The sequence below is a fragment of the Aestuariimicrobium sp. Y1814 genome, assembly GCF_050113895.1.
GTDB lineage: Bacteria > Actinomycetota > Actinomycetes > Propionibacteriales > Propionibacteriaceae > Aestuariimicrobium.
In genome coordinates this window covers 1-57157 of sequence record NZ_JBNJRW010000007.1, presented here as the reverse complement: position 1 = coordinate 57157, position 57157 = coordinate 1, and the positions used below count along the sequence as shown (strand labels likewise).

The window sequence follows — 57157 nt, the reverse complement described above, 5'->3', positions numbered from 1 at the left end:
GGCCCGGGAGACCGAAATGCTGGCGATCGCGGTGGCGAAGCCCAGCACACCGCAGGCAATCGCACCCCACCAGACATGGCCGCCGACCGGGGCCAACAGGCGCCCGATGTTGGCCATCATCTCGTCCTCGAGCGGCTGGCTGATCACCATCAACGGCAGCACCGTCATCAGCACCAGCATCAGCCCCAGGGTGAAGCGCTGGGAGTGCTTGGGCAGCCACGAGGGGCGCTGCGTCGTGGTGGTGGCGACCGCGTCGATCACATCGTCGAAGGCCGCATCGGGCAGGGCGTTCTCACGCTGGCGCAGGTGCAGGGTCTCACCGTCGCTGATGGACAGCTTGTTCACCCGGGCGGTCGGGTCGAGCGGGTCCTCCCCGAAGCGCTGCAGCACCCAGGTGTGGACGGCGTCAGTGGCGTTGCTGGCCTCGAAACCGGCGAACTTCACGATGCTGGGCATCAGTTCGCCGAGGGTCACCGACCCCGGCAACGCCAGGTCCACCCGGCGGTTCGGGGAGATGATCGTCACCCGCGCCAGGTCCTCGTCCATCACACTGCTCACGGCAGCACCCTACTTGCTGGAAGGTCTTCCGCACCCGGGCTGGCCTGCACAACGACTATGTTGGGCGCGTGGGTTCAATCACGTTCAACCGGTCAAAACGGGCCGCGCCGCCGCCGATGCCCCGCGGCGACCTGTTGTTGGAGCCACCCCCCGAGATCCCCCCGCCGACACCGAGCAAACCGTTCGGCAACCTGCTGCGCATGCTGCCGATGGTGGCCGGCGCGCTGGCCATGGGCGTGATGATGATGGGCGGCGGCGGCATGGGCGGCCGTGGCCCGCTCGGCGGCATCGTCGGTGGCATGTACGCCATCTCGATGCTCGGCATGATGATGAGCCAGACCGGCCGCCAGAACGACGACCAGTCCCAGCAGCTCGACGCCGGCCGGCGTGACTACTTCCGCTACCTCGGCCAGACCCGTCGGCAGGTCCGCCAGGGCGCCGACCAGCAGCGTGCCGCCGTGGCCTTCCGGCACCCACCGCCGGAAACCCTGTGGACGATCATCGGCAACAAGCGCATGTGGGAACGCCGCCGCGACGACGAGGACTTCGCCTCGATCCGCGTCGCGGTCGGCCCGCAGCAGTTCGCCAAACGACTGACCCCGCCCGAGTCGCAGCCGCTCGAGGACCTGGAACCGCTCACCACCGGGGCGCTGCGCCGCTTCATCCGCACCCACCGGCTCGTCCAGTCGGTGCCGCTGGCGATGAACCTGGACGGGTTCCGCGAGATCAGGCTGGTCGGTGACACCGAGGCCTGCCGCAAACTGGCCTACTCGATGCTGGCCCAGACCGTCACATGGCACGCTCCCGGCGACATCCGCGTGATGGTCTGCGCCGCCCCCGACGTACAGGACAAGTGGACCTGGGTGAAGTGGCTGCCCCACCTGCAGCACCCCAACGAGAAGGACGGGGTGGGCCCGGTGCGCCTGTTCGCCACCTCGGCCGACGACCTGCAGGCCCTGTCGATGAACCAGGTCAACCCCGACTCAGACCCCGCTCAGGTGGTCGTCATCGTCGACGGCGTCGAAGACGTGGTGGCCAGCCAGTACTCCACCCCCTCGGCCCACGCCATCGGCATCCACGTCACCAACGACACCCAGGTGCCGCGCCGCATGCAGGAGAAGGTGGCCTTCCTGGAGGTCAAGGGCGACACCCTCACCCTGCACCGCCGCACCCCCAAGGGCGTCATCGCCCGCACCTCGCTCGGTCGTCCGGACGGGGCGCCGCTGGTGTACATGGAGATGCTCGCCCGCCAGTTGTCCCCCTACCGGCTGCCGGCCAGCGCCGTCGCCGAGGAGGAGGACGCTCCCGAGGTCGTCTTCGAACCGCCGAAGGACTACCCGGCCATGCTGGGTGTCGGTGACCCGCTGACCCTCGACGTGCGCCAGTCGTGGAAGCTGCGCCCGCTGCGCCAGCACCTGCGCATCCCGTTCGGCACCGCCGAGGACGGTCGTCCGGTGGAACTGGACATCAAGGAGGCCGCCCAGGGCGGCATGGGCCCCCACGGCATCTGCATCGGCGCCACCGGTTCGGGCAAGTCGGAGTTCCTGCGCACCCTGGTGCTCGGCCTGGCGATGACCCACTCGACCGAACAGCTGAACCTGGTGCTGGTCGACTTCAAGGGTGGCGCGACCTTCCTCGGCCTCGACGACCTGCCGCACGTCTCGGCGGTGATCACCAACCTCGAGGGTGAGATGAGTCTGGTCGACCGCATGCAGGACGCGATCGGCGGCGAGCTCGACCGACGCATGGAGGTGCTGCGCGCCGCCGGCAACTTCAAGAACCGTGAGGACTACGAAACCGCTCGCCAGGGCGGGGCCGACATCCCGCCGATGCCGCACCTGTTCATCGTGGTCGACGAGTTCTCCGAGCTGTTGACCGCGCGCCCCGAGTTCATCGACCTGTTCCTGCAGATCGGTCGAGTCGGACGATCGATCGCGGTGCACCAGCTGCTCGCCTCCCAGCGGCTCGAGGAGGGCAAGCTCAAGGGCCTGGACACCTTCCTGTCCTACCGGATCGCCCTGCGCACCTTCTCACCGGCCGAATCGCGCACCATCATCGGCGTGCCCGACGCCTACGAACTACCGCCCGGCCCCGGCAACGGCTACCTGAAGTTCGACACCGTCTCGATGGTCCGCTTCAAGGCGGCCTACGTCTCGGGCCCGTGGCACGGGTCGCCCTCTTCCGGTGGTGGGACCTCGACGAGCGACGACCTGGGCATGCCGATCCCCGAAAGCGATGCCTGGCGCCCACCGGTGCTCGAGTTCGACGCCCACCCGGTCGCCAAGGTCGAGCGTCCCGAGGTCGAGGCGCCGCCGGTGCGCGCCGAGCTCGAGCAGAAGCCCGTCGAACCCGAACCCAAGAAGGCCGACGACGAGGACGAGGAAGAGGAGACCCTGCTCACCCTGGCCGTCAACCGGATGAAGGGCCACGGCTGGCCGGCGCACAAGGTGTGGCTGCCGCCGCTCGACGACCCGCCGACGATGGACCAGCTGCTCGGCGGCAACCTGGTCGAGATTCCGCAGCGCGGCCTGACCAGCGCCGACCAGCGGGTCTACGGGCAGCTGCGGGGTCCGGTGGCGCTGATCGACCGGCCGCGCCACCAGCGCCGCGACCCGATGTGGATCGACTACTCCGGTTCGGGCGGCAACCTGGCCGTCGTCGGTGGCCCCCAGGCCGGCAAGTCCATGGGCCTGCGCGCGGCGGTCACCGGCCTGGCGTTGACCCACACGCCGACCGAGGTCGGCTTCTACGTCCTCGATTTCGGTGGTGGTGGTCTCACCTCGATGCGCGACATGCCGCACATCGGTTCGGTCTGCGGACGACTCGACGTCGACCGGGTGCGCCGCACCATCGCCGAGATGAACACCCTGCGCACCAGCCGCGAAGTGTTCTTCGCCGAGCATGGCATCGACTCGATGAACACCTACCGGCGCGGACGCCGTGACGGCAGCATTCCCGCCGACCGGTTCCCGACCGACGTCTTCCTGGTCGTGGACGGCTGGAACACCCTGCGCCAGGAGTTCGAGGCGCAGGAACAGACCATCACCAACCTCGCCGCGACCGGCCTGGGCTTCGGCATCCACGTCTGGGTGGCGGCCAACAAGTGGTCAGAGATGCGCGCCAACATCCGCGACATGCTGCAGTCACGACTGGAGCTGAAGCTCGGTGACCCCTTCGAGTCGGAAATCAACCGCAAGGTGCAGGCCATCGTCCCGGCCGGACGCCCCGGTCGCGGCATCACCAACGAGGGCCTGCACTCCCTGATCGGCCTGCCGCGCATCGACTCGGTCGAGTCGGCCGATGACGTCGCGGTGGGCCAGCGGGCCATGATCGAACAGATGAACCGGGCCTGGCAGGGCCCGCGGGCCGCGCCCGTGCGCATGCTGCCCGACAGCCTCGACATCTCGACCCTGCCGCCGCTGGTGCACAACGGCACCGACCGCACGCTGCCATGGGCCATCGACGAGCTGGAACTGGCGCCGGTGGTCCTCGACCCGGTCGCCGAGCCGCACATGATGATCTTCGGTGCGCCGGAGTCGGGCAAGACGAACCTGCTGCGGGTGCTGCTGCGGGGGATCACCGCCCGCTACACCCCCAAGGAGGCCAAGATCATCCTGGTCGACTACCGCCGCGACCTGCTCGGGGAGATCGAGTCGGAGCACCTGATCGGCTACGCCGCCTCGTCCCAGGCGGGCACCGAGCTGCTGAAGAACGCTGCCGATGCCGTGCGGACCCGGTTGCCCGGGCCTGATGTCACCCAGCAGCAGCTGCGTGACCGGTCGTGGTGGAGCGGCGCGGACATGTTCGTCGTGGTCGACGACTACGAGCTGGTCGCCACCAGCCTCGGCAACCCGATGATGCCCTTCGCCGACCTGGTCAGCCAGGCCCAGGACATCGGCCTGCACATCATCATGGCCCGCGGCATGGGTGGTGCCGGGCGCACCGTCTTCAGCGACCAGATCGTGGCCCGCATGAAGGACGCGGTGAACCCCGGCCTGATCATGAGCGGCACGAAGGACGAGGGCGTGCTCTGGGGCGATGTGAAGCCCAGCCCCCTGCCCCCCGGACGAGGCACCCTCGTCACCCGTGCCGGCAAGGTCCTCGTCCAGATTGCTGATGTCACTGAATAATCTGTCCTCGCTCCGCTCGGACGGCGCGGCCTGAAAACCCTCATCGCGGCGCGCTCGCTCGTGCCTCGCTCGCTTGCGCGAGGGCTTCGCTCGTACCTCGCTCAGCCGGGCCGCGGCTGTGGTTGCGTAAGCGCCGTGTCGTGCGGCGCCGTCCGAGCGGAGCGAGGACAAACTACTCCGTGTCGTCCGGCTCCGCTGCGGCAAAGCCCCTTCGGGCGGCGGCCGGGATGACCAGTTTCAGGGTGAGCCCCAGCGCGGTCAGGCCGGTGGCGCCGGCGGCGATGGCCAGGGTGAGCTGGCGGGGGCGGGGGTCGACCTGCTCGGGGGGCTGCACCTGGATCGGGGGTTCGGAGGCCCGCGGGCTGGGGTGCGAGGTGGTGGGCACGGTGGTGCCGACCAGCGCCCGGACGGGATTGACCACTCCCCAGCCGACCTTCGGGTCGGGCGGGGTGGTGACCGGGCGGTCGGCGGTCTCGACGAGCCGCTGCTTCACCTCGGCCGGGGTCAGGTTCGGTTCACGCTCCAGCAGCAGCGCCACCACCCCCGAGACCAGCGGCGCCGCGAACGACGTGCCGGTGACATTCGTGTAGGCCTGGTTGGCGACCAGGGTCTGCTGGTCGGTCGCCGGGGGCTTCGACGAGGGCGCCAGCGCGGTCACCAGGTGCCCCGGTGCCGCGATGGTCACTTCCATGCCCGGGTGGGAGTAGGACATCTCGGAAGGGGTGTCGTCCGGTTTGGTGGCACCCACCGAGATCACCCCGGGGAAGGAGGCCGGGTAGGCCGGGCCGGACAGCCCGCTGTCAGTGTTCCCGGCGGCGGCGACCACCACGATCCCGGCCTCGATGGCCCGGGCGATCGCGGCCTCGTAGTCGGGGTCGCGCAGGCCCATCACCTGGGAGATGTTGATGATGTCGACGTTCGCGGCGATCGCCTCGTTGATCGCGGCGATGGTCGGCGCCGGTGACTCGGCCTGCTGGTTGCCCTGCTCGTCGATCGGCACCGACAGGCTGCGGTAAGCGATCACCTTCGCCCCGGGCGCCACGCCACCGAAGTTGGTGCGAGCATCGATGCCCGAGGTGCCGGCGATCAGGCTGGTCACCTGGGTGCCGTGGCCGCAGTCCAGCCCGTCCCTGAGGTCCTGGTCCTCGAGCGGGATCATGTTCAGCGCCGTGACGTCATTGGGGTTGAAGTAGGCGGTGTTGATGTTGCTGGTGCCCGTGTCGATCACCGCGATGGTGATGCCCTTACCGGTGGCCAGGGCCCAGGCCTCCTTCAGCCGCAACCGATCCATCTGCCAGGCGCTGGCACCCAGGTTGCCCGAGGGTTGGAAGGCGCGGCACAGCGACACGTCGAGCGGGTCGGCGGCCTGGGCGGTGGGGGCGGTGGCCACCAGCGCCGACAACCCGACCAGCGTGACAGCGGTCGTGGTGCGCGCCGCCCACCTGGCCAGGGGGTGGCGGGAGATGGTGATGGGCACATCCGCACTCTACCCAGCCGCCGTGCCAGTCGGTCGTCCGAACAGACCCCGCACCGATTACCCTGAGGAGCAGACTTCGACCCGGGGGAGGTGCGGTGGCCGACAAGCCGTACGGCTGGTACGACGACCCGTCGACCTCCGACAGGTTCCGTTGGTGGGACGGCGCCGGGTGGACGAGTTGGGTGAGCACCAGCCGCGACGCCCCCTCGCCGCCCGCCCCCGACCGGCGGGTGACCCCCGTGCCCACGCTCACCGACAAGGTGATCCGCTGGACCGGCTGGGCGCTGCTGGCCGGGGTGCTCATCTTCGCGCTGATCGCCGGCATCGGGGTCGCCCTGAACCGGCGCGACGCCCCCGACGCCCTGCCGACCCTGCCCAGCGAACCGGGCACGATCGTCCCGCTGCCGCGCAACCTGAGCCTCGAGAGCGGCGTCGTGGTGCTACCGGGCGTGGTGAGCGTGCCGATGCCCGACGGCGACTTCGACCGCGCCGAATCCGACCGGCAACGCGACGGCCTGTTCCAGCAGCGCTACTTCTCCTACCTGCCCGGCAGCGAGGTGCCGCACAACGCTCCCGGCGCGCAGGTGCACGTGGGGATCGCCGCCGGTGGGCTGATGCACCCCCAGTACGAGGGCAACAACGCCGGCCTCGCCGCCACCCAGATCGCCTACCAGGTCTTCGGCCCGACCCGGCCCCTGGTCGGCCAACCCGAGATCACCGAGGTCGAGATCGACGACCGTTCGGCGTGGCAGGCCAGCGTCCGCGTCACCTACCTGGACGGGCAGACCCAGCACGAGGCCGAGGTGACCGCCCTGGTCGTCCAGCTGGACGAGTGGACCTGGCTGGTCTGGGCCGGTGCCAGCACCGAGAAGATGACCGACCAGCAGCGTGCGGAGATGGCCGCGTCCCGCGAGGGCATCGCCTTCGCCTAGGCTTTGCCCGTGCTGTACGGATACTTCGGCCCCGCCGGAACCTTCACCCACCAGGCCCTGCTGACCCTCGGCGACCACGACAACCGGCCCTACGCCTCCGTGGTGGCCGCGCTCAACGCGGTCCGCGCCGGTGAGGTCGACGCGGCACTGGTGCCCATCGAGAACTCCGTCGAGGGCGGGGTCTCGGCCACCCTCGACAACCTCGGCTCCGAACCGGTGCTGCGGATCGTCCGCGAGGTGCTGCTGCCGATCCAGTTCGGGCTCTACGGACGGCCCGGCACCCGGTTGGAGGACGTGAAGCGCGTCCTGACCCACCCCCATGCCGCCGCGCAGGTGCGGCTGTGGATGGCGGCGAACCTGCCCGAGGCGACCGTCACCGAGGGCGGTTCAACCGCCGGTGCCGCCGAGAGCGTCAGCAAGCCTGACTCGACCCACGACGCGGCCGTCTGCGCCAAGGTCGCCGGCGACCTGTACGGGTTGACCGAACTTGCCGGTGGCATCGCCGACAACGACGCCGCCGTCACCCGCTTCGTCCTGGTCGCCCGCCCCGGCACCCCACCCGAACCCACCGGGCAGGACAAGACCACCCTGGTCGTCTACCCCTACCTCGACCGCCCCGGTGGACTGCTGCACATCCTGGAGCAGTTCGCCACCCGCGGGGTGAACCTGACCCGGCTGGAGTCGCGGCCGACCAAGACCACCCTGGGGCAGTACTGCTTCTCGATCGACGCCGAGGGCCACCTGGCCGAGGAACGCATCGCCGACGCGCTGCTCGGGCTCAAACGCACCTGCCGCGACGTGGTCTTCCTCGGCTCCTACCCCCGGGCGGACGAGACCGAGACCGCTGCCCAGCGCGGCAGCAGCGACCACGACTACCGCAAGGCACGGGCCTGGTTGGAGACCTTGTAGGGCCGGGTCATGATGGTGACCGCCCCGGGTACCACCTCGGCGACGAAGCTGCTGGCCATGCCCAGGGTGTCACCGTCGAACTGGTAGGGCATCGGCTCACCCACCTTGATCTCGACCTTCCTGCCCTGCATCTCGGTCACGCTGTGCGAGACCTGCTTGCGCAGCAGCTTCAGCCCCCACCGGACCCACTGGCCGAACCCCCGCGGTGAGGTGACGATCAGGTCGAGTTCACCGTCGAAGGGGGTGCCGTGGGGGAACATGGCCAGCCCGGCCTGCACCTCGGCGACATTGCCGACCAGCATCAGGGTGGCCGGGTTGTCGTTGACCAGTTTGCCGTCGAGGGTGACCGTGGCCTGCACCGGCGGGGTGTTGAGGTTCTGGGCGACGGCGACGAAGTAGGCCACCGACTTCACGACCCGTTTCAGTTCGGCATTGGTCTGCGCCATCACCTTGCCGTCAATGCCCAGGCCACCCATCACCGCGAAGTGTTCGGCGTGGCGCCGGTCCCCGTCGATGGTGACCTTGACCAGGTCGGTGGGGGTGGCGATGCCCTCGAAGGCGGTCTCCAGCGCCTCCGACTCGTCCAGCGGGATGCCGAGGTTGCGGGCGAGCAGGTTGGCGGTGCCGGCGGCGATGATACCCAGCGGGATCTCGGAATGGGCCAGTTCTGAGCAGACCACGCGTACCGTCCCGTCCCCACCCGCGACCAGGACCAGGTCGGGACGAAGGGCCTTCGCCTCCGTGGTCATCGCGTAGCCGGGGTCGTCCACGGTGGTGGTCAGGAACTGCGGTGCGTCCCAGCCGCGGGTGGCGCATTCATGTTCGACCCGGCGGCGGAAGGTGGCCTCGTCGCCGACCTTGACCGGGTTGTAGATGACCGCGCAGGCCCGACCCGGGCTCGCCGCGGCGGTGTCGCGGGCGCGGCGCAGGGTGAACCACACCGGTTCGCGCACCAGCCCCGAGATGGTGCCGGCGGCCGAGGTGGCGGCCACCCCCAGCAGGATGCCGCCGACCAGGTCACTGGCCCACGCCGCACCGACCAGCCAGCGGTTGACCGCCATCACCGCGACCAGCAGGACCATCCAGAACCGCAGGCTCCGCAGGGTGCGGAAGTGGGCGCGGGTCACCGTGGCCACCACCACAGCCATCAGCGCGACCGCGGTGATCACCGCCAAGTCCTGGCTGGGGTAGCCCGGCCCGCGCAGCGTGAACGAGGGGTCGTAGCGCAGCGGTGGGCGTGCCCGGGCGATGACCACCGACAGGGCCGCACTCAGGGACCAGGCCACGGCCGGCGCCAGGAACAGGGCGAAGGCCAGGTTCCGCAGTCGGCGGCGCAGGGCCCAGAAGAGCGCCAGGCAGCACAGCAGCATACCGACCACGGGCAGGGTCACCACCGCCACGGCCCGGTTGACCTCCAACCAGGCACCACCCAGCAGCGGTGGGCGGATCGCGCGGTCGAAGTCGTCCAGCAGGCTGTTGGAGTGCACCAGCCACGTCCACAGGGCGAAGGCGACGATGGAGCCGACCAGGCCACCCACGGCGAACTTCGACACCCGGCGCGAACGCTGCATCGAGTCCGTCTCCTCAGAATTGGTGGATACAGTGGCATCATGATCGATCCCGCCGTGCTGCGCAACGACCCCGACCGTGTCCGCGACTCCCAGCGACGTCGCGGTGAGTCGGTCGAACTGGTCGACCAGGTGGTCGCCGCTGACGCCGAGCGTCGCGCCACCATCGCGACCTTCGAGTCGCTGCGCGCCGAGCAGAAGAGCATCGGCAAGGACGTCGCCCGCGCCCAGGGCGAGGAGAAGGCCGCCCTGCTGGAGCGGACCAAGGCCCTCTCGGGGCAGGTGAAGCAGGCCCAGGCCCAGGTGGACGAGGCCGCGACCAGCTACGACGAGCTCTACAAGCAGCTCGGCAACCTCGTCCTCGACGTGGTGCCCACCGGCGGTGAGGACGATGGGGTCGTCCTCGAGACGATCGGGACCCCCCGTGACTTCGCCGCCGAGGGGTTCACCCCGCGCGACCACCTGGAGCTGGGCGAGATGCTCGGCGCCATCGACATGGCCCGCGGCGCAAAGGTCTCGGGGTCACGCTTCTACTACCTGACCGGCCAGGGTGCGCTGCTCGAGTTCGCGCTGAGCCAGTTCGCGTTGTCGAAGGCGCTGGAGTGGGGGTTCATCCCGATGATCCCGCCGTCGCTGGTCAAGCCCTCGGCCATGGAGGGGACCGGTTTCCTGGGCCAGGCCGCCCAGGACGTGTACCACCTGCCCGACGACGACCTGTACCTGGTCGGCACCGCCGAGGTGCCGCTGGCGGCCTACCACAGCGACGAGATCCTCGACGTCAGTGGGCTGCCGCTGCGCTACGCCGGGTTCTCACCGGCGTTCCGGCGTGAGGCCGGTTCCTACGGCAAGGACACCCGCGGCATCTTCCGGGTGCACTGGTTCGACAAGTGGGAGCTGTTCGTCTACTGCGACCCGGCCGAGGCCGAGTCCGAGCATGCGAAGCTGCTCGCCTGGGAGAAGGAGTTCATCACCGCGCTCGAGATCCCCTTCCAGGTGCTCGACGTGGCCTCGGGTGACCTCGGGCTGTCGGCGGCCCGCAAGTTCGACTGCTACGGCTGGCTGCCGACGCAGGAGCGCTACCGCGAGATCACCTCGACCTCGAACTGCACCGACTTCCAGGCTCGTCGCCTGGGCATCCGTGGCCGGTTCGAGGGCGGTACCCGCCCGGTGGCCACCCTGAACGGCACCCTGTGCGCGATGACCCGGATGATCATCATGCTGCTGGAGAACCACCAGCAGGCCGATGGTTCGGTGCGCATCCCCGAGGTGCTGCGCCCCTACCTCGGTGGCCGGGAGGCCCTGACCCCGGTCCAGGGCTAGAACCAGCGCCGCAGTTCCTGGCTCGTCCCGCCCTCGAAGAAGGTGCCGGTGACCGTGTCGGCGTGCACCTTCACGCCGTCGGCGGCCTGGCCCATGGCGACACCGCGACCGGCCCAGGCCAGCATCTCGATGTCGTTGTAGCCGTCGCCGATGGCCAGCACGTCTTCGGCTTTGATGCCCAGCGGTGCGCAGACCTTCTCGAGGCCCTGCGCCTTGTTGATGCCCTCGGGGGCGATGTCGAGCCAGTTCGACCAGCCCACGGCGTAGCTCACGCCGTGCATGCCCAGGTCGTCGGCCAGGGTGAGGAACTCCTCGGAGGCCACATCGGGGTCGCGGACGATGACGCGGCTCGCGGGCTCGGCGCACAGCTCGTCGATGGTCTCGATGGTCATCTGACCGGCCAGGTCACCGTTGGGGAACAGCTTGTTGAGTCGGAACCCCTTGCCGATCACCTCGACGGCGATCCGGGCATTGGGGGACAACGCATGCACGTGCCGGATGACCTTCTCGGGGTCGAAGGTGGCCACCTCGACCAGCTCGAACGGTGGGTAGGTCACCAGCACGGCGCCGTTGGAACAGACCGACGGGCCGGGCGGCAGGCCCAGGGCCTCGAAGACCGGCTCGGTGGCGTACCAGCCGCGGCCGGTCGAGAGCACCACCGGGACGCCCGCATCCAGCACCCTCGAGACCGACTCCTTGATGTGGTCGGGCATCACGCCCGCCTCATCCAGCAGGGTTCCGTCGATGTCGAGGGCAACCAGTTGTGGGCGCCAGTCGGTAGCAGTCATGATTCCTAGCTTGCCACTGCCGGTTGAACAGCAGGTGACGCCGGCTTGTCAGGCAGCGCGCACCGTGCGGCTCGAGCGGCTCGGACGAGGGGCGGTGACGGTGCGGTAGGCGGTCATCACCTGCTCCACGCTCGGGGGAACCTCGGTGGTGGTCGCCGGGCCGGCCTCGCTGTCCTGGTTGCGGGCCTTGCGCAGGTGGCGCTTGACCGTCGACAGCGAGCAGCCCAGGCGCTGGGCGATGGACTCCAGCGACTCGTAGGGGTTGGCATTGCGCAGTCGGACGACCTCGTTGTGGTCAACCTGGCGGTTGGGGGCCGAGACACCGGCGTGGGTGTCCAGGTCCTCCGGCTTCGGGCTGACCCCGAGCAGGTTGCGCATCTCGGCGCGCTGGCGCGGGGTGGTGCCGGCCACCAGCCCGGCCACGTCGTGCTCGACGACGGCGGTGTAGAGGCAGCGGGTCATCAGGGGGCAGTCGAGGCAGATGTTCTCGGCCTTGCGCTGCATCATCATCAACTGGCGGCGCTCATCGACATTCTTCGGGGCGACCTGGTCCTCGAGCATCGGATCCTGGAACAGGTCAGCGTATTCGACGCAGGCAGGAATCGTCAGATCAGTATTGATGGTGGTGCTCATGTGCGTATTTCCGTCCTTCTTGCCTCAGGCGGTCCCTCAGGTGTTCTCGGGAGGTCTGACGTAAGGGCCACCCCTACGGGTTCCACCTGATTTCGACCCTCTACAAGGCTCCCACGGCCGTGTTTGCGGCGGGATCCCGCTGGCGGGGGGCTACTACTTGTCTTGCTTGGGCACCCACCGTGCACCGGTTTGAGTACGTCCCCAGAAGTGTTTGAGTACCCCTACCTAGACGCGATTCGCATTCGGTTGAATCCTCAAGTAGTCGTCGGCAAAGCATTGACGAAAGTTAGTATTCGAAAGCCCCCAGATGAACAATGGGTAACACGTGACAGGGTCAGCGACTACTACTGCGAGTAGCGCTGGGCGCCCCGATAACCGTTAGCGCCGCTAACTACCCATCCCGTAGGCTGGCGGACGCCATGCAGACGTTCCCGCCCAGAGTCCACGCCTACGGGCTGCCAGCCACCCACGAGGGCCCGCTGCCGGTGGACCTGCCCAGCACGCCCGAAACCCCCGACACCCGCTCCCCGGCCCGGTTCATGCTGTGGCTGATGTGGCAGTCCCGCGGACTGGTCGCGATCACCACCCTGCTGGCGATCTGCTGGTACGTCCCCAACGGCCTGACCCCCTGGTTCCTGGGCCGCACCATCGACTCCGGCGTGGCCTCGGGCAACCTGTGGACGACCGTGGGCTGGGCCGCGGTGCTGGCGGTGAACATCGCCTTCGCGTCCATCTCGGGCACCCTGATGCACACCACCGGGGTGTCCCAGTGGCTGGCCGTGTTCAACCGCTCGATGATGCTGACCAACCGCAAGGCGATGGAACTGGGCCACCACCTGCCCCGGCGCGCCCCCACCGGTGAGGTGCTGTCGGTGGCCATGAGTGATTCCGACATCTTCGGTGCGGTCACCGAGGTGACCAACCGGGCGGTGGCCTCGGTGCTGGCGATCCTGGTGGTGGCCGTGGTCGTCCTGCAGGAATCGACCCGGCTGGGCCTGATCGTGTTGATCGCCACCCCGCTGATGGTGATCGCCTCGGGGCCGCTGCTGGGGCCGCTGAGCCGGGCCCGCACGCAGATGCGGTCGCGCTCGTCCACCCTGACCGGCATGGCCACCGACATCGTGGCCGGGCTGCGCATCCTGCGCGGCATCGGTGGGGAACGGACCTTCGGCGACAACTACGCCCGGCAGTCGCAGCTGGTGCGCCAGTCCGGTGACCGGGCCGCCCCGTGGCAGGCCGGGGTCGACGCCATGGCCACCCTGATGAGTGGTGGGCTGATGGTGGTCATCGTGTGGCTCGGTGCCCGCGATGTGATCTCGGGCGCCCTGACGCCGGGCCAGCTGGTCAGCTTCTTCGGCTATGCCGTCTTCCTGGTCGGCCCGGTCAACACCTTGTTCCAGTTCATCAACCGGTGGACCCAGGGCTTGGTCTCGGCCGAGAAGGCGCTGGGCCTGTTGCGCCAGGAAGTGCCCTGGACCGAGCCCAGCGACCCGGTCGACCTGCCCCTGGGTGAGGTCATCATCGACCAGGCCTCGGGCGTGGTCGCCCGGCCCGGCGAACTGACCATCCTCGTCTCGGCCGTCCCCGAGGACTCGGCGGCCGTCTGCGACCGCATCGGGCGCTACCTGGCCGATGACGACGAGGTCGCCCTGGCCGTCGACACCGACCTCAACCGCCGCGAGGCCAAGGCGGAACGCCGGCGGCTGCGCGAAGAGCGCGCCCGCCAGGCCCAGCGCGACCGGGAACGGGCAGTCGGACGATGGGGGGTCAGCGTCGGCGGGGTCGACCTGTCCCAGGTGCCGATCGAGCAGGTCCGCCAGCACATCGTCGTCTCCGACGCGCAGGCCGGCGTCTTCGCCGGCACCCTGCAGAACGTGGTCGACCCGCACGGGCAGGCCACCCGTGAACAGGCCGAGCAGGCGCTGCTGGTCGCCAACGCCGAAGACGTCTACGAAGCCGTCCCCGGTGGCTGGGCCGGCCGCGTCGACGAACGCGGACGAGGCCTGTCCGGTGGGCAGCGGCAACGCCTCGTGCTGGCGCGCGGCCTGCTGCTGGACCCCGACGTGCTGGTGCTGGTGGAACCCACCTCGGCCGTGGACGCCCACACCGAGGCCCGCATTGCGCAGCGCGTCCCGGCGCACCGGCGTGGGCGCACCACCATCGTGACCACCGTGTCACCGCTGTGGCTGCACCAGGCCGACCGGGTCGTGCTGATGAAGGACGGCGTGTGCGTGGCCACCGGGCGCCATGACCAGCTCATGCGCAACCCCGACTACCGCGGCATCGTCGCGCGGGGGGTCGATCTGGACGAGGAGGTGCTGGCATGAGCGTGCTCGAGGGGTCCCGCGAGACCTGGACCGACCAGCCGATGCGTCGCAGCGACCTGCCCGACGAATTGTTCCCCACCCACCGCGGTGGGCCGCTGCGCCGGTTGGCCGACCTGCGCACCCGCTACGTGCTGCGCCAGCAGCGGGCCACGGAGTTCTTCCGGAACTCCCGCGCTCCTGAACGTGGCCTGCCCGTGGCCGACAACTCGGCCGTGTTCGGCTTCGTGAAAACCCTGTTCGCCCGGCGCCCGGGAATGCTGGCCGCGCTGCTCGGTTCGAACGTGGGTGCCGCCATCTGCGGGGTGCTGCTGCCGGCCCTGCTCGGGGTGGTCATCGACCGGGCCCGCGCCGGTGACCTCAGCCTGGGTGGTGACCTGACCCGACTGGTCGTCCTCGGTGTCCTCATCGTGCTGGGGCAGACCCTGCTCGGGTTCACCGCCCGCTACGTCACCGCTGTCTACGGCAACGACCTGCTCGCCAGCGCGCGCGAAAGTGTCGTCCGCTCGGTGTTGCGCCTGCCGCTGTCACGGGTGGAATCGGCGAGCACCGGCGACCTGGTCACCCGGGTCACCCGCGACGTCTCGGTGATGGCCGAGTCGGTGCAGTTCGCGCTGCCGCACTTCCTGATCAGTACCTCGACCGTGACGATCACCCTGACCGCCCTGGTCATCACCGCACCGCTGCTGGCGCTGCCGAACCTGGTCGCGCTGGTGCTGTTCGGCCTGGTCGCGTCCTGGTACCTGAAGCGTTCACTGGCCGGCTACATCACCGAGGGCGGCTCCTACTCGGCGATGAACACCCCGCTGACCGAGTCGGTCGAGTCGGCCCGCACCGTCGAGTCGCTGAACCTGCAGCGCCGCCGGGTGCGGGTGACCGACGGGGATGCCGAGGTCTCCGGGCAGGCCGAGCGGTACACGATGACGTTGCGCAACCTGCTCTACACCGGCACCGACACCGCGCTGAAGGCGCCGCTGGTGCTGGTGGTGGTGCTCGGGGCGGTCGGTTACAGCAACGGCTGGGTGAGCCTCGGCCAGGTCGCCACCGCCGCGCTGTACTGCCAGCAGCTGGTCGGGCCCATGGACGTGCTGCTGCAGTGCGTCGACCGGCTGCAGTCGGGCATTGCCTCGACTGCGCGACTGCTGGGCATCAACAGTGTGGAACCCGACCGGGTCGCCGTGGACGAGCGCCCCGCCGATGCGCACCTGGTCGGCCACGACCTGCGCTTCGCCTACCGCGAGGGCCACGACGTGCTGCACGGAGTCGACCTCGACCTGGCGGTGGGGGAGCGGCTGGCGATCGTGGGCCCGTCCGGTTCGGGCAAGTCGACCCTGGGTCGGCTGCTGGCCGGCATCAACCGTCCCCGCACCGGTGAGGTGCTGGTCGGTGGGGTGAACGTGATGGGGTTGCCGATGGACGAACTGCGCACCCAGGTGGCGCTGGTCACCCAGGAGCACCACGTGTTCGTCGGCAGCATCCGCGACAACATCATCCTGGCGCGGGAGGACACCGCCACCGACGAGCAGGTGCGCAGGGCACTGAAGGCCGTCGATGCCCATGACTGGGTCGATCGGCTGCCGCAGGGCATCCACACGCTGGTCGGGTCGGGCAATGTGAAGCTCTCCCCGGCCCAGGCCCAGCAGGTGGCGCTGGCCCGGCTGGTGCTCGCCGACCCGCACACCCTGGTGCTTGACGAGGCCACCAGCCTGATCGACCCGCGCACCGCCCGGCACCTCGAGGGTTCGATGTCGGCGCTGCTGACCGGACGAACCGTGGTCGCGATCGCCCACAGACTGCACACCGCCCATGATGCCGACCGGATCGCGGTCGTCATCGATGGGCGGGTGGCAGAGCTGGGCAGTCACGACGAGTTGATGGCTGCTGACGGCGAGTACGCCGCGTTGTGGCGGGCCTGGACCAGCTGACCTACTCGGCGGCGATCGCCGCGAGCACGTCGGTGCGGGCGGCCCGCTGGGCCGGCCAGACCGCGGCCAGCACCCCGACCACGACGGCGGCGACCACGAACAGCGCCAGCTGGTCCCACGGGATGCTGAGCAGGTGGACGTCCTGTTCGGCGCCGATGATGCGTTGCAGCACGACCCCGAAGGCGGTGCCCAGGCCGACCCCGACGACCGCCCCGAGCAGGGCGATCACCACCGACTCGAGGGTGATCATCCGACGCACCTGCGAGCGGGTGAGGGCGATGGCCCGCAGCAGCCCGATCTCACGGGTGCGTTCGATGATGCTCAGGCCCAGCGTGTTGACGATGCCCAGCACGGCGATCACGATGCTGAGCGCCAGCAGGCCGTAGAGCAGGCCCATCACCTGGGCCAGGTTGCCCAGCAGCTGCTCGGTGTACTCATGGGTGTCCATCACGCTGACCAGCGGCATGTCCGCCACGGCGGCGTCCAGGTGGGTGCGGGCGGCGGTGGGGTCGACCCCCGGCTTGAGGTCGATGGTCAGGAACACGTCGCTGGCGCCCAGCCCCATCGACTGCAGGCCCTCGGTGGTGACCCACTTGTCGAAGATGTTGGTGCCCTCCCCGTTGGAGTAGATGCCGACCACGGTGTAGGTGACCGTGCGTTGCGCCTCGGGGGAGAACCAGGTCTTCGTGGTGCCGATGTCCCAGCCCTCGTCGGTGACGACCGATTCCTCGATGAGCATCTCGTGGGGGCCGGCGATGTTGCGACCCTTGACCATGCTCATGGTCATCAGCTTGTCGAAGGATTCCGGGTCCATGCCGCCGACGCCGAGGTACTCCTCGCCGTCCATGAACAGCCCCATCTTCATCCGGTGGACGGCCTCGACGTCGTCGACGGCGGCCACCTTGTCACCGACCACGGCGGGGAACTCGGTGAACCCCTGCTGGCCGACCAGGTAGTCACCGCGCACGGTGTTCTCGACTTGGTCGGTCACCGAGACGGTGGCCGACTGGCCGAAGATGGCGATCGTCGAGACCAGGGTCAGGCCCACCATCAGGGCTGAGGCGGTGGCGGCGGTGCGGCGCGGCTGGCGGATCGAGTTGAGCTCGGCCAGCTTGCCGACCTCACCGAACAGGGCGCGGTAGAGCCGCCCGACCAGCCAGACGACCGGTCGTCCGAGCAGCGGGGAGGCGATCGCGACACCGATCATCGCGGCCGCCATCCCGGCGCCGGCCCAGGCCATCGGCACCGGGATGTCGGTGAACAGGCCGAGCAGGATGCCGACCGCCCCGAGGACGGCCAGGACGACCCCGACCACGGCGCGTGCGCCCAGGCCCTTCTCCTGCTCGGTCTGGGCACTGGTCATGGCTTCGATCGGAGCGATCCGGGTGGCCCGGCGGGCAGGGCCCAGGCTGGCGACCAGGGTGACCACCAGGCCGGTGCCCAAGGAGGCGATGATGGCGGTCGGGCCAAGCGTCACTGAGACTCGTCCGATGTCCCAGACCGAGCTCATGCCGGCCTTCAGCAGGTAGGCGAGCCCCACCCCGGTGAACAGGCCGATGACCGACCCGACCACACCCAGGACGAGTGCCTCGACCAGCACCGTGGACATGATCTGGCCGCGGCTGGCGCCCATCGAGCGGAACAGGGCGAGTTCCTTGGAGCGCTGGGCGACCAGGATGGTGAAGGTGTTGACGATCAGGAAGGTCGCCACCAGCAGCGCGATGCCGGCGAAGACCAGCAGGAAGGTGTCGAGGAAGCCCATGGACGAGGCCACGATGCCCTGCTGTTCGTCGGCCAGCACCTGCCCGTCCTGGGCGAGGTAGCCCTCGGGCAGGAGTTGCTGGATGCGTTCGGCCACGGCTGCGCGGTCGGCGTCGGCGTGGGTGGTGACCCAGATGCTGGTGAAGCTGTCGGCGCCGTCGAGGAACAGGGCCTGGGCCCGGGCGGTGGTGAAGAACAGGTAGGTCGCCCCGGCGGTGGAACCGTCGCCGAAGGAACCGGTGCCCACGACGGTGACCTCGATCGTCCCGTCGGTGGGGGTGATCACCTTGACGCGGTCGCCGATGCTGTAGCCGGACTTGCGCAGGGTGTCGGGGTCCATCACGATCTGGTCGTCGGCCTCGGGGGCATGGCCCTCGATCAGGCGGGGGCCGGTGGCCCCGGCCAGGGCCGGCTGGGTGTGCCAGTTGAACCCGAGTTGCGGGGGGCCGACGCTGACGATGGCCTTGCCGTGCTGGTCGATGACGACCACCCCGGCGGCAGTGATCACGCCGGCGGCGTCACTGACCCCGTCGACCCCGCGCACCTGGTCGACCAGGGCCTGGTTGATCTTGCTGGTGCCGGCGGTGCCGTCCTCGGTCGAGGCCGTCGAGTCCTTGCTGACGTCGACATCGGGGACGGTGGAGTTGATGATGCCGCTGAACGAGCCGCGGATCATATCGGAGAAGACGAACGAGCCGGACACGAAGGCCACCCCGAGGATGATGGCCACCACCGACATGCTCAGCCGCAGCTTGCGGCTCCACAGCGAGGTGAAGGTTGCCTTCCACATGGCTCAGGCACCCACCAGGACTTCGAGCCCGGCGCGGCCACGGGTGCTGCGGGAACGGCGCGGGTCGAGCCGGGCCATGGTCTCCAGCACCACCTCGTGGGTGGGTTCGGTGACGTCGTCGACGATCTGGCCGTCAGCCAGGAACAGGGCGCGGTCGGCGTAGGAGGCCGAGTAGGGGTCGTGGGTGACCATGACCACGGTGCGACCCAGATCGTCCACCGAACGACGCAGGAACTCGAGGATCTCGGTGGCGCTGACCGAGTCGAGGTTGCCGGTCGGTTCGTCGGCGAAGATCACGTCGGGACGACCGGCCAGGGCGCGGGCGCAGGCCACGCGCTGCTGCTGGCCACCGGACAACTCGGAAGGCTTGTGGGTCAGCCGGTCGGCCAGGGCGACCGCCTCGATCACCTCGGCGTACCAGTCGGGGTCAGGCTTGCGCCCGGCAATCGACAGCGGCAGCAGGATGTTCTCCTCGGCGCTCAGCGTGGGCACCAGGTTGAACTGCTGGAAGATGAACCCGATCCGCTCGCGGCGCAGCTTGGTGAGCTGGCGGTCCTTCAGGGTGGCGACGTCGGTGGAGCCGAGCAGCGCCCGGCCCGAGGTCGGCCGGTCGAGGCCGGCCATGCAGTGCATCAGGGTGGACTTGCCGGAGCCCGAGGGGCCCATGACGGCGGTCAACTGCCCGGTCAGGATCTCGACCGAGACCCCGTCCAGGGCGACGACCCGGGCATCGCCCGACCCGTAGGTCTTGGTGAGGTTTTCAACGGCGGCGGCGGGGGACAAGGAGTGGGGAGTGCTCGCGGTGGTGTTCACACCACTGATCCTTGTCCCCGCCCCCGCCGGTGTCTGTCGGGTGCGACCCCGAGTGACCCCCGAGCGACCCCTCAGTCGGTGCCGAACTCCATGGCCGCGCGGTCCAAGGCGTCCTCGTCCTCGGGGCCCATGCCGATGCTGGGGATCGCCGCGGCCCGGCCCTGGTCGAGCTCGCCGACCAGGGTGGCGTGGGTGCCGCCGAGCTGGCCCTGGGTGGCGTAGATCTCGAGCTTCTCGCGGGTGTCGGCGATGTCGAGGTTGCGCATGGTGAGCTGGCCGATGCGGTCGGTCGGGCCGAAGGCGGCGTCGTTGACCCGCTCCATCGACAACCGGTCGGGGTGGTAGCTCAGGTAGGGGCCCTCGGTGTTGAGGATGGTGTAGTCGTCGCCGCGCCGCAGCCGCAGCGTCACCGTGCCGGTGACCGCGCTGGCCACCCAGCGGGTGATCGACTCACGCAGCATCAGCGACTGCGGGTCGAGCCAACGGCCCTCGTACAGCAGCCGGCCCAGCCGCAGGCCCTGGGAGTGGTAGTTGGCCAGCGTGTCCTCATTGTGGATGGCGTTCAGCAGCCGCTCGTAGGCGATGAACAGCAACGCCATGCCGGGGGCCTCGTAGATGCCGCGGCTCTTGGCCTCGATGATGCGGTTCTCGATCTGGTCGGTCATGCCCAGCCCGTGGCGCCCACCGATCTCGTTGGCGGTCATCACCAGGTCGACCGGCGACAGCTCGCGTCCGTTGATGGCGGTCGGGCGGCCCTGGGTGAAGGTGATGGTGACGTCCTCGGTGTCGATGACCACGCTCGGGTCCCAGAACTTGACGCCCATGATCGGCTCGACGGTCTCGAGCGAGACGTCGAGGTGCTCCAGGGTCTTGGCCTCGTGGGTCGCCCCCCAGATGTTCGCGTCGGTCGAGTAGGCCTTCTCCTGCGAGTCGCGGTAGGGCAGGTCACGTTCGGTGAGCCACTGGCTCATCTCGTGGCGACCACCCAGCTCGCTGACGAAGGCTTCGTCCAGCCACGGCTTGTAGATGCGCAGGCTGGGGTTGGCGAGCAGGCCGTAGCGGTAGAACCGCTCGATGTCATTGCCCTTGTAGGTCGAACCGTCGCCCCACACGTTCACGTCGTCCTCGGCCATCGCGCGCACCAGCATGGTGCCGGTGACCGCACGCCCCAGCGGGGTGGTGTTGAAGTACGGACGACCACCCGAGCGGATGTGGAAGGCCCCACAGGCCAGCGCCGAGAAGCCCTCCTCGACCAGCGATTCACGGCAGTCGACCAGGCGGGACAGTTCAGCGCCGTACTGCATGGCGCGCCCGGGCACTGAGTCGATGTCGGGCTCGTCGTACTGGCCGAGCTGACCGGTGTAGGTGCAGGGGATCGCACCCTTCTCACGCATCCAGGCGACCGCCACCGAGGTGTCGAGGCCACCGGAGAAAGCGATGCCGACGCGTTCGCCGGCCGGAATTGAAGTCAGGACTTTGGACACTCCGTGAGCGTACCGCAGCAGGTGAGAGGTCTCTCACGAAGTCCTCACCTGCGGCCCATCACCCCCACCTAGGTTCGACGGTGGGAAGGGGGACCGACATGACACGGCAGGACCTCTCACGCATCGGGGCGGCCGCGCTGGCCCTGGTGCTGTTGGTCGTTGGGCTCGGGCTCGTGCTGCGGGCCGACCTGAACGCCTCGGCACGACGGGCACTGGACGAGCAGGCGACAGCGCTGAACGCGTTGGCCTCCGACGCCGTCGACCCACGGACCGGGGCACCGTTCGCGGATGCGGCCGGTTTCATCGAGGTGTTCATCGCTTCCCACACCAGTGGCCGTGGGCAACTGGTGGTCGGTGGGGCCGCCGGTGAGCTCGGGCAGGCGCTGGGCTCCGGGGCGCTCGCCTGGCAGGAACTGCCCCCGGCGGCTCGCGAACAGGTCACCGCTCCCGGGTCGTCGGGCAGGGAGCGCTTCGCCGGGGTCGGCACGCTGAGCTGGGCCACCCACCCCGTGCAGGTGGGGGCGAGCACCGACCAGGTCACCCTGGTGCACTTCCACCGCACCGACCAGGACGACCTGCGCCGCCACCTGCTGCTGGTCACCGCGCTGGCCGTCGTGGCACTGGCGGTGACCGCGCTGCTGAGCCGAGCCCTCGCCGCCCGCTCCAGCCCACGACCGGGTGCCGCCGAGCAGGAGGCCCTGGCCGCGCTGGCCGCCGAACAGGAGTACTCGGCCGACATCATCCACATCGTGCGCACCGGGTTGGCGCTGGGTGAGGTGGAGCGGCTGGAACGGGCCGTCTCGGCGATGGTGGTGCTCAACCGGGCCCGCCAGCCCGACTTCGTCAGGCCGCGACCGGTAGCGGCTGACGACCTGGTGCGCGACGCCGTCGTCCGCTGGACCGAGGCACTCGGCCCGCACAGCCCCCAGCGGGTGGTGCTGCACGACGTGGCCGCGGCCACCATCCCCGTGGACGTCGCCCGCATCGACCGGGCACTGGACGAGGTCGTCTGCAATGCGGTCGAGGCCTGCCGTGACGGTGGACTGGTCGAGGTGGCGAGCGTGGTCGCCGGGCCGGACCTGGTCATCGAGGTCACCGACAACGGGGTCGGCATTCCCGACGGTGAGCACCACCAGGTCTTCGACAGGTTCGTCCGGGCCGGCAATGCCCGGCCCGACACCCTCGACCCGGCCGCTGGCAGCGGGCTGGGGCTGTGCGTGGCCCGCACGATCATCGAGGCCCACGGGGGCAGCATCGAACTGGCCCCGCGACGCTTCGGGGGCACCCAGGTGCTCGTCCGGCTGCCCCTGGGCTGAACCCTCAGAAGGTCAGGACGAGCTTGCCGCTCACCTCACCCGAACCCAGGCGCGCGTGCGCGCCGGCAGCATCCTCGAAGGCGAACTGCTCGACCGGGGCGGCCACGATGGTGCCGCGCTCGACCAGCGGCCACACGGTCTCGGCGACCCGGGCGGCGATCTCGGACTTCTGCTCGACGCTGCGGAACCGCAGGCTGGTGGCGGTGACGGTGCCGCGCTTGGACAACAGCTGGGCGATGTCCAGCTCACCCTTGGTGCCACCCTGCATGCCGATGATGACCAGCCGCCCGTCGGCGGCCAGCGCCGACACGTTGAGGCCGAGGTACTTCGCGCCCATGATGTCGAGGATCACGTCGGCGCCGTGGCCGTCGGTGGCCTCGCGCAGGTCGGCCAGCCAGTCCTCGTGGTAGTCCAGGGCGATGTCGGCACCCAGCTCGCGGCAGTAGTCGCGCTTGGCCTGCGTACCCGCAGTCACCGCGACCCGGCAGTCGAGCGCCTTCGCGTACTGGATCGCGAAGCTGCCGATGCCGCCGGCACCACCATGGACGAGGAAGGTCTCCCCCTCGGTGAGGTGCACATGGTCCATGTTGGACACGACCGTGGCGGCGACCTCGAGCAGGGTGGCGGCGGTGACCAGGTCGGTGCCCTTCGGCGGGGCGACCAACTGACCGGCGGGGGCCACGAAGTACTCGGCGTAGCCGCCGCCCGACAGCAGCGCGACGACCTCATCGCCGACCTGCCAGGAATCGACACCCTCACCGAGGGTCTCGACGATGCCGGCCGCCTCGAGGCCGATGATGTCGGTGATGCCCTTCGGTGGCGGGTAGAGGCCCTGGCGTTGCAGCAGGTCGGCCCGGTTGACCCCGGCGGCGACGGTGCGGACCAGGACTTCCCCGGGGCCGGGGGTGGGCTGTTCGACCTCGTCGACGAACAGGGTCTCGGGGCCGGGGCGCAGGGGGCGGCCCTTGGAGTCGGTCTGTCCCGGTGCTGGCTGGCGAACGTTGATGGCGCGCATGGGCCCAGCCTGCCACGTTCGTGACGGTGGTATCGAGTAGCATGGTCCGGCCGGGGCTACCCCCGGATGGCGAGGTCGCATAGTGGACTAGTGCAGCCGCCTTGAAAGCGGCCGAGGGCAACCTCCGTGGGTTCGAATCCCACCCTCGCCGCGTGAAGACCTACACCCTGAGGCCCAGGCTGCCGCTGCGAGCATTCGTGCTCGCGGCCGTGGTCTCGGTGGTGGGTGCGCTGGTGGCGGTGCTCGCCGGGGCCAATGGCTGGCCCGCGGCGGTGTTCGTGGGCGGCATGGTGCTGCTGGTGGCGGCGGTGCTGCTGGTGGGGGCCGCGGTCATCTCGATGCGCAGCATGCGCACCTTCGTCGACCTGGACGACGAGGGCTTCCACATCCACGGGCCCGGCGTCGACAAGCGCGGCGAGTGGGCCGAGGTCACCCGGGTGGCGCTGGCCGATGACGGGGCCCGGCTGGTCTTCAGCCACGGCGAGGTCGAACGGACCCACCTGTGGTGCCCCGGCGGGGCCACCGACCCCGAGTTCCAGGCACTGACCCGTGACCTGGTCACCCGCCTCGACAGGAGCCGCGGCTACCGCAACGTCTTGTGAGCGCGCGCCTGCGGGTGGTGCAGGTACGCTCAAAGGTGCCGTGGACAGGAGACCAACAGTGAGCGACGAGCAGGACCACCCGCTGGGTGAGGGCTACGACGCCTATTTCCGTCCCGGTTCGGAGCCGCGGAGGGCCTCCTACGAGGACGAACCCACCCACGTCTCCCAGGCTGTCGCCGACGAGCCGGTCCCGGAGCCTCGTCCGGTGCACCCGTTCACCAGGTCGCTGGGCTGGACGACCCTGGGCGCTTTCCTGCCCGGGCTCGGGCTGCTGCCCACCCGCCTGCGCAAGTGGGGGATCGGGCTGTTCGTGCTGATCATGGTCAGCCTGGTGGCGGTCGTCATCTATGTCGCTCGCGATCCCTTCGAAGCGGCCAAGCTGGCCACCCGCACCAGCGACCTGCTGGCCCTGTGCGTCGCGCTGGTCGTGCTGGCCCTGCTGTGGGTCACCCTCATCGTGGGCACCCACCTGATCACCCGGCCCCGCCGGCTGACCACCGCCCAGCGCGTGGTCGGCGCGATCGCGGTGGGGCTGCTGGCGTTCGTGGTGTCGACCCCGCTGGCCGTCGGCGCCCGCTACTCCTGGGACCAGGCCAACCTGATCAAGCGCGTCTTCGGCGACAACGACGACAAGGACTCGGGCACTCGTCCGACGATCGACACCGACCGGCCCTCGGACGAGGTCTGGAAGCAGCACCCCCGGCTGAACATCCTGCTGGTCGGCCTGGACCAGTCCGCCGAGCGGGAGTACTCCCCGACCGACGTGTCCACCGACACCATGATGGTCGCCTCGATCGACACCCAGACCGGCGACATGGTGCTGATCCAGGTGCCGCGCAACATGGCCAAGACCCCGTTCCCGCCGGGCTCGGAACTGGCCGCGATCTACCCCGACGGCTACACCGACGGTTCGGGTGACAATGCGGCCTTCTTCGCCAACGCGATCTGGGCGCACGTGCCGGCCGAGCACCCCGACCTGTTCACCAATACCGACTACCCCGGTGCCGATGCCCTCAAGCTCGGCATGCAGGGGGCGCTCGGGCTCAAGATCGACTACTTCGTCGCCCTCAACATCGACGGCCTGGTCGGGCTGATCGACGCCATGGGTGGGGTGACCCTGAACGTCAACGAGCGCATCCCGGTGGCCAGCCGGTCGGGCCAGGTGGCCCGGGAATACATCGAGCCCGGCCCCAACAAGAAGATGTCGGGCTATTACGCCATGTGGTACGCCCGCAGCCGTGCCGAGTCGACCGACTTCGACCGGATGAGCCGGCAGTCGTGCGTGATCAAGGCGGTGATCAACCAGGCCGACCCGCAGACGATGCTGACCCGCTACGAGGCGATCGCGAGGGCTGGCACCAATGCGGTCAGCACCGACATTCCCTCGAACATGCTGCCCCACCTGGTCGACCTGGCCGAGCGGGTCAAGGACGGCTCGATGAGCCGGGTGCTGTTCGTCCATGGCCAGAACGGCTACGTGACCTACGAACCCGACTTCGAGATGATGCAGCGCCGGATCGCCGATGCGATCACCGGCCTGGGTGGCACCCCGCCGGACATGCCGCTGGTCACCCCCACCCCGACCCCGACCATGGTGCCCTCCAGCCAGACGCCGACCCCCACGGTGACGGTGAGCAAGCCGGGTGACACCCCGTCGACGACTGAAACCCCCACCCCGAAACCGATCGAAGACCTGGACGACGCCTGCGCCTACAACCCCAAGTAGGGGGCTTTTGCAGTTGCTCGCCACCGCCCGGTAGGGTGGTGGGCTGTTGGAGGCGTCGCCTAGTCCGGTCCATGGCGCCCGCCTGCTAAGCGGGAGAGGCCCACAAGCCTCACGCGGGTTCAAATCCCGCCGCCTCCGCGCAACAAAACGCCCGAGCCTTTCGGCTCGGGCGTTCTGCGTTGCTGTGGGTCAGAGGGCTTCGGTCAGGCGGTTGAGCTGCTCGTACATCTCGGCCGGCACCTTGTCGCCCAGGCTGTCGAGCCACTCCTTGATCCGCGGCGCCTCGGCGTTCCACTCCTCGGGGGAGTAGCTGCCCACGGCCTTGAGGGTCTCCAGGTCGATGTCGAGGCCCTCGACGTCGAAGTCCTCGGCGCGGGGCAGCAGCCCGACCGGGGTCTCCTCGGCACCGGCCCGGCCCTCGAGGCGGTCGATGATCCACTTGACCACGCGGCTGTTCTCACCGAAGCCGGGCCACATGAAGTTGCCCTGCTCGTCCTTGCGGAACCAGTTGACGTAGAAGATCGCCGGCATCTTGTCGCCGCCGCGCTCGCCCATGTCGAGCCAGTGCTGCAGGTAGTCACCGATGTGGTAGCCGAGGAAGGGCAGCATGGCCATCGGGTCGCGACGCAGCACGCCCACCTTGCCGGTGGCCGCAGCGGTGGTCTCGGACGAGCAGGTCGCGCCCATGAAGACACCGTTGGCCCAGTCGCGTGACTGCATCACCAGCGGGACGGTGTTGGCGCGTCGTCCGCCGAAGATGATGGCGTCCAGCGGCACACCCTGGGGGTTGTCGAAGTCGGGCGAGACGCTCGGGCCCTGGCCGATCGGGGTGCAGAAGCGGCTGTTGGGGTGGGCGGCCTTCTCGGGGCTGTCGGGGGTCCAGTCCCCGCCCTTCCAGTCGGTCAGGTGGGTCGGCTTCTGGCGGGTCATGCCCTCCCACCAGACCGAACCGTCGTCGGTGAGTGCCACGTTGGTGAAGATGTTGTTGCCCTTGGCGATGGTGGCCATCGCGTTGGGGTTGGTCTCCTCACCGGTGCCAGGGGCCACACCGAACAGGCCGAACTCGGGGTTGGTGGCGTAGAGGCGGCCGTCCTCACCGAAGCGCAGCCAGGCGATGTCGTCGCCGATGGTCTCGACCTTCCAGCCGGGGATGGTGGGCTCGAGCATGGCCAGGTTGGTCTTGCCGCAAGCGCTCGGGAAGGCAGCGCTGAGGTGGTACTGCTTGCCCTCGGGGCTGGTCACCTTGATGATCAGCATGTGCTCGGCCAGCCAGCCCTCGTCGCGACCCATGGCCGAGGCGATGCGCAGCGAGTAGCACTTCTTGCCCAGCAGCGAGTTGCCGCCGTAGCCGGAGCCGTAGCTCCAGATGGTGCGCTCCTCGGGGAAGTGGGTGATGTACTTGGTGTCGCTGCACGGCCAGGGCACGTCCTCGGTGCCCTCGGGCAGCGGGTAGCCGACCGAGTGCAGCGCCGGCACGAACTCGGCATCGCGGCGGATCATCTCGGCCAGAGCGGCATCACCCATGCGGGTCATCACGTTCATCGACAGCACGACGTAGGCCGAGTCGGAGATCTCGACCCCGAACTTGGCGTCGGGCGCGGTGAGCGGGCCCATGCAGAAGGGCATCACGTACATCGTGCGCCCCTCCATGCAGCCGTCGTACAGCTCGGTCATGATCTTCTTCATCTCGGCCGGGGCCATCCAGTTGTTGGTGGGGCCGGCGTCGGCCTCGTCGACCGAGCAGATGTAGGTACGGTCCTCGACGCGGGCGACGTCGTTGGGGTCGGTGACCGAGTAGATGGAGTTCGGCATCAGCTCGTCGTTGAGCCGGATGACGGTACCGGCGGCGACGAGTTCGTCGACGAGTTCGGCGTACTCCTCGGGGGAGCCGTCGCAGTAGCGGATGGCGGCAGGCTTGGTGAGGTCGGCAACCTCATTGACCCAGGCGACAAGGCGCGGGAAGTCGGGGACGTTGCCGATGACGGGGGCGGTGGACGGGCTGGGGGCGACGGTGGTCATTGCTTCTCCTGACACGGCGGTGTGTGGAATTTCTCTTCACCTCGAGAGGCCTTGTGATCCTCACCATAAGCTCGGAAAGCCAGTTTTCCGATTCCGTGTGTTGCGGCTGCCTGGGACCTGATTTGGTTGAGGGGAGGGACCCGTAGTATGGTCTTCTCTTGGCAACACGCCACCTGCGCTCGTGGCTCAACGGATAGAGCATCTGACTACGGATCAGAAGGTTGGGGGTTCGAATCCCTCCGAGCGCGCTCACCAGCCGCCCCCGGTCACCGTCTCCACGGTCCGGGGGCGTTCTCATTGCCGCGTCGGGACGAGGGGCTCGTCCGCGGCGCCGGGTTGCGCGCAGGGTCAAGGACTGATAACGCTGCTATGGGAAATCTCACACCCGGACGACGGTCGCACGTGGTTGACTCGGCCCATGACCCTGCGCGTGGTGGCCGCCCCTGACAGCTTCAAGGAATCGATGAGCGCGGCCGAGGCCGCCGCCGCGATCCGCGCGGGGGTGCTTGAGACCCGACCGGACGCCGAGGTCGTCCTGGCGCCGGTCTCGGACGGCGGCGAAGGACTGCTGGACGTGCTGGCCGACGACCAGGTGGTGCGCCACCGCACCCCGGTGAGCAACGCGCTCGGCGAGGACGTTGAGGCCGAGTGGCTGCAGAGCGGGGCCCGGGCCATCATCGAGGTGGCCAAGGTCGTCGGCCTGGCCGACATCGCCCCCGACGAGCGGCGCATCATGGACAGCGACACTCGCGGGGTGGGCCAGCTGGTGCTGGCGGCGATCGAACAGGGCTGCCTGCAGATCGTGCTGGGGCTGGGCGGCACCGCGACCAATGACGGTGGAGCCGGGATGCTGGCCAGCTTGGGCGCCCGGTTCCTGGATGCGGCCGGGCTGGTGCTGGAACCCACGCCAGCGAAGCTGCGGGGGCTGCACCAGGTCGACCTCGACACCCTGGACGAGCGGCTCGGGCAGGTGCAACTGGTGATGGCTTCAGACGTGACCTCACCGCTGGTGGGGCCTGCGGGGGCCTCGGCCACGTTCGGGCCGCAGAAGGGGGCCACCCCAGAGCAGGTCGAGGAACTGGACCAACTGCTCGCCAACCTGGCCTTCCTCGTCGAGGCCCAGCAGGACCAGTCACTGTCCGCGGTCCCGGGCGCCGGTGCCGCCGGCGGGCTGGGGTGGGCGCTGCTGGTGGTCGGCGCGAACCCGCGCCCGGGTCTCGAGCTGGTCGCCGAACTGCTCGACCTCGAGCAGGCGGTGGCGGTGGCCGACCTCGTGATCACCGGTGAAGGGTCCTTCGACGAACAGTCCCTGCAGGGCAAGGTCGTCCAGGGCATCGCCCGGATGGCCGCCCGGCACCAGACCGCCTGCCACGTGCTGGCCGGGCGGGTGGGGGCGATGGACGAGCAGGTGCTGCGCGAGCACGGCATCGCCGGGGCCAGCGCGATCACCCCGCCCGGCACCCCGCTCCCGGAAGCGCTGGCCGGGGCGGAGCAGAACCTGCGCCGGGCGGCGGCCGCGCTCGTCCGCGACTACTAGGCCGGTGCGCGGGGCGGGGCCGGCAGGGCCAGCTTGCCCTTGGCCGCGACCTTGGCGGCGTGCTTCACGTCAGAGGGTTTGGGGTGGCGCACCTGCACGGTGCCGTTGGTGCGCCCCCGCACGATCACCCGGGGAAAGCCCTTGTCAGGACGGGTGCGCACACCCGCGCTGGTGAAGTTGTTGACGTCGGTCTGGTAGGCGGCGGAGTCGACGCCCCAGCCCTCGGGGACGATGATGGTGGTGCTGCCGTAGGAGGAAGCCATCACCACCAGGTCGATGATCCGACTCGTGGCGCGGGCTTCGCTGAAGTCGATCCGCAGCCCGCCGATGCTGCAGTGCACCTCGAGGAAGGGTGGCACGACCCAAGGGCCGGCGATGGTCATCAGGCTCCACCCCTTGCTCTCGAAGACCAGGGGTTCATCCCAGGTGTAGCCGGGGCCCTCGCCGATCGTGACAGCGGTGCCGAGCACCTCGTCGATCTCGGCCGAGGCCACCAGGTCGTTGAGCACCTCGACCAGGTCGGCGCGGGTGACCGCGCCCAGGGCACGCGGCACCCGCGCTTCGAGTTCGTCGAAGGTGAGTTTGTCCTCGGCGGCGGCGTTGCGCAGGATCTCGAGGGCGAGCTCCCGCTGGGAGGTGCCCACCCGCAGGTGCCGGTCGTGCCCGTCGGTGCTCACGGCTCAGCTGCGGGTGTAGACGAGCACCCCGTAGGGGGCCAGGTCGACCGAGGCGCTGGCCGACAGGCCGTCCTGCGGGTCACCGTCGGAGACCATGTCGAAGGCCGGGGTGTCGTTGAACTTGTCGGAGTAGATCCGCGAGTCGGAGTTGAGCCGCAGCGTCCACTCGTGGCGCCCGGGCATGCCGAACCGGTAGCCGGTCCACAGCTTGTTCTGCAGGTTGACCACCACGACGGTGTCGTCGCCGGGGCCGCCGTCCATCCAGCGGTGGAAGGCGAAGACCTTGTTGTCGGGGTGGGCATGCAGCACCTGGGTGTGCTGGCCCATCAGGCCCTTGCTCACCCCGTCGGTGTTCAGGCGCAGGCGGATGAGGTCGCGGTAGAGGCGGGCGATGCCGTGGTAGTCCTCGAGCAGGTCCCAGTCGAGGGGCACGTCGTCGCGGAACCAGTCACCCTCGAGGAACTCCTGGCCCTGGAAGAGCATTGGCATGCCCGGTGAGGTGAGCACCAGCGCGGCACCGAGGGTGGAGCGCTTCTTGGCGAACCAGTCACCGTTGTCGTCCGGGTTGATCTCTTCGACGACGCGCGCCTTGCCGTTGGCGACCTCGTCGTGGGACTCGGTGTAGACCACGCGCGCGAAGGCGTCGCCGTAGCTGTAGGTGATGGCGTTGCGGACCGACTCGATGTCGCGGTCGTGGTCGTTGATCTGGGTGATCGCGGCGCGGATCGGGTGGACGAAGTGGGTGTCCCACTGCGCGCTGAAGGCGGCGCCGTCCTCGCCGGTGGAGGTCACCGCGGCGACCCCGTGCAGGTCCTCGGCGATCAGGATGGCGTTGGGGTACTCCTTGCGGACCTCGTCGTTGACCCAGCGCGAGAGGGACCAGCCGTCGGGGATCTCCCAGCCGGAACCGTTGACCGAGCGCATGTAGGGCGTCATGTCGTAGCGCAGGCCCTGCACGTGGTACTCGCGCATCCACATCAGCGCGTTGTCGCGGATGAACTGGCGCACCTCACCTCGTCCGTAGTCAGGACGGGTGTCGCCCCACGGGGTCGAGGAGCGCCAGTCGTTGTAGAAGTAGATGCCGCCCTTGTCGTTCTCGGACCAGCCGTCGAACTGCCACAGGTCCAGGTCGCTGGGGCCGAAGTGGTTGTAGACGACGTCGATGATCACCGAGATGCCCCGCTTGTGGGCCTCGCGGACCAGCAGCTTGAGGGCGTCGGGGCCGCCGTAGGCCGACTCGACCGCGAAGATGTGGGCCGGGTTGTAGCCCCAGGAGTAGTCGCCGGCGAACTCCATGACCGGCATCAGTTCGATGCAGTTGATGCCCAGCCGGTCGAGGTGGTCGAGGCCACTGAGGACGTCTTCGAGGGTGCCCACGCCGCCGTCGGGGGAGACGAAGGTGCCGGCGTGCATCTCGTAGATGACCAGGTTGTTGTGGTGGGGGGTCTCGAAGGTGTCACCTTGCCAGTCGAAGGTGGAATGGTCGACGATGATGCCGTTGCCGACCGAGCTGGTCACCTGCTGGGCGTAGGGGTCGATCTTCGACAACTGCTGCTCGCCGTTGGTGAGGTTGAAGCGGTACTCGTGGCCGGCCTCGGCGCCGGCGACGTAGCCGTACCAGTAGCCGTTGTCACCTTCCAGCTCGAGCGGGTTGGCGGTGTCGTCCCAGTTGTTGAAATCGCCGACCACTTGGACGGTGTCGGCGTTGGGGGCCCAGACGCGGAAACCCGCCCCGGACTCGTCGAGGATCGCGCCCATTCCGGCCAGAGTGCCCATGATGCTCCTGTGATTGGTGTGCCTTCGTGGCCCAGTCTGCCCGATCGCTAGGCTCGGCTGCATGAGTGCTGAGTCCAATCCGTTCAATCCGGAACTGTGGGACGTGGTGCCGGGGTTCGAGTTCACCGACATCACCTACCACCGCGCCAAGCAGGTGCCCGCGGTGCGGATTGCCTTCGACCGGCCCGAGGTGCGCAATGCGTTCCGGCCGCACACCGTGGACGAGCTGAGCCAGGCGCTGGAGCATGCGCGGCGGTCGTCCGATGTCGGTTGTGTGCTGCTGACCGGCAATGGGCCCTCGGCCAAGGACGGCGGGTGGGCTTTCTGTTCGGGGGGTGACCAGCGGATTCGTGGTCGCTCGGGCTACCAGTACGCCGATGGTGAGACTGCCGACACCGTGGATGCACGCCGGGCTGCGGCCGAGGGTGGCCGGTTGCACATCCTGGAGGTGCAGCGCCAGATCAGGTTCATGCCCAAGGTGGTGATCGCCCTGGTCAACGGCTGGGCGGCCGGCGGTGGGCACTCGCTGCACGTGGTCAGCGACCTGACCCTGGCCAGCGCGGAGCACGCCCTGTTCAAGCAGACCGACGCCGATGTCGGGTCGTTTGATGCCGGTTACGGTTCGGCGTACCTGGCGCGGCAGGTCGGCCAGAAGTTCGCGCGCGAGATCTTCTTCCTGGGGGATGTGCACACCGCCGAGGACGCCCACCGGATGGGCATGGTCAACCGGGTGGTGCCGCATGCCGAACTGGAAACCGTCGGCCTGGAGTGGGCCTCGAAGATCTGCGGCAAGTCACCCACGGCCCAGCGGATGCTGAAGTTCGCCTTCAACGCCGTGGACGACGGCCTGGTCGGCCAGCAGGTCTTCGCCGGGGAGACGACGCGGCTGGCCTACATGACCGATGAAGCGGTGGAGGGCCGCGACTCCTTCCTGGAGAAGCGCGCCCCCGACTGGTCTGCGTTCCCGTACTACTACTGAGTGGCCGGGCCGCCCTGGGTTGGGCGCTCTGCAAGTTTTGTCGGACCCCCGGGGGAGAATGGATCATCAGTTCGAATCAATGGTGATCGGGGACGATGATGGCGCAGGTTGCGCAGTTTGATGCGGCGAGGGCGCGGGGGAAACTCGCGGAGTTGGCGGTGGCGAATCAGGCGGTGTGGCGGGCTGAGGCGACCCGGTTCCGGGTGTGGGCGGAGTTCGCCGATGAGTACACCACGCCACCCCATGATGGTGGGCCGGTGTTGGCCGGCACGGAACGGATGCTGCAGTGGGGTGGGGACGGAACCCCGTTGGTGGCCGAGTTCTGCGTCCTCGAGGTTGCTGCGGCGTTGAGGTTGGACGAGCACCAGGTCCGTTGCCAGATCGGGGACGCGTTGGCGGTGCGGCACCGGCTGCCCGGTGTGTGGCAGGCGGTGATGGCCGGCCGGTTCCGGGTCTGGGCCGCGGTCGACCTGGCTGACGCCATCCGTTCCCTGCCCTATGGGGAGGCCCTCCAACTGGATGGGGAGATCACCCCGTTGCTCATGGTGTGGTCGCGACGCCGGTTGTTGAAGTACGTGAAGGGCCGGGTCACCGACCTCCACCCCCAGCAGGCGGAAACCCGGCATGAGGAGTTGAAGAAGCAGTGCGGGGTGGTGTTCGAGGAACCCGTGGCCGGGTTCACCCGGGTCTTCGCGACCCTCCCCGCCGGGGAGGCGGTCGCGTTGAAGGCCCGCATCCAGCAGTTGGCGGTGATCCTGGGCAAGTGCCCCCGTGACCCCGACGCACCGTTGGAGTCGCTGGAGTTCCGGCAGGCGCAAGCCCTGGGGTTGTTGGCCAGCCCCGCCTACACCCTGCAACTCCTGCAGGCCGAGGTGGCTGATCGGCTGCCCACCCTGGACCCGTCGTGCCCGATGGCCGGGTGGGCCGGGCATGAGTGCGGCACCATCACCACCGACCCGGCGAAACTGCTGCCCACCGTCGAGGTGGTGGTGCACCTGACCGACCAGGTCCTCCGCGACGGTGCCGGGGTGGCCCGCAGTGAACAGGTCGGCCCCCTGCTCGCCGGCTGGGTGAAGACCCTGGTCGGCCACAGTCGCGTGAAGGTGCGCCCGGTCCTCGACGCGGGCAACCAGGTGCCGGTGGATTCCTACGAATGCCCACCGAACATGCGCCGGGCCGTGGAACTGCGCAACCCCTACGAGGTGTTCCCGTTCTCCAGCCGCCTGTCCCCGGGCCTCGACCTGGACCACACCACCCCCTGGACCCCCACCCGCGGACTCACCAGGGCGGACAACCTCGGGCCGTTGTCCCGGCGGGTCCACCGCGCGAAAACCCACGGTGGCTGGCACCTCGAACAACTCCACCCCGGAGTGTTCATCTGGACCTCACCCCTCGGGTTCAGCTACCTCGTCACCCCCACCGGATCCTGGATGATCAACGACCCCACCACCCACATCACTGCCCTCGCCGGCTGAGGTTGAGGGCGGGGTGCCGCCGGTCATTCGATTGAGCAGTGTTCCACCTGGATGCCGAGCTGCTTCCTGAGTGCCCTGGTCTGCTCGATCGAGCCCCGGGCGGTCCAGTTGTCTGCGCGCACTTCGCAGAGCGGGGGGCCGAATGAGAACGGGGCGCGACGGCTCATCTCGACGCGGATGGCGTCCGAGGCCCAGACGGTCAACCGACCGTCGGTGCCGCAGGTGATGGTGGCGTAGCCCTCGGTGTCAACGCTGGCCTTGGTGGCGGCGTCGTCCGGGGCTGCGTCGACGTCACAGCCCCAGTCGAACTTGTTCGCCTCGACGGCGAGGTCCCGCAGCGACATGAAGTCGTCCTCGGCGGGGGTCGCCGTGCAGCCCAGCAGCACGGCCACCGCGGCGCACACCACCATCAGGTGGCGTCCCATGGTTCGAGCTTCCATGGTCCATTGTGCGCCGCGGCAACGTGCTTTGCCAGACCTTCAGACCCCCAGAGTCAGACCTCCGCGCCCAGGGCCCGGGCGCGAGCCAGCACCGCAGCGGCCTCGTCCTTGCGGGACTGGCGCTGCAGCGCGCGCCCGAGCAGCAGGGCGGCGTAGGCCTCAGTCGGGTGGTCGTCGAGGATCGCGCGGCAGGTCTCCTCGGCCCGGGTCAGGTGTGCGGCGTGGTACTGCGCCCTGGCCAGCAGCAACCGGGCATCGAGCAGGCCATGACGCACCTCGAGGTCGTCGGACACCTCGGCCAGCAGGGCCTGCAACTCCCGAGCCGCCTCGCGGTACTGCTTGCGCTCGAACAGGGTCTCCGCCCAGCGGAAGCGACCGTAGGGGTCGCCACTCCAGTTGGGGGTGAACTCACTGATGACATCTGCGTTGAACATGTGTCCTCCTCGGACGGCTCAACGCGGTACCCCCATGGGGTATTCCCGTCAGGCGACCTCGGCAGTGTTGCCGGTGCTGCCGTCCAGGCCCAGGAAGCGCAGCAGCGGCTCCAGCCCCTCCACCTCCAGCGGGTACGGCGGCCGCACCAGGTCGTCGGGCACCAGCCGGTACATCGCCTCGCCGACCTCCGCACCGGCGCGCTGGGCGGGCCGGGACCCCGTCCGCCGGTAGCCGACCTTCTCGCTCACCCGGGTACTGGCCGGGTTGTCCACGAAAGCCTCCGACAACATCTCCTGCGCACCGAGGTGGTCGATGGCGAAGGTGCAGTACGCCTGCCGCATCAGTGTGCCGATGCCCCGGCCGTGGGCCGCGCGACCCAGCCATGACCCGGTCGAGATCGAGCGGTTGGCGCGGAACTTCTCGCCCTTGCCCTCCTGCACCCCGACCAGTTCCCCGTCGTACTCGACGGCCAGCGCCAGGATCCACGAGTCGGCGCTGAACATCAGCCGGTTGTTCCAGGCCCACTTGGCGTAGTTGATCGCCAGCATTGGCGCCGGCACCGTGGTCCAGTCATTGGCCAGCGGGGTCAGCTCCGGTGGCTGGTTGTGCACCCCGCGCCGGGCCACCTCGACCAGCGGCATGATCAACTCATCGGTGATGCCGCGCAGCACCAGCGGGCCACAGGTGATCCGCAGACCCAGCGGGGGGAAGACCTCGGCCAGCCCCTGGCTCATTCGGCCAGGCCGTAGATCCGGTCGCCCGCGTCGCCCAGGCCGGGGACGATGTAGCCGCGCTCGTCCAGATTGCTGTCGACGGCGGCCACCACCAGCCGGACCGGCACGTTCAGGTCTGCCGCCAGCCGGGTGAAGTTCTCGATGCCCTCGGGGGCGGCGAGCAGGCAGATGCAGGTGATGTCGTCGGCCCCGCGCTCGACCAGGAACTTCACCGTGCCGCCCAGCGAACCACCGGTGGCCAGCATCGGGTCGAGCACGTAGCACTGCCGACCGGACAGGTCCTTGGGCAGCCGCTCGGCATAGGTCACCGGCTGCAGCGTCTCTTCGTTGCGCGCCATGCCCACGAACCCGACCTCGGCGGTCGGCACCAGGCGCATCATGCCCTCGAGCATGCCCAGGCCCGCCCGCAGGATGGGGACCACCAGCGGCGTCGGCTTGGCCAGCCGGGTGCCCACCGTGCTGGTCAGCGGGGTCTCGAGTTCCCACGGCTCGGTGCGCACCTCACGGGTGCCCTCATAGGCGAGCAGGGTCATCAGCTCGTCCACCAACTGCCGAAACGTCGTGCTCGGGGTGTCCTTGCAACGCAGCAGCGACAGCTTGTGGGCGACCAGCGGGTGATCAATGACGTGCAGTTCCACGTGATCACTCTGCCACATGGACCTCACCCCCTGACCCAAACCGCGGATGGCATGGCAAGATGTCCCATGTGGCTGGAGGCCCCCGCCCGTGAAGGAGGACGTGATGGCCGGCGAAGACATCGAGAGCATCGACGCCCGGGACGCGCGGGACAACGACTCCCTGCTGGCTGACGACGACATCATCGGCTTCGACGAGGACGAGGACGATGTCGACGAGGACGACCTCGACGACGATTCCGACGAGGATGACGACGACGAGGACGATGACTTCATCGAGGACGCCTCCGACGAGGACATCGACCTGGTCATGGCCGCCTACCGCGAAGACGGGGAGGCCGTCGTCCAGAGCCTGTCGAACGAGTTGGCCAACGACCTCGACGAACTGATCAACCAGCTGCGCCGCCTGCCCGGCGACAGCGGAGCGATCGGCGCGGTCTCGATCGCGGGTGAGTTCTTCGTCCTCGTGCGGGTGCGCGGGCGCAACGTCGAGGTGCTGCTCAGCGACTCCTTCTCGGCCAACGACTGGCCCATCGCCCGCGACGTGGCCGACTTCCTGGGGGTCGATGCCCCCGAGGACGAGGACGACTCCGAAGCACTGGGTGACCTGGAGATCTTCGCCGACCTCGGCCTGTCGGAGATGGACCTCGAGTCCCTTGCCGACGACACCGACGAGGCCGACGCCGACGAGATCGTCGCCGAGATCTTCGACCGGCTGAAGTTCGGGGCGCAGTTCAAGCGTGCCCTGGCGGGGCGCGACCACTGAGTCGCTGGGACGCGGCCATGCTGGCCGCCGTCGAGGTGGCGCGCTGGGCCCCCGCGCACGGTGACGTCCCGATCGGGGCCGTGGTGCTCGACCCCGAGGGCCAGGTCATCGCCAGCGCCTGCAACGAGCGCGAACTCACCGGTGACCCGACCGCCCACGCCGAAGTGCTGGCGCTGCGTCGTGCCGCCGACGTCCTCGGCACCTGGCGGCTCGAGGGCTGCACCCTGGTCGTCACCCTGGAGCCGTGCACCATGTGCGCCGGTGCGCTGGTGCTCAGCCGCGTCGAACGACTGGTCTTCGCCGCCTTCGACGAGAAGGCCGGGGCGGTGGCCTCGCTGTTCGACGTGGTCCGTGACCCACGGCTGAACCATCGTCCGCAGGTCGTCTCGGGCGTGGGCGGGGACGAACCGGCCGCCCTGCTGCGCGAGTTCTTCGCCGGGCACCGGTAAAGCAGAAGGCCCCGGTCTCCCGGGGCCTTCCTCTGGCGGTGACGGAGGGATTTGAACCCTCGGTGGCTTGCACCACACTCGCTTTCGAGGCGAGCTCTTTCGGCCGCTCAGACACGTCACCGCCGATCAGGCTATCGAATCGAGGCCCCTGAGCGCCAATCGGCGCCTGCGAAAGTCAGGACGACGGGGTCGCGGCGGGAGTGAGGCTGGGGGTCGGGGTCTGTGTCACCGGGGGCAGGCAGGGGTCATTGCTGACCTCGATCTGCCACGGCGAGGGGGTCTTGGTGTAGCCGGCGAACTGCGAGCCCACCAGGATGTCGACGATCCCGTCGGTGATGCCGTCCTCACGGATCTCGGCGCCAACGAGCTGGGCTGCGACCAGCTGCACCGCAGGGTCGTCCTTGCTCGACCCGACGATGATGGTCGTCTCGATCTTCTCCTCGGTGTTGTCGACCGCCTCCACGATGAACCCTCGGGCCTTCATGGTGCGTGACACGTTCGAGGCCAGCCCCTGGGTGCTGGAGCCGTTGAAGATGTTGACCTGGACCTTCTCACTCGACAGCACCGAACCGACGGCCTGCGGGGTGCACGAGGGGATCGGGATCGGCGGCGGCGGGGCGGTCACATTGCGGTATCCCCAACGGGCCCCGAAGTACAGCAGCGCCAACAGCAGGAGAAGCGTGATCGGGGTCCCCAACGTCCGCAGGGCCCGTCGCCACTCAACACCTTCCACCGGCATGCTCCTGTTCGCTCAGCGCAGTTCGAGCACGCGGGCGTGCATGGTCTGGCGCTGCTGCAGGGCCGCGCGCAGGGCGCGGTGAAGTCCGTCCTCGAGGTACAGGTCGCCGCGGTAGGACACCACGTGGGCGAACAGGTCACCGTAGAAGGTCGAATCGTCCTCGAGCAGGGCCTCCAGGTCGAGGGTGCGCTTGGTGGTCACCAACTCGTCCAACCGCACCTGGTGGGGGGCGATCGCAGCCCACTGCTTCTGCACGTACCCATGGTCAGGGTACGGACGCGTATCGCCGACTCGCTTGAAGATCACCCTTGGAGCTTACCCAACCAAACCGCGACCGGTCATGTGAAACGGCTGTCGTTGCCGGGTTGTGACACGCTGGTGGCCATGAGCGAGCAGATCACCCGGGGCTACACCTTCGACGGCCCCTCCATCGACCTCGGCGTCCTGCTGCATGACGAGCAGCCCGTGCCCCGCACCCCGGTGCCCGGCACGCGGATCGGCCTGCCGGTCGCGATGCTGAACCGGCACGGCCTGGTCTGTGGGGCGACCGGCACCGGCAAGACCAAGACGCTGCAGGTGATGGCCGAGCAGATCTCGGCGGCCGGTGTGCCGGTGTTCGCGGCCGACATCAAGGGTGACCTGTCCGGGCTCGCCTCGCCGGGTGCCCCGAACGAGAAGCTGCTGCAGCGCACCGCCTCCATCGGGCAGGACTGGCAGCCCCGCGCCACCCCGGTCGAGTTCTTCGCCCTCGGCGGTGAGGGCCTCGGCGTGCCGCTGCGGGCCACCATCAGCGCCTTCGGCCCGCTGCTGCTGTCGAAGGTGATGGACCTCAACGACACCCAGGAGTCCACCCTCAGCCTGGTCTTCCACTTCTCCGACAATGCCGGCCTGCCGCTGCTCGACCTGGCCGACCTGCGCTCGGTCCTGCAGTACCTGACCAGCGACGAGGGCAAGGACCAGCTGAAGAACCTCGGCGGGGTCTCCAAGGCCACCGTCGGGGTGATTCTGCGCAAGCTGGTCGAACTCGAACAGCAGGGCGCCGACAAGTTCTTCGGCGAGCCCGAGTTCGACACCGCCGACCTGATGCGGGTGATGCCCGACGGCCGCGGCGTCATCTCGCTGCTGGAACTGCCGAACCTGCACGACCGCCCGGCGCTGTTTTCGACCTTCCTGATGTGGCTGCTGGCCGACCTGTTCTCGGAGCTGCCCGAGGTCGGCGACGTCGACAAGCCAAAGCTGGTCTTCTTCTTCGACGAGGCGCACCTGCTGTTCAAGGACGCCTCCAAGGCCTTCCTCGAGTCGATTGCCCAGACCGTCCGGCTGATCCGTTCCAAGGGGGTCGGCGTCTTCTTCGTCACCCAGACCCCCACCGACGTCCCGGACGAGGTGCTGGCCCAGCTGGGCTCGCGCGTGCAGCACCAGCTGCGCGCCCACACCCCCAAGGACGCCAAGGCCCTCAAGGCCACCGTGGCGACCTTCCCGATCACCAGCTACAACCTGGCCGAAATGCTGCAGGGACTCGGCACCGGTGAGGCCGTCATCACCGTGATGGACCCCGACGGCGCCCCCACCCCGGTGGCCCCGACACGCATCCTGGCCCCCGAGACCCTGATGGCCCCGACCCCGGCCGACGTGCTGGAGCCGGGCATCCGCGGCTCAGCGCTGATGGCCCGCTATGGGCAGTCGATCGACCGTGATTCGGCCCACGAGATGCTCACCCGCAAGCTGGAGGAGGGGGCTCGCCGCGCTGAGGCCGAAGCCGCCGAGAAGGCCGCCCAGAAGACCGCCCCGAAGCCGACGCCCAGGACTCGCGCCCCGAAACCTGAACCCACGGTGATCGAGCAGGTCACCAACTCGACTGTGTTCAAGCAAATGGCCCGCACCGCGAGCCGTGAGTTCGTCCGGTCAATCTTCGGTACCGGACGACGGCGCTAGGTGCGGGCCACGAGCAGGTGACGGCCTACTTCATCGTCCCCTGGCTGACCGAGCCCTGCAGCTGGCGCTGGAAGAGCACGTAGACCACCAGCACCGGCAGCACGGTGATCACCACGGCGGCGAACAGGGCGCCGAAGTTCACGTCATAGCCGGCGCTGGAGGCGAACCGGGCCAGGCCCTGGGACAGCACGTAGTTCGCCTCACTGGTGTTCAACGCCACCGGCAGCAGGAACTGGTTCCACAGGCCGAGGAAGTTGAAGATGGCCACCGAGGCCAGGCCGGGCTTGGCCATCGGCAGCATGATGCTGAAGAAGGTGCGCCAGTCACTGGCCCCGTCGATGGAGGCGGCCTCACTGATCTCGTAGGGCAGAGTCCGGAAGAAGGCGTAGAGGAAGAACACCGTGAATGGCAGCGCGAAGGCCACGTAGACCAGGGTCAACCCGGGCAGGGTGTTCAGCAGGCCGAAGCCCTGCAGGATGAAGAACAGCGGCACGATGGCCAGGAAGACCGGCACCATCAGGCCCGCGAGCAGCGCGAAGTAGATCAGTCGCGAGCCCGGGAAGGTGAACCGGGCCAGCACGTAGGCGCACATCGCGCCCAGCAGCATCACCAGGAAAAGGGCGGCGCCGACGACCAGCACCGTGTTGAAGAAGTACTTGCCGATGCCGGCCGTCTCCCACGCGCTGACGTAGTTGTCGAAGTTCAGCGAACTCGGCAGTGCGAAGGGGGAGGCGAAGATATCGCTGGTGGTCTTGAACGAGGTCATCAGCGTCCACAGCATGGGGGCGACGACGATGATCGACCACAGGATCAGCACGAAGTGGGCCACGGTGGCGAAGGCCTTGTCGCCGGCCGAGGTCTTGGGGGTGCGCACGGCAGGGGCATCGCTGCTCAGGGTGCCGACGGAACGGCCAGTGGTTGCAGTGCTCATGCCATCGTCACCTGGTCCTTGCCGCCGGTGAGTCGGTTCACCGTGAACACAATGGTCGCGAAGACGCCGGTCAGCAGGCCCATCACCACGCCCATGGCGCAGGCGACACCGAACTGGCTGCGTTCGAAGGCCGTGGTCATCAGGTACTGCGGCATGACCAGGGTCGAGTTGTCGGGGCCACCGAACGGGTTGAGGGCCATCATGTACACGTAGGCGTCCAGCGCCATGATGCCGAGGTAGATGTAGGCGGTCTGCACGTTCTCGCGGATGAGTGGCAACGTGATCGACCAGGCGGTGCGGAAGCGTCCGGCACCGTCGAGGCGGGCGGCTTCGTAGATCTCGCCGGGGATGCCCTTGATGGCGGCGATGAACAAGATCATGTAGAAGCCGATGAAGCCCCAGACCATGATGAACATGGTGACCGGCATGGCCGTGTCACGGTCGCCCAGCCAGGGGAAGCTCTGGAACTGCTCGAAGCCCAGCCCGGTGAGGATGCCGTTGACCAGGCCACCGCTGGGGTCGAAGATCTGGCCCCACATGATGCCGACCACGATGGCCGGGATGGCGTAGGGGAAGAACGAGATCACGCGGTAGAAGCCGGCGCCCTTGAGGCCCTTGACCTCGCCGACGCTGCGGCCGGCAACGGTGATCATGGTGGCCAGCGCCAGGGACAGCACCACGATGACCAGCGGCAGCACGATGGCCAGCAGCACGTTGTTGCGGAAGGCCTTGTGGAACAGCTCGTCGTTGAGCAGTCGCTGGTAGTTGTCAAGGCCCACGAAGTCCATGTTCGGCGAGAAGCCGCTCCAGTTCGTGAACGAGTAGCCCACGGCCTGGACGAACGGGGAGACCACGAAGATGGCGTAGAGGGCTAGCGGCAGGCCGAGGAAGACCACGAACAGGCTGACGCGGTCGAAGGTGAAGTTCTTGAAGGTCTTGCGCTTGGGCGGGGGTGTCGCCGCCTCGTGCTCCAGGACAACGGGGTTCAGCGTGGTCATCGATACCCTTCGCTGTTGAGGCGGCCGGGGTGCCGCCGCGGACGGGGAGCAGTGCCGCATACCGAACGTCCGTCGACACTTGTCGACGGACGTTCGGGCGGCACTACCGGGCAATCACTCGACGGTGATCTTCTTGATCGACGAGTCGTTCTTGACGCGGTCGCTGATCTTCTGCAGCTCGCTGGTGAGCGCCTTCGCGTCGGCGTCACCGGCCAGGAAGCTGTTCCACACGACCAGCTGTTCCTTGTTCAGGCCGTAGTAGGTGACGAAACGGATGCCGAAGGTGTTCGACCCGGCATCGCTGAGCATCTTGCTCTGCGACTGCAGGGCGCTGGAGCCGAAGCCGTCCTCGGGGATGGTGTCCTTGACGATGGTCGGCGCCAGACGGGTCTTGGCGAAGTTGGTCGCGGCCTCCTTCGACAGCATGGCGCGCAGCACCTCCTTGCCGCCGGCACGGTTCTTCGCCTGCGACGGGACGATGAAGCCCTCGCCGGCCTCGGCGCGCAGCGACTCGTAACCGAGTGCGGGGGAGTCGCTGAGGACCAGCTCGGGCATGCCGGTCATCTGGAAGCCCTCCTTGGTCTGGGACTTCATCTCGTTCTCGATCCAGGCGCCCGACGGGTAGATCAGGGCTTCCTGGGCGTTCGACCACTGGGCCTGGGCGGCGGTGAACTGCGTGCCGTTGCCGCCGGGCTTCATGTAGCCGTTCTTGACGATGGTCTCCAGGGCGGTGAACACGCCCTGCACGGCCGGGTGCGACCAGGCGTTGTCCTCGAGGTTCTCCAGGGCCAGACGAACCTCGTCGCCGCCCTCCTTGATCGCCGAGATCATGGCCGAGGTCTGGTAGTAGGTGGCAGCTTCCTTGCCCCAGAGCATGAGGAACTTGCCCTTTTCCTTGGCCTTGGCGCCGAGGTCGATGGCCTCTTCGTAGGTCTTGGGGGCGGTCCAGCCGTTTTCCTCGAACAGTGAGGCCGAGTACCACATGCCGTAGACCGACAGCACGTAGTTCAGCACGGCGAACTTGCCGTCGTAGGTGCCGGGAACCTTGACGCCCTCGAAGATGGTGTCCTTGATCGGGACACCCTCGTAGCTGTTGGAGTCGAGCAGGTCGTCGAGGGTCTCGAGCTGGTCGATGATCGAGCCGAAGCCGATGAAGCCGGCGCCGGAGTTGTCGATCAGGTCCGGCGGGTTGCCGCCGACGAAGCGGGGCTGCAGTTCCTGGGCGATCTGGGTGGAGGGCTTGACCTCGACTTTCACGTCGGGGAACTTCTTTTTCATCTCGGCGGCGGCGAAGTCGACGTAGTCGGTGCTGTAGCCACCGTCGAAGATGACGGCCTCGACCGAGGTGCCCCCGGCCAGGCCGAAGGGGTTGTCCTCGGAGGTGTCAGTGGTGCTGGCCTGGTCCGTCGGGGTGTTGCTGGACCCCCCAGCGCAAGCGGCCAGAGGTGCGATGGCGGCGGCTGCGACCGCGCCGCCCAGGACGCCGCGGCGACCGATCTTGGAATGCTGCATCAGTGCTCCTGTATGCGTTTGGGTGGGGGCACCGACCGTCAACCTCGAAGGCCGTTCCCACACGTGCTGTGTCAGGCACAGTAGTCCCGATCTGTGAGAAAACGCATACCCCAGCGCCCGAACAGCGGTGTTTCGTCACCAACCCGTGACTATGGTGCACAACCAGTGAGCGTTCGCTCACCGTGAGCGCAAATTCGAGGGCCTGCAGGCGGCTGGGTGAGCGAGCTCAGCGTTCCGCGAGCAGTTCCAGCACCCGCGGTTTCACCTGTTCGCCCAGCAGCTCGATTGAGCGCAGCGCCGCCTCGTGGGGCAGGGTGCCGTTGGAGTACTTGACGTCGATGCGCGACAGGCCCAGCCCGCGGACGACTGCAGCCATCTTCTGGGCCACCGTCTCCGGCCCTCCCACCAGCAGGTTGCCGCCCGGCTGCAGCGCGGCGTCGAAGGCCTCGCGGCTGTAGGCGCCCCAGCCGCGCTCGGCGCCCATCTTCAGCATCTGGTCGCGGTAGTGCGGGAACAGCAGGTCGGCGGCCTCGTCATCGGTCTCGGCGACGAAACCGTGCAGGTGGGCGGCCACCGGCAGCTCGGGTTGTTCGAGCTGGGCCAGCGCACGCCGGTAGAGGTCGGCCAGCGGCTTGAACCGCATCGGCTCGCCCCCGATGATCGCCAGCATCAGGCCCAACCCGTGCTGGGCGGCGCGCACCACCGACTGCGGGGTGCCGCCCACCCCCACCCAGGTGGTGATCGGCGTCTCGGCCCGTGGGAAGACCTCCTGGTCCTCCAACCCGGCCCGGGTCTGCCCCGACCAGGTCACCGGTTGGCCGTCCAGCAGTTCAGCCAGCAGGTCGAGCCGCTCACTGAACAGCACCTCGTAGTCGCGCAGATCATGGCCGAACAGCGGGAAGGACTCGATGAACGAGCCGCGCCCCGCGATGATCTCGGCGCGGCCGTTCGACAGGGCCTGCACCGTCGAGAACCGCTGGTACACGCGGACGGGGTCGTCCGAACTGAGCACCGTCACCGCCGAGCCCAGCTTGATGCGCTCGGTGGTGGTGGCCAGGCCGGCCAGCACCACCTCGGGGGAGGAGATGGCGTAGTCCTCGCGGTGGTGTTCACCGACCCCGAAGAAGTCGAGGCCAACGCGGTCGGCGGCCTGCCCCTCGGCAAGCACGTTGCGGATCACCTGGGCGTGGGTGAGCAGCTCACCGTCGGGGGTAACCGTGACGTCCCCGAAGGTCTCGACACCGATCTCGACGCTCATGCAGGTGCTCCTGCTCAGCCGTCTGCCCGCAAGCGGCCCTCATACTGCTGCTTGAGTGCAGTGTTGTGGACATCGCCGCCGGGGACATTGGCCGAGATGTAGACCGGCGGGGTGATGCCGCGGGCCAGCAGCCGCTCGGAGATGCCCAGGGTCAGCAGCTGCGCAATGTAGGCGCCGGTGATCGAGCTGATCGCACCCATGGTCATGCCGTCGGTGACCTCCAGGGTGGAGTCACCGAAGGGGCCCAGGTTGTCGATGACGACATCGGCGAAGTCCTTGAGCCGCTTGCCGCTGGGGTGCTTGGGTTCGACCGCCTCGGTGTGCTCCAGGCTGGTCACCGCGACCAGCGGGTGGCCGTGCTGCTTGACCAGTTCGGCCACCCCGACGATCGAGCCGTTCACCCCCGAGTTCGAGATGATGATGAACGCGTCGCGGGGGTCGCGGGGGTGCTCGGCGAACAGGTCGGCGGCGACGTCGGGGTCGCGTTCCAGCCCGGCCCCGGTCAGCACGGACGCGTCACGGTCACCGAAGAGGACCAGGTTGCGCAGCGCCATTCGGGAGGTGGGGATCAGGCCACCGGCGCGCCCGGCGATCTCCATGGCGAAGGCTTCGGAGTGCCCGGTGCCGAAGGCGGTGATGACGCCACCGTTGGCGACGGCATCGGCCAACAGGTCGGCGGCCTCGGCGATCGGCCCGTCATGGGCGCTGCGGGTCAACAGGGGCAGGCGCCGGGTGACCTGTTCCTGGAAGAGATCAGCGGAAGTGGGCACGGGTTGGTTCCTTTCGTGGTGACCCGCCAGACTCTAATGGTCCACGCCATGGTGGTGGCGACCTAGGAGGAGTAATGGCAACCCCGCTGCGCACTGTGATCGGCGTCGACGCCGGCGGCACGGGCACCCGTGCGGTGCTGCTGGACCACACCGGACGCGCGCTCTCGCTGGCCCGCACCGGGCCCGGCAACCCCACCTCGGCGGGCCTCGACCTGGCCGTGACCAATATCGTCGCCGCCTGCACCGGCGCCTTCACCGCCGCCCCCGAACCCGTCGCGCAGCCGGACGTGATTGCGCTGTGCATGGCCGGGGTGATCGCCGCCGGCGGCCGGGTGCCCGAGGTCGAGGCCGCGCTGGTCGAGGCCGGCTTCGGGGCCACCGTGGCCTTCAAGGGTGACGTGCTCGCGGCCTACTTCTCGGCCACCGCCGACCCGGACGGTGCCGTGGTGATCGTCGGCACCGGTGCCACCGGCGCGCGCATCCGCGACGGTGAGTTCGAGGCGATGAGCGATGGGCTGGGCTGGTTGATCGGGGACGAGGGGTCCGGCTTCTGGATCGGCCAGCAGGTCGTGAGGGCAGTGTGCGCGGCCCTCGACGGGCGCGGGCCGGACACGGCCCTGGTCGATGCGTTGATGGGACTGATCGACATCGAACCCCAACTGTCCCAGCCGTGGCGGGACGAACGGCTGATGCGGATCCTGACCTGGGCCTACGCCCGGCGTCCGGTGGAACTGTCGGTGGCCGCGCGGCTGGTCACCGAGGTGGGTGACGACCCGGTCGCCGCCGGCATCGTCGCCGAGGCCGCCGCCAGGGTGGTCACCAACGTCGGTTCGGTGACCGGCGCCGACACCGACGGGCCGATCGTGCTGGGCGGCAGCGTGGTCGCTCCCGGCTCACCGGTCGGCCGGCTCGTGGCCGCCGAGCTCGGCGAGCGGGTGCGCCACGCCCGCGACGGCATCGCCGGGGCAGCGCTGGTGGCCCTGCGCGAACTGGGGGTGCGGGCCGATGCCGAGGTGCTGGCCCGCATCAGCACGGGGCTCGCCGCCCTGCCCTGAGCGCTGTTGTCACTGGATGAGAACTGGCTCTTCCCTGCTGCAGTGCCACGTCATAGCGTCGAAGCAACGCAACGCCAACGACGGCGCAACGCGGCGCCGTCGGGCACTGTCTAGGAGGACACATGCGCGCGGTACAGGTTGTTGGCTACCACCAGAACCTCGAAATGAAGGACATTCCCGAACCGGAACTCCAGGGCCCACTCGACGTCATCATCAAGATCGGTGCAGCGGGGGTCTGCCGCACCGACCTGCACATCCTCGAAGAACAATGGGCACCCAAGACCAACGTGCCCCTGCCGTACACGATCGGGCACGAGAACGCCGGTTGGGTGCACAAGGTCGGCGAGGCCGTCACCAACGTGAAGGTCGGCGACAAGGTGATCCTGCACCCGCTGCTGACCTGCGGTCAGTGCCGGGCGTGCCGCATCGGCGACGACGTGCACTGCGAGAACAACCAGTTCCCGGGCATCGACACCGACGGCGGCTACGCCGAATACCTGCGGACCTCGTCGCGCTGCTGCGTCAAGCTCGACGACTCGCTCGAGCCGGCCGACGTCGCGGCGCTGGCTGATGCCGGGCTGACGGCCCAGCATGCGGCCGCCAAGGCGTCCAAGCTGTTGCGCCCCGGTGACGTGTGCCTGGTCGTCGGCGCCGGTGGCCTGGGCCACATCGGCATCCAGGTGATGAAGGCCATGAGCAGCGCCACGCTGGTGGTGCTCGACCGCAACCCCGAGGCGCTCGAGCTGGCCAAGCAACTGGGCGCCGACCACGCGTTCCTGGCCGACGGCAGCCACATCGACAAGGTGCTCGAGCTCACGGGCGGTCACGGCGCGCAGGCCGTGCTCGACTTCGTGGGCGAGGGTGGCGCCACGGCCGAGAACGTGCGCATGCTGCGGCGCGCCGGGTTCTACTACGTGATCGGCTACGGCGAGAACATCAATGTGCCGACCATCGACATCATCTCGACCGAGATCAGCTTCATCGGCAACCTGGTGGGCTCCTACTCCGACCTGCAGGACCTGATGGCGCTGGCCGCGCAGGGCAAGGTGACGCTGCACACCCAGAAGTACGCCCTTGACGACTTCCAGCAGGCCATCGACGACCTCGACAACGGACGAGTGCGTGGGCGCGCCATCCTGATCCCCTGACCGTCGCGGTTTGCTCCCGGGAGTTGCGCTCAGGGAGGGAACCGACCCCGGATTCCTCCCTGAGCCTGCCCTGAACCTGCCTTGCGCCGGCACCGCTGGCTGGCAGGCTTGACCGGTACCCAACCCCCAGGAGTCACACCCATGGCAAAGCAGGAACCTTCCGAGGACGCGGTCACCAAGCTCGTCGCCCAGCTGCTCTCGGTCGGCATCGACGGACTGGGCCCGCTGCCCTCGGCCAGGAAGGTCGCCGACAAGGCACTGAAGAAGGCCAACGGCAATACCGACGCGGCGGTCAAGGCGATCATCGCTGAGCACACCCGGGCGGCCACCGTCGGTGGGTTTGTGACCGGCCTGGGCGGCTTCCTCGCCCTGCCGGTGGCGCTGCCGGTCAACGTGGTCGAGTTCTACCTCGTCGCCACCCACATGGTCGCCGCCGTCGCCCACCTGCGCGGCTATGACGTGAGCAAGCCCGAGGTGCGCGCCGCGGTGCTGCTGGTGCTGACCGGCGCCAAGGCCGACGAGGTGCTCAAGAAGGTCGGCCTCGGCGGTGCGCTGGGTGGTTCGATCACCCAGGTCGCGCTCAGCAAGCTGCCGGCCGCCGCGCTGATGGTGATCAACAAGGGCGTCGGTTTCCAGATCGTGAAGTCGTCCACCACCAAGCTGCTGCCCAAGCTCGGCAAGGGCATCCCCGTGGCCGGTGGTGTCATCGGCGGCGGGCTCGACGCCTGGATGATCGGCCGCATCGCCTCCCACGCCCGCAAGGAGTTCCCGAAGCGATGAGTGTCCTGTTCGTGGACCTGGACGGCACCCTGGCCGACCGGGACGATGCCGTGGCCCGCTGGGCGCGTGAGATCGTGGCCGAACGTGGCCTGGACCCCTCAGTGGTCGACCAGGTGCTCGCCGCCGACGGCCGGGGGCTTCGGCCCAAGCCCGAGGTGGCCGCCGACCTGGTCGGGGTGCTCGGCCTGTCCGAGCAGGAGTCGGCCACGATCATCGAGGTGCTGCGCGCCGGGGTGGTGCGCCATGTGCAGCTGGCCCCCGGGGTCGAGGACGCCCTGGCCCGTGCCCGGCAGGCCGGGTGGACCATCATCATCGTCACCAACGGTGCTACCCACCAACAGCAGGCCAAGCTCGACAAGCTCGGGGTGGTGCCCATGGTCGACGGGTACGTGATCTCGGAAGAGTGCGGGGTCGAGAAGCCCGACCCCGCCATCTTCGACCTGGCCCTGGCCACCGTGCCCGGCGCCGACCGACTGGGCGCCTGGCACATCGGTGACTCCGCCGAGGCCGACATCCAGGGCGCCCACAACGCCGGCATCAACTCGGTCTACCTGCGCCACGGGCGCGACTGGACGCCGGGCATCCCGGCCCCCACCGCCTTCGCCGACAGCTTCAGCGAGGCCGTGGACACGGTGCTGACCAGCAGCGCTGGCTAGCCCTGGAACGTCGCCAGGTTGTCCAGGTCGTAGGGCTGGCCGGCGACGGTGATGGTCGTCCCCGACAGGGTGGCGACCGGCTCGGTGCCCCGGCCCAGCGCCAACAGCACCCGGAAGGTGGTCGCGGTGGTGTTGGCTGCCTGGAGCACCATGCCGGCCACCTGTCCCCGGTTGATGTAGAGCACCTGCCCGGCGCTGGGGATCACCCAGCCCTTCAGCCACCCACCCTCACGACGGTAGGCGAAGGTCTCCAGACCCGACTCGGAGGCCAGCCGCTGCCGGGTCACCCCCGGGCCGATCGGCAGCTGCCAGGTCCATTCGTGCGCCGCGGTGTCACTGAACTCGTCGCGGATCGCCAGCACGGTCGCGACCTGCCCACGCGGGCGCATGTCGATCACCATCGAGCGTCGGGCGGTGACGACCTGGTAGTTCTCACCGGCGTCGAGTTCGACGTGACCGCCGCCCTGCCCGTCGAAGCCGCGCGAGGCGATCGTGCGCCCTCGTCCGGTTACCGGCTCGGCGAGGCCGTCCACCAGTGGCTTCGACAACCGCCAGGGGTTCCCCGGCCGCTCACCCATCACCGTCCAGCGTGAGCCCATGCCCAGGATGGGCAGGCCCCAGGTCTCCTTCGCCTCCCACCCGCGTTCGATGGTGTTCCGGTTGAAGGTGGCGACCAGGACATCGTCGGCGTCCTGGTGGCGGTTGCGGAAGAAGAACGCGCCGACCTCGTCGTCCAGCAGGGCACGCGTCGTGTCAGGTCGACTGTCGGGGTCCTGCCCGGTGGCGGTGAAGGGGTAGTGCAGCAGCGTGTTCTCCCGCCCCAGTTCGGTGCCGAAGTCCTGAATGGACGACCCCTTGCCGCTGACATGGTCGTAGGCCCACCTCGCCACACCGGCCTCACCGGCGGTGGCCAGGGTGAGCCCCTGCGCCATGAACTCCCCGGCGAACTGGTGGGACGAACTCAGCCCGGAGTCCACCCCGAACTGGGTCCGGTGCCCGCCCGTGACGCTCGACTGGGTGCGCAGGCACAGGTTCAACCACTCGTGGCGGGCCAGTTCGTCCTCGAGCACCGGGTTGCCGGCCCCGCGCAGGGCGGCGACCGCCGTGGTGATCTCCCGCATGGGGTAGATGAAGTAGGCCAGTCCCTCCTGGGTGTAGCCGTTGCTCGCGTACCCGTCGGCGATGTGGCTGTTGAGTTCGTCCAGCGCGAGGGCGGTGCGGTGCAGGTCGTCGACGTAGCCCGGGGTGCGCAGCAGCGCCATCCTCACCAGTACCTCGCCGCTGCGCGTGATGCCCACCCAGTTGGACGACTTCGTCTCGCGCACGTCATTGATGTAGTGCGTGGCAGTCCAGATCGCCGCGATCCGGTTGAGCACCTGCCGCGCCGACTCCTGCTGGGCCGGCGTCCAGGCGTCATGGGCCCAGTCATGGGCCAGTGCCAGCCGAGTGGAGAATGACCCGAGGTAGAGCGGCTGGTCAGCCGCACCGAAGTAGATGAGCCGGCCCGCCTCCATGAAGAAGTCGTAGGCCAACTGGGCCATGGCGGCGTCGTCGGTCAGCTGCCAGGCCAGCGCAGCATGCGAGGCCTTCACGGCGGCGATTCGCTGGGGTCCGACGGCGGGTCCGTAGGTCCACTGCGCGGCGGGCCTGGCGATGTCGTCGCGCAGCCGGGCGAAGGTGAGCGCTGCGGTGCTGCCCGCGCGGGCCAGCTCGGTGCGTAGTTCCTGGCGACGGGCGGCACTGAGCAGCAAGCGGCTGCTGGGTTCGAGCACCGGCAGGGTGACGGTGTGCTGCCCGGCGACGACCTCCACCGTGTCGATCTTCTTGCTCTGGCCGCGGTTGACCCGCAGGCTGCCGCTGCCGGTGAACCGGCCTTGCTGGCGGCCACCCCCGTTGACGGTGACGGTGCCCGTGGCCCCCGGGGCCAGCCGCCAGTTCACCACCACCGACTCCTCGAGGTCGCGGTAGGCCCAGGCCACCAGCGGCAGGCGCTGTTCGTCGATGCGCTCAGCGGTGGTGATGCTGACCGGGGCGCTGGTCGCCAGCACCTTGTCGTGGGCGTCGCGCACCACCACGATGTAGGTGTTCAGCGTGTGCGCGGCCGACCGGAAGTCACCGAAGGCGGGGTTGGTGCCCAGCCCGAGCACCCCGATCCGCGCCAGCGCCAGGTCGGGGCGCAGGGCCGCCGACCCCGGCTCCTTGGGGGCGGTGCGGTGCACGGTGTACCAGCGCGCTGCGGGGTCGATGGACTCGGGCCAGGTCAGCTCGACCTGCCCCAGGTGGCTCAAGGTGGCGTACACGGTGAACCCGTCGCGGGCCTCGGCCCCGGCCATTGAGGCACCCAAGGGGGTGGCTGCCAGCACCAGCCCGGCTCCCAGGCCACCCAGGACAGTGCGTCGGTTGAGGTCAGGTGAGTCGATCATGGTCGTACCTTCCGCTGCGATGCGTATGATTGCCTCAATCAACCCCTCCAAGAGGAGAGGATTCAAGACTCAATTGGAATCGAAGCCGTTGAAGTACCAGCGCCTGGCCGACGACCTGCGCCGGGACATCCTCGCGTCGGTCTGGGTGCAGGGCGCCAAGCTGCCCACCGACGACGAGTTGCAGCGCGAGCGCGGGGTGGCGCTGTCCACCGTGCGGCGCGCCTATGACGTGCTGGTGGCTGAGGGGCTGGTCGAGCGGCGGCAGGGGGCCGGCACCTTCGTCGCAACCAGGGCCGCGCCGGGAGCTGGGGGATCGGTCACCATCGGGGTGTTGGTGCCCACCACGCAGCTCTATTACGGTCAGGTGATGCAGGGCATCGAGGCCCAACTCAGCATGGGTCGGGCGGGGTTGAGGTTCGCCACTTACCAGTACGACTCGGCCGAGGAGGACCGGCGCATCGCCGACCTGTTGGCAGCCGGGGTCGACGCGCTGATTGTCGTGCCGACCTTGACCACCGGCGACCCGCGGGCGCGCATCGCGGCGCTGCGCGCCCTGCCCGTGCCCGTCGTGCTGATGGAGCGCCAACCGCCGCGCGACGACCCCGGTGAGGCGAGTGAGTTCGTCTGCTCCGACCATGCCGGTGGCGCCTTCGATGCGGTGCAACACCTGGCCGGGCTGGGCCACCGACGCATCGCCATGCTCGGACGCGGCGACGCCGCCACCTGCGCGGGCGTCCGCGCCGGGTACCGCGCCGCCCTGCAGCAGTCGGCCGAGCGCCTCGACGGCATCGAGATCGTCCACGCCAATGACGAGTGGCCAAGGCGCATCGACCGGGCGCTGGCCGAGCTGGGGGAGGCCGGCTGCACGGCGGCCCTGGTCTTCGGTGACCGTGAGGCCACCCTGCTGCTGCATGCAGCTGCCCGGGCCGGCCTCAGCGTTCCCGGCGACCTGGCCGTGGTCTCCTATGACGACGAGTTCGCCGACCTCGCACCGGTGCCGTTGACTGCGGTCGCGCCACCCAAGCACCGCCTGGGCCAGGTCGCGGCCCGGTTGGCGCTGCAACGCCTGCAGGAGGGTGACAACGGGCCCCTCGAACAGGTGCTGCTGCGGCCCCGGCTCGTGGTGCGCGACAGCTGTGGGGCCATCAGCAGGATCCGTTAGCGGCCCAGGACTTCGCGGGCGACCAGCGGTTGGTTGGTGATCACGGCGTCGACACCGAAGCCGATCATGGTGCGCAGGGTGTCGGGGTCGTCCACGGTCCACGGGTGCACGGCCAGGCCGGCCTCGTGGGCGGCGCTGACCTCGTCCGCGTCGATGCTCAGGTGCAGCGGGTGCAGGGCGGTGGCGCCGAAGGAACGGGCGTACTCCCAGGAGCGGACCAGTCGCTCGACGTACAGCACGCCCAGCCCGGCGCTCGTGCCCGAGGCTGCCAGCGTCGCCAGTGAGCGGTGGTTGAACGAGGAGTAGATGATCCGCTCGCGGGTCTGGTTCGCCAACCGGGACCCGGCCAGGGTGGCCTCGGCGGCCGCCTCCAGTCCCGGGTAGTCGACCAGTGAGTTCTTCAGTTCGACGTTGACCCGCAGCTCGGAGTCGGCGACCAGGTCGTAGACCTCGGCCAGGGTGGGAATGTTGTACTGCTGCAGTTGGGCCAGCGTCATCGCGGCGATGGGCCCGGTTCCGTCGGTGGTGCGGTCAATGGTTTCGTCGTGGCAGACGACAACGACGCCGTCAGCGCTGAGTTGGACATCCAGTTCGATGGCGTCGGCGCCCTGCCGGATCGCCAGGTCGAAGGCTTCGAGAGTGTTTTCGGGGGCTTCGGCTGATGAGCCACGGTGGGCCCAGATCTGCGTCATGGCTTCACGCTACAGGCAGTCCCGCCCCACTGCTGACGCCCGGGCACCCCACAACTAAGCTGAGGTCCATCCATCACGGCGTAGCGGAACAAGGAGGTTTCTGATGTCGGACTCACCACTGGTCATTGCGGTCGACTCGTCCACCACCAGCACCAAGGCCATCATCGTTGACGAGACGGGCAAGGTGCTCGCCGAGGGGCGCGCCGAGGTGCCGATGAGCACCCCGAAGGTCGACTTCTACGAGCAGGACCCGCGCGAGTGGTGGCGCACCACCAACGCCGCCATCAGCGAGGCCGTCGCTGAGCTCTCCGGCACCAACCGGGCCCGGATCACCCACGTCAGCTGCACCATCCAGCGGCAGTCCTTCGCCCTGGTCGACCACTCGGGCCAGCCGCTGCGCCCCGGCATCCTGTGGCTCGACGGCCGCGCCGCCGAGCAGGTACGCCGCCTCGGCTCGGAGGAACTGCACGTGCTGTCCGGCTTCCAGCCCGACGTCACCCCCTCGTTCTACAAGCTCGCCTGGCTCAACGAGCACGAGCCCGAGACCATGGCGAAGGCCTCCAAGGTCGTCGGCGTGCACGCCTACCTGGTCTACGCGATGACCGGCAGGTGGATCGACTCGCGCGGCACCGCCGACAGCCTGGGCCTGTTCGACATGTCCCAGCAGGAGTTCAGCGACAAGCTGCTCGACCTGGTCGGCCTGCGCCGCGACCAGCTGCCCGAACTGGTCGACCCGATCAGCCAGATCGACGTGGTGCTGCCGAGCGTCAGCAAGGGCTGGGGCCTGTCCCAGGAGGTCACCCTGGTCGCCTCCTGTGGTGACGGCCAGGCCGCGGCCCTGGGTGCCGGTGCCATCGGCACCGACGAGGCCTACCTCAACATGGGCACCGCCCTGGTCGCTGGCGTCCACTCGCCGACCTATGAGCACGCGGGTGTGTTCCGCACCGACGCGGCCGGGCTGCCCGGCCAGTACGTGCTCGAGATCGTGCAGAACTCCGGCGCCTACCTGGCCGGCTGGTTCCGCGCCGAACTGGGTGACCCCAAGCTCGAGGGCAAGCCCGACCCGGCCCTGGAGGCCGCTGCGGCAGCCGTCCCCGCGGGGTGTGGTGGCCTGATCACCCTGCCCTACTGGAACGCGGTGCAGTCACCCCACTGGGACCCGATCGCCAAGGGTGCCATCATCGGCCTGGCCGGGGCGCACAACCGTGGCGTCATGTACCGCTCGGTGCTGGAGGGCATCAGCATCGAGATGGCCAGCAACCTCAAGGGCCTGCAGGAGACCACCGGCGTGCCGCTGACCACCATCCGCGTGGTCGGTGGTGGCCAGCGTTCCCCGCTGTGGCGCCAGATCATGACCGACGCCTGCGGGGTGGGCCTCACCGAGGTCAACCAGTCGGAGGTCTCGGCCATGGGTGCCGCGGTGATGGCGATGTCGGCCGCCGGGGTCCACGGGTCCACCGAGGAGGCCGCCAAGGCGATGGCCTCGCTGGGCTCGACCAGTGAGCCGAACATGGAGGTCCACGAGCGCTACAACGAGCTCGCGGAGATCCAGTCGCAGGTCTACCCGGCGCTGAACAACATCTTCGAAGCCCAGTACGAGTTCTCGAAGAAGTACCCGCTGAACGACTGAGAGCCCTATGTCAAGCAGCCTTCGTCAGGAGGCTGTTGAGTCGGCCGTGTAGGTCGGGGTTGTAGGGCGTGTGGTCGTGCCAGCAGCGCCACAGGATCCTGGTCCAGTTTTGGGCCAGGATTCTTGCTGCGTGGGGGTGTCGGCAGCCGCGGGCTCGGGCGCGGTCGTAGGTGTCGCGTGCCCAGGCGTTCGCGCGGGGCGTGTCTTGGGCCCAGTCGACCAGTGCTGCCCGGAGTTGTTTGTTGCAGCCGCGTCGGTAGGCGACGTTGAGGTGCTTGCCGGACTGCCTGGTCGATGGTGCGACGCCGGCGGCTGCGGCGAGTGCTGGGGGGTCGGGGAACCTGGCCCGGCAGTCGCCGATCTCGGCCAGCAGGGTGGCTGCGCGGACGGTCCCGGCGCGGGGCAGGGACTGGAAGATCGGGCCGTCGGGGTGAGCCAGGAGTGCTTCCTTGATCCGGGCCTCGAGCCGGGCTTGTTCATCACGCAGGGTGGCGAGCAGATCAACGAGGGTCAGCACGATGACCTCGCTGGCTTCGGCTGCCGCGCCGCTGACGCGGCCGGTCGCAGCTTCGTGCAGGTGGTCGACCAGCCGGGTCGGGGTGTGGCGGCCGCAGTATGCGTTGGCCTTGAGCCAGTGCGCCATCCGCAGCTCGCTGAGCCAGGCTGCTTTGGCTTCGCTGGGGAATCGGCGCAGGAACGCCAGGCTGATGGGGATGTCGAGCTGGCTGAACAGGCCGATCGCGCCGGGGAAGTTGTGCTGCAGCACTGCGAGCAGTTGGTTGTGCACGGCGATCCGGTGATCGATCAGATCGTGGCGGGCGCGCACCAGCATCCGCAGCGCGATCGTCTGTTCGCTGTCTGGTTGCACGATCGCCCAGCGACCGGCGTCGGTGCGCAACGCGTCGGCCAGCACGAACGCGTCGAACCGGTCGTCCTTGTTCCCCGCGGAGCCGTAGCGGGCACGCAGTGACTTCACCTGCCGTGCACTGATCACGACGACTTCGAACCCGTCGCGGATCAGGTGCTCGACCACCGGTCCGTCGCCGCGCTCGATCCCGATCCGTTCCACGCCATGGCGACGCAGCAGGGTGGTGATCTTGGTCAACCCGGGCCGTGTGTGCGGCACGGTTGCTTCCTCGATGCGCTGTCCGTCGTCGTCGACGATGCACAGCGCGTGGTGCTGCCAGGACCAGTCGATCCCGGCGTAGGTGGGCGTAGCCTCAATCATGAGAGTGCTCCTTCCGTCAGCCCACGGATTCAGCACTCCGGTCCGGGACGTGACGGTCGGTCGCTCACTGAGGCGCTCCGGGACCTTGCCGGGTCCTTGGCGCATAGCCCTATGGCCGATCTGCGCGTCCCGGGCCACCGAGCCCTGCAACTCTCAGCCAGGTCGTCCCCGAAGGGCGACTCGCTCAGCCTGGCAGTGGCCCGATGGACCCGGGGTGCAGACAAGACGATTCGCCTCGTCCACCCCA

The 57157-nt window shown here is 68.9% G+C and carries 47 protein-coding genes and 4 tRNA genes (1 of these 51 cut by a window edge); 24 read left to right on the top strand and 27 right to left on the bottom strand.

Features of this window, described 5'->3' with window-relative positions; translation table 11 throughout:
* Positions 1 to 558, bottom strand: partial view of a type VII secretion integral membrane protein EccD gene (eccD, locus tag ACQE3C_RS09565; protein ID WP_434538957.1) — the 5' portion only. It extends 873 nt beyond the left edge of the window; only the first 558 of its 1431 coding nucleotides appear in the window; the start codon lies at positions 556 to 558; its stop codon lies beyond the left edge, outside the window.
* 68 nt (positions 559 to 626) lie between these two features.
* Here eccD and eccCa point away from each other — a divergent pair, with 68 nt between their 5' ends.
* Positions 627 to 4688, top strand: coding sequence for a type VII secretion protein EccCa (gene eccCa, locus ACQE3C_RS09560; RefSeq protein WP_434538956.1), 4062 nt, complete (start codon positions 627 to 629; stop codon positions 4686 to 4688).
* A 172-nt stretch (positions 4689 to 4860) separates the two neighbouring features.
* Here eccCa and ACQE3C_RS09555 read toward each other — a convergent pair whose 3' ends face one another.
* Positions 4861 to 6165: a S8 family serine peptidase gene (locus tag ACQE3C_RS09555; RefSeq protein WP_434538955.1), complete on the bottom strand. Its 1305-nt coding sequence runs from the start codon at positions 6163 to 6165 to the stop codon at positions 4861 to 4863.
* Between the two features lie 95 nt (positions 6166 to 6260).
* Between ACQE3C_RS09555 and ACQE3C_RS09550 the strand changes: the two genes are divergently transcribed.
* Entirely contained in the window at positions 6261 to 7097 is an 837-nt protein-coding gene (locus ACQE3C_RS09550) for a DUF2510 domain-containing protein (RefSeq protein ID WP_434538954.1), read from the top strand.
* A gap of 9 nt (positions 7098 to 7106) precedes the next feature.
* On the top strand, positions 7107 to 8006 hold the full coding sequence (gene pheA, locus ACQE3C_RS09545) for a prephenate dehydratase (RefSeq protein ID WP_434538953.1): 900 nt from the start codon (positions 7107 to 7109) through the stop codon (positions 8004 to 8006).
* Here the strand turns inward: pheA and ACQE3C_RS09540 are convergent.
* Positions 7970 to 9577, bottom strand: a complete 1608-nt coding sequence (locus tag ACQE3C_RS09540) for a bifunctional phosphatase PAP2/diacylglycerol kinase family protein (RefSeq protein ID WP_434538952.1) — start codon at positions 9575 to 9577, stop codon at positions 7970 to 7972. The two genes, pheA and ACQE3C_RS09540, sit on opposite strands and share 37 nt — an antisense overlap.
* 39 nt (positions 9578 to 9616) lie before the next feature.
* On the opposite strand from ACQE3C_RS09540, the gene serS reads away from it, so the two are divergent.
* The gene (gene serS, locus ACQE3C_RS09535; protein WP_434538951.1) at positions 9617 to 10894 is read left to right on the top strand and encodes a serine--tRNA ligase; all 1278 of its coding nucleotides are present in this window, start codon (positions 9617 to 9619) and stop codon (positions 10892 to 10894) included.
* Here serS and ACQE3C_RS09530 read toward each other — a convergent pair.
* On the bottom strand, positions 10891 to 11655 hold the full coding sequence (locus tag ACQE3C_RS09530) for an HAD family hydrolase (RefSeq protein WP_434539054.1): 765 nt from the start codon (positions 11653 to 11655) through the stop codon (positions 10891 to 10893). The two genes, serS and ACQE3C_RS09530, sit on opposite strands and share 4 nt — an antisense overlap.
* Positions 11656 to 11730: 75 nt before the next feature.
* Positions 11731 to 12315: a WhiB family transcriptional regulator gene (locus tag ACQE3C_RS09525; RefSeq protein WP_434538950.1), complete on the bottom strand. Its 585-nt coding sequence runs from the start codon at positions 12313 to 12315 to the stop codon at positions 11731 to 11733.
* A 419-nt stretch (positions 12316 to 12734) separates the two neighbouring features.
* Here ACQE3C_RS09525 and ACQE3C_RS09520 point away from each other — a divergent pair, with 419 nt between their 5' ends.
* A complete protein-coding gene (locus ACQE3C_RS09520) occupies positions 12735 to 14642 on the top strand; it encodes an ABC transporter transmembrane domain-containing protein (protein ID WP_434538949.1) in 1908 nt (635 codons plus the stop codon).
* The gene (locus ACQE3C_RS09515) at positions 14639 to 16564 is read left to right on the top strand and encodes an ABC transporter ATP-binding protein (protein ID WP_434538948.1); all 1926 of its coding nucleotides are present in this window, start codon (positions 14639 to 14641) and stop codon (positions 16562 to 16564) included. The genes ACQE3C_RS09520 and ACQE3C_RS09515 overlap by 4 nt, the downstream gene beginning before the upstream one ends.
* 1 nt (position 16565) lies before the next feature.
* On the opposite strand, the gene ACQE3C_RS09510 is transcribed toward ACQE3C_RS09515, so the two are convergent.
* The 3 genes from ACQE3C_RS09510 to argG all read right to left on the bottom strand — a co-directional run bounded on the left by ACQE3C_RS09510 (position 16566) and on the right by argG (position 21412).
* The gene (locus ACQE3C_RS09510; protein WP_434538947.1) at positions 16566 to 19115 is read right to left on the bottom strand and encodes an ABC transporter permease; all 2550 of its coding nucleotides are present in this window, start codon (positions 19113 to 19115) and stop codon (positions 16566 to 16568) included.
* 3 nt (positions 19116 to 19118) lie between these two features.
* Positions 19119 to 19898, bottom strand: coding sequence for an ABC transporter ATP-binding protein (locus tag ACQE3C_RS09505; RefSeq protein ID WP_434539053.1), 780 nt, complete (start codon positions 19896 to 19898; stop codon positions 19119 to 19121).
* A 101-nt stretch (positions 19899 to 19999) separates the two neighbouring features.
* Positions 20000 to 21412 (bottom strand): argininosuccinate synthase, encoded by a 1413-nt coding sequence (argG, locus tag ACQE3C_RS09500; RefSeq protein WP_434538946.1) that lies wholly within the window; start codon positions 21410 to 21412, stop codon positions 20000 to 20002.
* 98 nt (positions 21413 to 21510) lie between these two features.
* Between argG and ACQE3C_RS09495 the strand changes: the two genes are divergently transcribed.
* Positions 21511 to 22728, top strand: coding sequence for a sensor histidine kinase (locus tag ACQE3C_RS09495; RefSeq protein WP_434538945.1), 1218 nt, complete (start codon positions 21511 to 21513; stop codon positions 22726 to 22728).
* Positions 22729 to 22732: 4 nt separating this feature from the next.
* On the opposite strand, the gene ACQE3C_RS09490 is transcribed toward ACQE3C_RS09495, so the two are convergent.
* The gene (locus tag ACQE3C_RS09490; RefSeq protein ID WP_434538944.1) at positions 22733 to 23743 is read right to left on the bottom strand and encodes an NAD(P)H-quinone oxidoreductase; all 1011 of its coding nucleotides are present in this window, start codon (positions 23741 to 23743) and stop codon (positions 22733 to 22735) included.
* Positions 23744 to 23811: 68 nt separating this feature from the next.
* Here ACQE3C_RS09490 and ACQE3C_RS09485 point away from each other — a divergent pair.
* The 4 genes from ACQE3C_RS09485 to ACQE3C_RS09470 all read left to right on the top strand — a co-directional run bounded on the left by ACQE3C_RS09485 (position 23812) and on the right by ACQE3C_RS09470 (position 26209).
* Positions 23812 to 23894 (top strand) — tRNA-Ser (locus ACQE3C_RS09485).
* Between the two features lies 1 nt (position 23895).
* On the top strand, positions 23896 to 24345 hold the full coding sequence (locus tag ACQE3C_RS09480) for a hypothetical protein (RefSeq protein ID WP_434538943.1): 450 nt from the start codon (positions 23896 to 23898) through the stop codon (positions 24343 to 24345).
* A gap of 58 nt (positions 24346 to 24403) precedes the next feature.
* On the top strand, positions 24404 to 26071 hold the full coding sequence (locus ACQE3C_RS09475; RefSeq protein WP_434538942.1) for an LCP family glycopolymer transferase: 1668 nt from the start codon (positions 24404 to 24406) through the stop codon (positions 26069 to 26071).
* 48 nt (positions 26072 to 26119) lie between these two features.
* Positions 26120 to 26209: transfer RNA gene (locus ACQE3C_RS09470), tRNA-Ser, on the top strand.
* 51 nt (positions 26210 to 26260) lie between these two features.
* Here ACQE3C_RS09470 and ACQE3C_RS09465 read toward each other — a convergent pair.
* Positions 26261 to 28090 carry a phosphoenolpyruvate carboxykinase (GTP) gene (locus ACQE3C_RS09465; RefSeq protein ID WP_434538941.1) on the bottom strand — a complete coding sequence of 610 codons (1830 nt, stop codon included), beginning with the start codon at positions 28088 to 28090 and terminating at the stop codon, positions 26261 to 26263.
* 175 nt (positions 28091 to 28265) lie between these two features.
* On the opposite strand from ACQE3C_RS09465, the gene ACQE3C_RS09460 reads away from it, so the two are divergent.
* Together ACQE3C_RS09460 and ACQE3C_RS09455 are read left to right on the top strand one after the other, a co-directional pair.
* Positions 28266 to 28338: transfer RNA gene (locus ACQE3C_RS09460), tRNA-Arg, on the top strand.
* 170 nt (positions 28339 to 28508) lie between these two features.
* Positions 28509 to 29627, top strand: a complete 1119-nt coding sequence (locus ACQE3C_RS09455) for a glycerate kinase (RefSeq protein ID WP_434538940.1) — start codon at positions 28509 to 28511, stop codon at positions 29625 to 29627.
* Here ACQE3C_RS09455 and ACQE3C_RS09450 read toward each other — a convergent pair.
* Together ACQE3C_RS09450 and ACQE3C_RS09445 are read right to left on the bottom strand one after the other, a co-directional pair.
* On the bottom strand, positions 29624 to 30304 hold the full coding sequence (locus ACQE3C_RS09450; RefSeq protein WP_434538939.1) for a DUF1707 SHOCT-like domain-containing protein: 681 nt from the start codon (positions 30302 to 30304) through the stop codon (positions 29624 to 29626). The genes ACQE3C_RS09455 and ACQE3C_RS09450 overlap by 4 nt on opposite strands.
* A gap of 3 nt (positions 30305 to 30307) precedes the next feature.
* Entirely contained in the window at positions 30308 to 32080 is a 1773-nt protein-coding gene (locus ACQE3C_RS09445; RefSeq protein WP_434538938.1) for an alpha-amylase family glycosyl hydrolase, read from the bottom strand.
* Between the two features lie 61 nt (positions 32081 to 32141).
* Between ACQE3C_RS09445 and ACQE3C_RS09440 the strand changes: the two genes are divergently transcribed.
* On the top strand, positions 32142 to 33059 hold the full coding sequence (locus ACQE3C_RS09440) for a 1,4-dihydroxy-2-naphthoyl-CoA synthase (RefSeq protein WP_434538937.1): 918 nt from the start codon (positions 32142 to 32144) through the stop codon (positions 33057 to 33059).
* Positions 33060 to 33217: 158 nt separating this feature from the next.
* Positions 33218 to 34534: a DUF222 domain-containing protein gene (locus tag ACQE3C_RS09435; protein ID WP_434538936.1), complete on the top strand. Its 1317-nt coding sequence runs from the start codon at positions 33218 to 33220 to the stop codon at positions 34532 to 34534.
* A gap of 23 nt (positions 34535 to 34557) precedes the next feature.
* On the opposite strand, the gene ACQE3C_RS09430 is transcribed toward ACQE3C_RS09435, so the two are convergent.
* From ACQE3C_RS09430 to upp, 4 genes are read right to left on the bottom strand one after another with little or no spacing between them, the layout of a single operon-like run.
* Positions 34558 to 34974 (bottom strand): hypothetical protein, encoded by a 417-nt coding sequence (locus ACQE3C_RS09430; RefSeq protein WP_434538935.1) that lies wholly within the window; start codon positions 34972 to 34974, stop codon positions 34558 to 34560.
* 53 nt (positions 34975 to 35027) lie between these two features.
* The gene (locus tag ACQE3C_RS09425) at positions 35028 to 35408 is read right to left on the bottom strand and encodes a tetratricopeptide repeat protein (protein WP_434538934.1); all 381 of its coding nucleotides are present in this window, start codon (positions 35406 to 35408) and stop codon (positions 35028 to 35030) included.
* A 48-nt stretch (positions 35409 to 35456) separates the two neighbouring features.
* Positions 35457 to 36143, bottom strand: a complete 687-nt coding sequence (locus tag ACQE3C_RS09420; RefSeq protein WP_434538933.1) for a GNAT family N-acetyltransferase — start codon at positions 36141 to 36143, stop codon at positions 35457 to 35459.
* Entirely contained in the window at positions 36140 to 36766 is a 627-nt protein-coding gene (gene upp, locus ACQE3C_RS09415) for a uracil phosphoribosyltransferase (RefSeq protein ID WP_434539052.1), read from the bottom strand. The genes ACQE3C_RS09420 and upp overlap by 4 nt, the downstream gene beginning before the upstream one ends.
* 118 nt (positions 36767 to 36884) lie before the next feature.
* Between upp and ACQE3C_RS09410 the strand changes: the two genes are divergently transcribed.
* Positions 36885 to 37544, top strand: a complete 660-nt coding sequence (locus tag ACQE3C_RS09410; protein ID WP_434538932.1) for a tRNA adenosine deaminase-associated protein — start codon at positions 36885 to 36887, stop codon at positions 37542 to 37544.
* Between the two features lie 17 nt (positions 37545 to 37561).
* A complete protein-coding gene (locus tag ACQE3C_RS09405; RefSeq protein WP_434538931.1) occupies positions 37562 to 37993 on the top strand; it encodes a nucleoside deaminase in 432 nt (143 codons plus the stop codon).
* 33 nt (positions 37994 to 38026) lie between these two features.
* Here ACQE3C_RS09405 and ACQE3C_RS09400 read toward each other — a convergent pair.
* The 3 genes from ACQE3C_RS09400 to ACQE3C_RS09390 form a co-directional block, all read right to left on the bottom strand.
* Positions 38027 to 38114 (bottom strand) — tRNA-Ser (locus tag ACQE3C_RS09400).
* 54 nt (positions 38115 to 38168) lie between these two features.
* Positions 38169 to 38726 carry a LytR C-terminal domain-containing protein gene (locus ACQE3C_RS09395; protein ID WP_434538930.1) on the bottom strand — a complete coding sequence of 186 codons (558 nt, stop codon included), beginning with the start codon at positions 38724 to 38726 and terminating at the stop codon, positions 38169 to 38171.
* Between the two features lie 18 nt (positions 38727 to 38744).
* The gene (locus ACQE3C_RS09390; RefSeq protein WP_434538929.1) at positions 38745 to 39038 is read right to left on the bottom strand and encodes a type II toxin-antitoxin system VapB family antitoxin; all 294 of its coding nucleotides are present in this window, start codon (positions 39036 to 39038) and stop codon (positions 38745 to 38747) included.
* 78 nt (positions 39039 to 39116) lie between these two features.
* Here ACQE3C_RS09390 and ACQE3C_RS09385 point away from each other — a divergent pair, with 78 nt between their 5' ends.
* Positions 39117 to 40667 carry a helicase HerA-like domain-containing protein gene (locus ACQE3C_RS09385; protein WP_434538928.1) on the top strand — a complete coding sequence of 517 codons (1551 nt, stop codon included), beginning with the start codon at positions 39117 to 39119 and terminating at the stop codon, positions 40665 to 40667.
* A gap of 25 nt (positions 40668 to 40692) precedes the next feature.
* On the opposite strand, the gene ACQE3C_RS09380 is transcribed toward ACQE3C_RS09385, so the two are convergent.
* The 5 genes from ACQE3C_RS09380 to ACQE3C_RS09360 all read right to left on the bottom strand — a co-directional run bounded on the left by ACQE3C_RS09380 (position 40693) and on the right by ACQE3C_RS09360 (position 46136).
* Positions 40693 to 41598: a carbohydrate ABC transporter permease gene (locus ACQE3C_RS09380; RefSeq protein WP_434538927.1), complete on the bottom strand. Its 906-nt coding sequence runs from the start codon at positions 41596 to 41598 to the stop codon at positions 40693 to 40695.
* Complete coding sequence (locus ACQE3C_RS09375; protein WP_434538926.1) at positions 41595 to 42596, bottom strand: carbohydrate ABC transporter permease; 1002 nt, start codon at positions 42594 to 42596, stop codon at positions 41595 to 41597. The genes ACQE3C_RS09380 and ACQE3C_RS09375 overlap by 4 nt, the downstream gene beginning before the upstream one ends.
* A 114-nt stretch (positions 42597 to 42710) precedes the next feature.
* Positions 42711 to 44108 carry an N-acetylglucosamine/diacetylchitobiose ABC transporter substrate-binding protein gene (ngcE, locus tag ACQE3C_RS09370; protein ID WP_434538925.1) on the bottom strand — a complete coding sequence of 466 codons (1398 nt, stop codon included), beginning with the start codon at positions 44106 to 44108 and terminating at the stop codon, positions 42711 to 42713.
* A gap of 226 nt (positions 44109 to 44334) precedes the next feature.
* Positions 44335 to 45366, bottom strand: coding sequence for an LLM class flavin-dependent oxidoreductase (locus ACQE3C_RS09365; RefSeq protein ID WP_434538924.1), 1032 nt, complete (start codon positions 45364 to 45366; stop codon positions 44335 to 44337).
* 14 nt (positions 45367 to 45380) lie between these two features.
* Positions 45381 to 46136, bottom strand: a complete 756-nt coding sequence (locus ACQE3C_RS09360; protein WP_434538923.1) for a sugar isomerase domain-containing protein — start codon at positions 46134 to 46136, stop codon at positions 45381 to 45383.
* 74 nt (positions 46137 to 46210) lie between these two features.
* Between ACQE3C_RS09360 and ACQE3C_RS09355 the strand changes: the two genes are divergently transcribed.
* From ACQE3C_RS09355 to ACQE3C_RS09340, 4 genes are all read left to right on the top strand, one after another.
* Positions 46211 to 47191, top strand: coding sequence for an N-acetylglucosamine kinase (locus ACQE3C_RS09355; RefSeq protein WP_434538922.1), 981 nt, complete (start codon positions 46211 to 46213; stop codon positions 47189 to 47191).
* A 122-nt stretch (positions 47192 to 47313) separates the two neighbouring features.
* Positions 47314 to 48339 (top strand): NAD(P)-dependent alcohol dehydrogenase, encoded by a 1026-nt coding sequence (locus ACQE3C_RS09350; protein WP_434538921.1) that lies wholly within the window; start codon positions 47314 to 47316, stop codon positions 48337 to 48339.
* Positions 48340 to 48480: 141 nt separating this feature from the next.
* Complete coding sequence (locus ACQE3C_RS09345) at positions 48481 to 49119, top strand: EcsC family protein (RefSeq protein WP_434538920.1); 639 nt, start codon at positions 48481 to 48483, stop codon at positions 49117 to 49119.
* Positions 49116 to 49775: an HAD family hydrolase gene (locus ACQE3C_RS09340; RefSeq protein ID WP_434538919.1), complete on the top strand. Its 660-nt coding sequence runs from the start codon at positions 49116 to 49118 to the stop codon at positions 49773 to 49775. The genes ACQE3C_RS09345 and ACQE3C_RS09340 overlap by 4 nt, the downstream gene beginning before the upstream one ends.
* On the opposite strand, the gene ACQE3C_RS09335 is transcribed toward ACQE3C_RS09340, so the two are convergent.
* Positions 49772 to 52198: a hypothetical protein gene (locus ACQE3C_RS09335; RefSeq protein ID WP_434538918.1), complete on the bottom strand. Its 2427-nt coding sequence runs from the start codon at positions 52196 to 52198 to the stop codon at positions 49772 to 49774. The two genes, ACQE3C_RS09340 and ACQE3C_RS09335, sit on opposite strands and share 4 nt — an antisense overlap.
* A 73-nt stretch (positions 52199 to 52271) precedes the next feature.
* Here ACQE3C_RS09335 and ACQE3C_RS09330 point away from each other — a divergent pair, with 73 nt between their 5' ends.
* The gene (locus tag ACQE3C_RS09330) at positions 52272 to 53360 is read left to right on the top strand and encodes a substrate-binding domain-containing protein (protein WP_434538917.1); all 1089 of its coding nucleotides are present in this window, start codon (positions 52272 to 52274) and stop codon (positions 53358 to 53360) included.
* Here the strand turns inward: ACQE3C_RS09330 and ACQE3C_RS09325 are convergent.
* Complete coding sequence (locus tag ACQE3C_RS09325; RefSeq protein ID WP_434538916.1) at positions 53357 to 54052, bottom strand: glycerophosphodiester phosphodiesterase family protein; 696 nt, start codon at positions 54050 to 54052, stop codon at positions 53357 to 53359. The two genes, ACQE3C_RS09330 and ACQE3C_RS09325, sit on opposite strands and share 4 nt — an antisense overlap.
* A 103-nt stretch (positions 54053 to 54155) precedes the next feature.
* Between ACQE3C_RS09325 and ACQE3C_RS09320 the strand changes: the two genes are divergently transcribed.
* Entirely contained in the window at positions 54156 to 55682 is a 1527-nt protein-coding gene (locus ACQE3C_RS09320) for a xylulokinase (RefSeq protein ID WP_434538915.1), read from the top strand.
* A 10-nt stretch (positions 55683 to 55692) separates the two neighbouring features.
* On the opposite strand, the gene ACQE3C_RS09315 is transcribed toward ACQE3C_RS09320, so the two are convergent.
* On the bottom strand, positions 55693 to 56910 hold the full coding sequence (locus ACQE3C_RS09315) for an IS110 family transposase (protein WP_434537930.1): 1218 nt from the start codon (positions 56908 to 56910) through the stop codon (positions 55693 to 55695).
* Positions 56911 to 57157 lie beyond the last annotated feature (247 nt).

Excerpts from the sequence above, each read along its gene's own strand:
- ACQE3C_RS09385 (WP_434538928.1), top strand. The coding sequence starts at position 39,117 with ATGAGCGAGCAGATCACCCGGGGCTACACCTTCGACGGCCCCTCCATC.
- ACQE3C_RS09320 (WP_434538915.1), top strand. The coding sequence starts at position 54,156 with ATGTCGGACTCACCACTGGTCATTGCGGTCGACTCGTCCACCACCAGC.
- ngcE (WP_434538925.1), bottom strand. The coding sequence starts at position 44,108 with ATGCAGCATTCCAAGATCGGTCGCCGCGGCGTCCTGGGCGGCGCGGTC.
- ACQE3C_RS09525 (WP_434538950.1), bottom strand. The coding sequence starts at position 12,315 with ATGAGCACCACCATCAATACTGATCTGACGATTCCTGCCTGCGTCGAA.
- ACQE3C_RS09440 (WP_434538937.1), top strand. The coding sequence starts at position 32,142 with ATGAGTGCTGAGTCCAATCCGTTCAATCCGGAACTGTGGGACGTGGTG.
- ACQE3C_RS09430 (WP_434538935.1), bottom strand. The coding sequence starts at position 34,974 with ATGGAAGCTCGAACCATGGGACGCCACCTGATGGTGGTGTGCGCCGCG.
- ACQE3C_RS09315 (WP_434537930.1), bottom strand. The coding sequence starts at position 56,910 with ATGATTGAGGCTACGCCCACCTACGCCGGGATCGACTGGTCCTGGCAG.
- ACQE3C_RS09375 (WP_434538926.1), bottom strand. The coding sequence starts at position 42,596 with ATGACCACGCTGAACCCCGTTGTCCTGGAGCACGAGGCGGCGACACCC.
- ACQE3C_RS09365 (WP_434538924.1), bottom strand. The coding sequence starts at position 45,366 with ATGAGCGTCGAGATCGGTGTCGAGACCTTCGGGGACGTCACGGTTACC.
- ACQE3C_RS09345 (WP_434538920.1), top strand. The coding sequence starts at position 48,481 with ATGGCAAAGCAGGAACCTTCCGAGGACGCGGTCACCAAGCTCGTCGCC.
- ACQE3C_RS09425 (WP_434538934.1), bottom strand. The coding sequence starts at position 35,408 with ATGTTCAACGCAGATGTCATCAGTGAGTTCACCCCCAACTGGAGTGGC.
- ACQE3C_RS09455 (WP_434538940.1), top strand. The coding sequence starts at position 28,509 with ATGACCCTGCGCGTGGTGGCCGCCCCTGACAGCTTCAAGGAATCGATG.
- ACQE3C_RS09510 (WP_434538947.1), bottom strand. The coding sequence starts at position 19,115 with ATGTGGAAGGCAACCTTCACCTCGCTGTGGAGCCGCAAGCTGCGGCTG.
- ACQE3C_RS09540 (WP_434538952.1), bottom strand. The coding sequence starts at position 9,577 with ATGCAGCGTTCGCGCCGGGTGTCGAAGTTCGCCGTGGGTGGCCTGGTC.
- ACQE3C_RS09420 (WP_434538933.1), bottom strand. The coding sequence starts at position 36,143 with ATGAGCCAGGGGCTGGCCGAGGTCTTCCCCCCGCTGGGTCTGCGGATC.
- ACQE3C_RS09340 (WP_434538919.1), top strand. The coding sequence starts at position 49,116 with ATGAGTGTCCTGTTCGTGGACCTGGACGGCACCCTGGCCGACCGGGAC.
- ACQE3C_RS09465 (WP_434538941.1), bottom strand. The coding sequence starts at position 28,090 with ATGACCACCGTCGCCCCCAGCCCGTCCACCGCCCCCGTCATCGGCAAC.
- serS (WP_434538951.1), top strand. The coding sequence starts at position 9,617 with ATGATCGATCCCGCCGTGCTGCGCAACGACCCCGACCGTGTCCGCGAC.
- ACQE3C_RS09405 (WP_434538931.1), top strand. The coding sequence starts at position 37,562 with ATGCTGGCCGCCGTCGAGGTGGCGCGCTGGGCCCCCGCGCACGGTGAC.
- ACQE3C_RS09410 (WP_434538932.1), top strand. The coding sequence starts at position 36,885 with ATGGCCGGCGAAGACATCGAGAGCATCGACGCCCGGGACGCGCGGGAC.
- ACQE3C_RS09490 (WP_434538944.1), bottom strand. The coding sequence starts at position 23,743 with ATGCGCGCCATCAACGTTCGCCAGCCAGCACCGGGACAGACCGACTCC.
- ACQE3C_RS09355 (WP_434538922.1), top strand. The coding sequence starts at position 46,211 with ATGGCAACCCCGCTGCGCACTGTGATCGGCGTCGACGCCGGCGGCACG.
- ACQE3C_RS09520 (WP_434538949.1), top strand. The coding sequence starts at position 12,735 with ATGCAGACGTTCCCGCCCAGAGTCCACGCCTACGGGCTGCCAGCCACC.
- ACQE3C_RS09335 (WP_434538918.1), bottom strand. The coding sequence starts at position 52,198 with ATGATCGACTCACCTGACCTCAACCGACGCACTGTCCTGGGTGGCCTG.
- ACQE3C_RS09350 (WP_434538921.1), top strand. The coding sequence starts at position 47,314 with ATGCGCGCGGTACAGGTTGTTGGCTACCACCAGAACCTCGAAATGAAG.
- ACQE3C_RS09445 (WP_434538938.1), bottom strand. The coding sequence starts at position 32,080 with ATGGGCACTCTGGCCGGAATGGGCGCGATCCTCGACGAGTCCGGGGCG.
- ACQE3C_RS09325 (WP_434538916.1), bottom strand. The coding sequence starts at position 54,052 with ATGACGCAGATCTGGGCCCACCGTGGCTCATCAGCCGAAGCCCCCGAA.
- ACQE3C_RS09515 (WP_434538948.1), top strand. The coding sequence starts at position 14,639 with ATGAGCGTGCTCGAGGGGTCCCGCGAGACCTGGACCGACCAGCCGATG.
- ACQE3C_RS09495 (WP_434538945.1), top strand. The coding sequence starts at position 21,511 with ATGACACGGCAGGACCTCTCACGCATCGGGGCGGCCGCGCTGGCCCTG.
- ACQE3C_RS09380 (WP_434538927.1), bottom strand. The coding sequence starts at position 41,598 with ATGAGCACTGCAACCACTGGCCGTTCCGTCGGCACCCTGAGCAGCGAT.